The sequence below is a fragment of the Micromonospora sp. LHW51205 genome, from assembly GCF_003315815.1.
Lineage (GTDB): Bacteria > Actinomycetota > Actinomycetes > Mycobacteriales > Micromonosporaceae > Micromonospora > Micromonospora chalcea.
Genome location: NZ_QMEZ01000002.1, coordinates 342241 through 398935, shown reverse-complemented (window position 1 = coordinate 398935; position 56695 = coordinate 342241). Strand labels below are relative to the sequence as shown.

At 73.9% G+C, this 56695-nt stretch carries 53 protein-coding genes, 1 tRNA gene and 2 pseudogenes (2 of these 56 running past the window's edge); 36 read left to right on the top strand and 20 right to left on the bottom strand.

The features are described 5' to 3' along the window. Both DQE82_RS09740 and DQE82_RS09735 read left to right on the top strand, forming a co-directional pair. On the top strand, positions 1–597 hold the end of the coding sequence (locus DQE82_RS09740; RefSeq protein ID WP_181373759.1) for an ABC transporter ATP-binding protein. Its footprint begins 1272 nt before the window's first position; the window shows 597 of its 1869 coding nt (coding positions 1273–1869); its start codon lies off the left edge, out of view; the stop codon is at positions 595–597. Beyond that, positions 594–2384 carry an ABC transporter ATP-binding protein gene (locus DQE82_RS09735; RefSeq protein WP_043329513.1) on the top strand — a complete coding sequence of 597 codons (1791 nt, stop codon included), beginning with the start codon at positions 594–596 and terminating at the stop codon, positions 2382–2384. Before DQE82_RS09740 ends, DQE82_RS09735 begins: the two co-directional genes overlap by 4 nt. A 4-nt stretch (positions 2385–2388) precedes the next feature. On the opposite strand, the gene rpsD is transcribed toward DQE82_RS09735, so the two are convergent. Beyond that, entirely contained in the window at positions 2389–2997 is a 609-nt protein-coding gene (rpsD, locus tag DQE82_RS09730; protein WP_064445248.1) for a 30S ribosomal protein S4, read from the bottom strand. Between the two features lie 67 nt (positions 2998–3064). On the opposite strand from rpsD, the gene DQE82_RS09725 reads away from it, so the two are divergent. After that, on the top strand, positions 3065–3799 hold the full coding sequence (locus DQE82_RS09725; RefSeq protein WP_043329514.1) for a DUF2470 domain-containing protein: 735 nt from the start codon (positions 3065–3067) through the stop codon (positions 3797–3799). Between the two features lie 11 nt (positions 3800–3810). Here DQE82_RS09725 and DQE82_RS09720 read toward each other — a convergent pair whose 3' ends face one another. Genes DQE82_RS09720 through DQE82_RS09710 form a run of 3 tightly spaced genes read right to left on the bottom strand, consistent with a single transcriptional unit; the run spans position 3811 to position 5878 of the window. Next, positions 3811–4407 (bottom strand): TetR family transcriptional regulator, encoded by a 597-nt coding sequence (locus DQE82_RS09720; protein ID WP_030500283.1) that lies wholly within the window; start codon positions 4405–4407, stop codon positions 3811–3813. After that, positions 4404–5159 carry an ABC transporter permease gene (locus DQE82_RS09715; RefSeq protein ID WP_113972523.1) on the bottom strand — a complete coding sequence of 252 codons (756 nt, stop codon included), beginning with the start codon at positions 5157–5159 and terminating at the stop codon, positions 4404–4406. Before DQE82_RS09715 ends, DQE82_RS09720 begins: the two co-directional genes overlap by 4 nt. Beyond that, positions 5156–5878 (bottom strand): ABC transporter ATP-binding protein, encoded by a 723-nt coding sequence (locus DQE82_RS09710; RefSeq protein ID WP_113972522.1) that lies wholly within the window; start codon positions 5876–5878, stop codon positions 5156–5158. Before DQE82_RS09710 ends, DQE82_RS09715 begins: the two co-directional genes overlap by 4 nt. Before the next feature lie 110 nt (positions 5879–5988). Between DQE82_RS09710 and DQE82_RS09705 the strand changes: the two genes are divergently transcribed. The 5 genes and pseudogenes from DQE82_RS09705 (at position 5989) to DQE82_RS09690 (ending at position 9874) form a co-directional block, all read left to right on the top strand. Further along, positions 5989–6378, top strand: a complete 390-nt coding sequence (locus tag DQE82_RS09705) for a MerR family transcriptional regulator (protein WP_069089041.1) — start codon at positions 5989–5991, stop codon at positions 6376–6378. Between the two features lie 150 nt (positions 6379–6528). Continuing rightward, a pseudogene (locus DQE82_RS31085) lies at positions 6529–7176 on the top strand (phosphoribosyl-AMP cyclohydrolase); the annotation flags it as partial. Positions 7177–7356: 180 nt separating this feature from the next. After that, positions 7357–7770 carry a phosphoribosyl-AMP cyclohydrolase gene (gene hisI / locus DQE82_RS31080; protein ID WP_043331113.1) on the top strand — a complete coding sequence of 138 codons (414 nt, stop codon included), beginning with the start codon at positions 7357–7359 and terminating at the stop codon, positions 7768–7770. Then, on the top strand, positions 7767–9320 hold the full coding sequence (locus tag DQE82_RS09695; RefSeq protein ID WP_043329521.1) for an anthranilate synthase component I: 1554 nt from the start codon (positions 7767–7769) through the stop codon (positions 9318–9320). Before hisI ends, DQE82_RS09695 begins: the two co-directional genes overlap by 4 nt. Next, entirely contained in the window at positions 9317–9874 is a 558-nt protein-coding gene (locus tag DQE82_RS09690; protein WP_069089042.1) for a Trp biosynthesis-associated membrane protein, read from the top strand. Before DQE82_RS09695 ends, DQE82_RS09690 begins: the two co-directional genes overlap by 4 nt. Here the strand turns inward: DQE82_RS09690 and DQE82_RS09685 are convergent. Next, the gene (locus DQE82_RS09685) at positions 9867–10142 is read right to left on the bottom strand and encodes a hypothetical protein (RefSeq protein ID WP_069089043.1); all 276 of its coding nucleotides are present in this window, start codon (positions 10140–10142) and stop codon (positions 9867–9869) included. The two genes, DQE82_RS09690 and DQE82_RS09685, sit on opposite strands and share 8 nt — an antisense overlap. 443 nt (positions 10143–10585) lie before the next feature. Between DQE82_RS09685 and trpC the strand changes: the two genes are divergently transcribed. The 3 genes from trpC to trpA are packed head-to-tail and all read left to right on the top strand — an operon-like array spanning position 10586 to position 13459. Continuing rightward, complete coding sequence (gene trpC, locus DQE82_RS09680; protein WP_030271968.1) at positions 10586–11389, top strand: indole-3-glycerol phosphate synthase TrpC; 804 nt, start codon at positions 10586–10588, stop codon at positions 11387–11389. Between the two features lie 35 nt (positions 11390–11424). Continuing rightward, entirely contained in the window at positions 11425–12651 is a 1227-nt protein-coding gene (trpB, locus tag DQE82_RS09675) for a tryptophan synthase subunit beta (RefSeq protein WP_030500291.1), read from the top strand. Between the two features lie 4 nt (positions 12652–12655). After that, on the top strand, positions 12656–13459 hold the full coding sequence (gene trpA / locus DQE82_RS09670; protein ID WP_043329522.1) for a tryptophan synthase subunit alpha: 804 nt from the start codon (positions 12656–12658) through the stop codon (positions 13457–13459). A gap of 118 nt (positions 13460–13577) precedes the next feature. On the opposite strand, the gene DQE82_RS09665 is transcribed toward trpA, so the two are convergent. Further along, positions 13578–14114 (bottom strand): NUDIX hydrolase, encoded by a 537-nt coding sequence (locus DQE82_RS09665; RefSeq protein ID WP_113972521.1) that lies wholly within the window; start codon positions 14112–14114, stop codon positions 13578–13580. 102 nt (positions 14115–14216) lie between these two features. On the opposite strand from DQE82_RS09665, the gene lgt reads away from it, so the two are divergent. Together lgt and DQE82_RS09655 are read left to right on the top strand one after the other, a co-directional pair. Beyond that, a complete protein-coding gene (gene lgt / locus DQE82_RS09660; RefSeq protein ID WP_113972520.1) occupies positions 14217–15446 on the top strand; it encodes a prolipoprotein diacylglyceryl transferase in 1230 nt (409 codons plus the stop codon). Positions 15447–15457: 11 nt separating this feature from the next. Beyond that, complete coding sequence (locus tag DQE82_RS09655) at positions 15458–16645, top strand: NAD(P)/FAD-dependent oxidoreductase (protein WP_043329527.1); 1188 nt, start codon at positions 15458–15460, stop codon at positions 16643–16645. 17 nt (positions 16646–16662) lie between these two features. On the opposite strand, the gene DQE82_RS09650 is transcribed toward DQE82_RS09655, so the two are convergent. Further along, the gene (locus DQE82_RS09650) at positions 16663–17505 is read right to left on the bottom strand and encodes a GNAT family N-acetyltransferase (RefSeq protein WP_069089046.1); all 843 of its coding nucleotides are present in this window, start codon (positions 17503–17505) and stop codon (positions 16663–16665) included. 145 nt (positions 17506–17650) lie between these two features. Here DQE82_RS09650 and gltB point away from each other — a divergent pair, with 145 nt between their 5' ends. The 3 genes from gltB (at position 17651) to DQE82_RS09635 (ending at position 24480) form a co-directional block, all read left to right on the top strand. Next, positions 17651–22309 carry a glutamate synthase large subunit gene (gene gltB, locus DQE82_RS09645; RefSeq protein ID WP_113972519.1) on the top strand — a complete coding sequence of 1553 codons (4659 nt, stop codon included), beginning with the start codon at positions 17651–17653 and terminating at the stop codon, positions 22307–22309. Then, complete coding sequence (locus tag DQE82_RS09640) at positions 22302–23807, top strand: glutamate synthase subunit beta (RefSeq protein ID WP_113972518.1); 1506 nt, start codon at positions 22302–22304, stop codon at positions 23805–23807. The genes gltB and DQE82_RS09640 overlap by 8 nt, the downstream gene beginning before the upstream one ends. Before the next feature lie 145 nt (positions 23808–23952). Then, a complete protein-coding gene (locus DQE82_RS09635; RefSeq protein ID WP_113972517.1) occupies positions 23953–24480 on the top strand; it encodes a hypothetical protein in 528 nt (175 codons plus the stop codon). Positions 24481–24531: 51 nt separating this feature from the next. On the opposite strand, the gene DQE82_RS09630 is transcribed toward DQE82_RS09635, so the two are convergent. Then, on the bottom strand, positions 24532–26067 hold the full coding sequence (locus DQE82_RS09630) for a M1 family metallopeptidase (RefSeq protein ID WP_043329536.1): 1536 nt from the start codon (positions 26065–26067) through the stop codon (positions 24532–24534). A gap of 195 nt (positions 26068–26262) precedes the next feature. Here DQE82_RS09630 and DQE82_RS09625 point away from each other — a divergent pair, with 195 nt between their 5' ends. Beyond that, complete coding sequence (locus DQE82_RS09625) at positions 26263–27048, top strand: SGNH/GDSL hydrolase family protein (protein ID WP_113972516.1); 786 nt, start codon at positions 26263–26265, stop codon at positions 27046–27048. Positions 27049–27114: 66 nt separating this feature from the next. Here the strand turns inward: DQE82_RS09625 and DQE82_RS09620 are convergent, their stop codons facing one another. Beyond that, entirely contained in the window at positions 27115–28569 is a 1455-nt protein-coding gene (locus DQE82_RS09620) for an MFS transporter (RefSeq protein WP_069089051.1), read from the bottom strand. A gap of 182 nt (positions 28570–28751) precedes the next feature. On the opposite strand from DQE82_RS09620, the gene DQE82_RS09615 reads away from it, so the two are divergent. After that, a complete protein-coding gene (locus DQE82_RS09615; protein ID WP_069089052.1) occupies positions 28752–29333 on the top strand; it encodes a TetR/AcrR family transcriptional regulator in 582 nt (193 codons plus the stop codon). Between the two features lie 37 nt (positions 29334–29370). Here DQE82_RS09615 and DQE82_RS31075 read toward each other — a convergent pair whose 3' ends face one another. Both DQE82_RS31075 and DQE82_RS09605 read right to left on the bottom strand, forming a co-directional pair. Next, on the bottom strand, positions 29371–29625 hold the full coding sequence (locus tag DQE82_RS31075) for a hypothetical protein (protein WP_113972515.1): 255 nt from the start codon (positions 29623–29625) through the stop codon (positions 29371–29373). 26 nt (positions 29626–29651) lie between these two features. Next, the gene (locus DQE82_RS09605; protein WP_233514627.1) at positions 29652–29990 is read right to left on the bottom strand and encodes a hypothetical protein; all 339 of its coding nucleotides are present in this window, start codon (positions 29988–29990) and stop codon (positions 29652–29654) included. 183 nt (positions 29991–30173) lie between these two features. On the opposite strand from DQE82_RS09605, the gene DQE82_RS09600 reads away from it, so the two are divergent. Then, positions 30174–30941 carry a Scr1 family TA system antitoxin-like transcriptional regulator gene (locus DQE82_RS09600; protein ID WP_113972514.1) on the top strand — a complete coding sequence of 256 codons (768 nt, stop codon included), beginning with the start codon at positions 30174–30176 and terminating at the stop codon, positions 30939–30941. Then, a complete protein-coding gene (locus tag DQE82_RS09595) occupies positions 30932–31138 on the top strand; it encodes a DUF397 domain-containing protein (RefSeq protein ID WP_082930880.1) in 207 nt (68 codons plus the stop codon). The genes DQE82_RS09600 and DQE82_RS09595 overlap by 10 nt, the downstream gene beginning before the upstream one ends. Positions 31139–31345: 207 nt before the next feature. Here DQE82_RS09595 and DQE82_RS09590 read toward each other — a convergent pair whose 3' ends face one another. Further along, entirely contained in the window at positions 31346–31555 is a 210-nt protein-coding gene (locus DQE82_RS09590; protein WP_113972513.1) for a Fic family protein, read from the bottom strand. A 113-nt stretch (positions 31556–31668) separates the two neighbouring features. Then, on the bottom strand, positions 31669–33078 hold the full coding sequence (locus DQE82_RS09585) for an alkaline phosphatase PhoX (protein ID WP_113972512.1): 1410 nt from the start codon (positions 33076–33078) through the stop codon (positions 31669–31671). A 185-nt stretch (positions 33079–33263) separates the two neighbouring features. On the opposite strand from DQE82_RS09585, the gene DQE82_RS09580 reads away from it, so the two are divergent. From DQE82_RS09580 to DQE82_RS09565, 4 genes are all read left to right on the top strand, one after another. Further along, positions 33264–35780 (top strand): FtsK/SpoIIIE domain-containing protein, encoded by a 2517-nt coding sequence (locus DQE82_RS09580; RefSeq protein ID WP_113972511.1) that lies wholly within the window; start codon positions 33264–33266, stop codon positions 35778–35780. Further along, on the top strand, positions 35777–36604 hold the full coding sequence (locus tag DQE82_RS09575; protein ID WP_113972510.1) for a hypothetical protein: 828 nt from the start codon (positions 35777–35779) through the stop codon (positions 36602–36604). The genes DQE82_RS09580 and DQE82_RS09575 overlap by 4 nt, the downstream gene beginning before the upstream one ends. 145 nt (positions 36605–36749) lie before the next feature. Then, entirely contained in the window at positions 36750–37013 is a 264-nt protein-coding gene (locus DQE82_RS09570; protein ID WP_013287536.1) for a DUF6244 family protein, read from the top strand. 170 nt (positions 37014–37183) lie between these two features. Continuing rightward, positions 37184–37987 (top strand): alpha/beta fold hydrolase, encoded by an 804-nt coding sequence (locus DQE82_RS09565; RefSeq protein WP_064445267.1) that lies wholly within the window; start codon positions 37184–37186, stop codon positions 37985–37987. Positions 37988–38028: 41 nt separating this feature from the next. On the opposite strand, the gene DQE82_RS09560 is transcribed toward DQE82_RS09565, so the two are convergent. Then, positions 38029–39621, bottom strand: coding sequence for a GMC family oxidoreductase (locus DQE82_RS09560; RefSeq protein WP_113972509.1), 1593 nt, complete (start codon positions 39619–39621; stop codon positions 38029–38031). A gap of 79 nt (positions 39622–39700) precedes the next feature. Then, positions 39701–40567, bottom strand: coding sequence for an aldo/keto reductase (locus DQE82_RS09555; RefSeq protein ID WP_069089059.1), 867 nt, complete (start codon positions 40565–40567; stop codon positions 39701–39703). A 163-nt stretch (positions 40568–40730) separates the two neighbouring features. On the opposite strand from DQE82_RS09555, the gene DQE82_RS09550 reads away from it, so the two are divergent. Continuing rightward, complete coding sequence (locus DQE82_RS09550) at positions 40731–41096, top strand: YciI family protein (protein ID WP_043329557.1); 366 nt, start codon at positions 40731–40733, stop codon at positions 41094–41096. Here DQE82_RS09550 and DQE82_RS09545 read toward each other — a convergent pair. Further along, positions 41080–41304 (bottom strand): hypothetical protein, encoded by a 225-nt coding sequence (locus DQE82_RS09545; RefSeq protein ID WP_124779100.1) that lies wholly within the window; start codon positions 41302–41304, stop codon positions 41080–41082. The two genes, DQE82_RS09550 and DQE82_RS09545, sit on opposite strands and share 17 nt — an antisense overlap. 196 nt (positions 41305–41500) lie before the next feature. Between DQE82_RS09545 and pyk the strand changes: the two genes are divergently transcribed. The 6 genes and pseudogenes from pyk (at position 41501) to DQE82_RS09515 (ending at position 48461) form a co-directional block, all read left to right on the top strand. Then, positions 41501–42949, top strand: coding sequence for a pyruvate kinase (gene pyk / locus DQE82_RS09540; RefSeq protein ID WP_043329559.1), 1449 nt, complete (start codon positions 41501–41503; stop codon positions 42947–42949). After that, positions 42946–43824, top strand: a complete 879-nt coding sequence (locus DQE82_RS09535; protein ID WP_113972508.1) for an acyl-CoA thioesterase II — start codon at positions 42946–42948, stop codon at positions 43822–43824. Before pyk ends, DQE82_RS09535 begins: the two co-directional genes overlap by 4 nt. 70 nt (positions 43825–43894) lie before the next feature. Further along, a complete protein-coding gene (locus DQE82_RS09530; RefSeq protein WP_113972507.1) occupies positions 43895–44362 on the top strand; it encodes an Rrf2 family transcriptional regulator in 468 nt (155 codons plus the stop codon). Between the two features lie 111 nt (positions 44363–44473). Further along, positions 44474–45385 (top strand): annotated as a pseudogene (locus tag DQE82_RS09525) (sulfite exporter TauE/SafE family protein); the annotation flags it as partial. Between the two features lie 415 nt (positions 45386–45800). After that, positions 45801–46052, top strand: coding sequence for a hypothetical protein (locus tag DQE82_RS09520; RefSeq protein WP_158559971.1), 252 nt, complete (start codon positions 45801–45803; stop codon positions 46050–46052). A 123-nt stretch (positions 46053–46175) separates the two neighbouring features. Then, positions 46176–48461, top strand: coding sequence for a cellulose binding domain-containing protein (locus DQE82_RS09515; protein ID WP_113972505.1), 2286 nt, complete (start codon positions 46176–46178; stop codon positions 48459–48461). Positions 48462–48628: 167 nt separating this feature from the next. Here DQE82_RS09515 and DQE82_RS09510 read toward each other — a convergent pair whose 3' ends face one another. Together DQE82_RS09510 and DQE82_RS09505 are read right to left on the bottom strand one after the other, a co-directional pair. Next, the gene (locus tag DQE82_RS09510; RefSeq protein WP_199495975.1) at positions 48629–49624 is read right to left on the bottom strand and encodes an LLM class flavin-dependent oxidoreductase; all 996 of its coding nucleotides are present in this window, start codon (positions 49622–49624) and stop codon (positions 48629–48631) included. Between the two features lie 61 nt (positions 49625–49685). After that, positions 49686–50165, bottom strand: coding sequence for an Lrp/AsnC family transcriptional regulator (locus tag DQE82_RS09505; RefSeq protein ID WP_030503801.1), 480 nt, complete (start codon positions 50163–50165; stop codon positions 49686–49688). Positions 50166–50248: 83 nt separating this feature from the next. Here DQE82_RS09505 and DQE82_RS09500 point away from each other — a divergent pair, with 83 nt between their 5' ends. Beyond that, entirely contained in the window at positions 50249–51424 is a 1176-nt protein-coding gene (locus DQE82_RS09500; RefSeq protein ID WP_113972503.1) for a PLP-dependent aspartate aminotransferase family protein, read from the top strand. 36 nt (positions 51425–51460) lie between these two features. On the opposite strand, the gene DQE82_RS09495 is transcribed toward DQE82_RS09500, so the two are convergent. Both DQE82_RS09495 and DQE82_RS09490 read right to left on the bottom strand, forming a co-directional pair. After that, positions 51461–52210, bottom strand: coding sequence for a helix-turn-helix domain-containing protein (locus tag DQE82_RS09495; protein WP_069089064.1), 750 nt, complete (start codon positions 52208–52210; stop codon positions 51461–51463). A gap of 35 nt (positions 52211–52245) precedes the next feature. Beyond that, positions 52246–52319: transfer RNA gene (locus tag DQE82_RS09490), tRNA-Leu, on the bottom strand. Positions 52320–52423: 104 nt separating this feature from the next. Between DQE82_RS09490 and DQE82_RS09485 the strand changes: the two genes are divergently transcribed. The 4 genes from DQE82_RS09485 to DQE82_RS09470 form a co-directional block, all read left to right on the top strand. Next, entirely contained in the window at positions 52424–53044 is a 621-nt protein-coding gene (locus tag DQE82_RS09485; protein WP_043331122.1) for an ANTAR domain-containing response regulator, read from the top strand. 36 nt (positions 53045–53080) lie between these two features. After that, complete coding sequence (locus tag DQE82_RS09480; RefSeq protein WP_113972502.1) at positions 53081–54304, top strand: hypothetical protein; 1224 nt, start codon at positions 53081–53083, stop codon at positions 54302–54304. Positions 54305–54561: 257 nt separating this feature from the next. Further along, positions 54562–55722: a branched-chain amino acid ABC transporter substrate-binding protein gene (locus DQE82_RS09475; RefSeq protein ID WP_047893880.1), complete on the top strand. Its 1161-nt coding sequence runs from the start codon at positions 54562–54564 to the stop codon at positions 55720–55722. Between the two features lie 105 nt (positions 55723–55827). Continuing rightward, positions 55828–56695, top strand: partial view of a branched-chain amino acid ABC transporter permease gene (locus tag DQE82_RS09470; RefSeq protein ID WP_043329571.1) — the 5' portion only. 83 nt of this gene lie beyond the right edge of the window; only the first 868 of its 951 coding nucleotides appear in the window; its start codon is at positions 55828–55830; its stop codon lies beyond the right edge, outside the window.

The window sequence follows — 56695 nt, the reverse complement described above, 5'->3', positions numbered from 1 at the left end:
ACCGCCGCCTCGCTCGCCGGCAACGTGGCGCTGGTGGCGCAGGTGCCGTTCGTCTTCGACGACACGGTCCGGGCCAACATCGCGCTGGACCGGGCCGGCATCGGCGACGACGAGGTGTGGGCGGCGCTGCGGCTGGCCGAGGCGGACGGCTTCGTGGCCGCGCTGCCGGACGGGCTGGACACCATGGTCGGCGAGCGAGGCACCTCGCTGTCCGGCGGGCAGCGGCAGCGGCTGACGCTGGCCCGGGCGCTGGCCGGACGCCCCCGGCTGCTGGTGCTCGACGACGCCACGAGCGCTGTCGACCCGCGCGTCGAGGCGGCCATCCTGGCCGGGCTGCGCGCGCCCGCCGACGGCGGCGCCCCGGCGTCGATCCTGGTGGTGGCGTACCGCCGGGCCACCATCGCGCTCGCCGACGAGGTGATCTACGTGGAGCAGGGCCGGGTGGTCGCCCGCGGCGCCCACACCGAGCTGCTGGCCACCGTGCCCGGCTACGCCGACCTGGTCACCGCGTACGAGCAGGCCGAGCAGGAACGCGAGCAGAAGCAGACGTACGACGAGGTCACGCCGCTGGCCTCCGGCCTGGAGGTGGAGCGGTGAGCGCGACGACGGCGGAGGCGGACCGGAGCACCGAGACCACCGAGTCGACCTGGCAGACGTTGCGGCGCGGGCTGGCGCTCTCCCCGGAGCTGCGCACCGGTCTCGCCGGCACGCTCGCGCTGGCGCTGGTCTACATGGTCGGCCGGGTCGCCGTGCCGGTGGCGGTGCAGCGCGGCATCGACCACGGCATCGTCGGCGGGCTCGACCTGAACGTCATCTCGCTCACCGTGGCGATCACCGCCGGGGTGCTGGTGGTCACCACCGCCTGCGGCTACCTGATGATGCGCCGGCTGTTCACGGTGAGCGAGACGGCCCTGGCCGGGGTGCGCACCCGGGCGTTCCGGCACGTGCACGACCTGTCCATGCTGCACCAGCAGTCCGAGCGGCGCGGCTCGCTGGTCTCCCGGGTGACCAGCGACGTCGACCAGATCACCCAGTTCCTGCAGTGGGGCGGCGTGATCCTGATCGTCAACCTGGGCCAGCTGCTGGTGACCACAGCGGTGATGCTCGCGTACTCCTGGCAGTTGACGCTCGTGGTGCTCGTCGCGTTCGCGCCGGCGGTGCTGGTGATCCGGCAGTTGCAGCGCCGCCTCGCCGGGGCCTACGGCCTGGTGCGGCAGCGCACCGGCACGCTGCTCGGCGCGATCGGCGAGAGCGTGGTGGGCGCGCCGGTGATCCGGGCGTACGGCATCGCCGGGCGGACCGCGCGGCGGCTCGACACGGCCATCGACGGTCAGCGGGTGGCCCAGCAGCGGGCGATCCGGATCAGCATCATGGGCAGCTCGGTGGGGGAGCTGGCGGCCGGGCTGGCGCTGGCCGGCGTGGTCGTGGTCGGGGTGAGCCTGGGCGTCGACCGCACGCTGTCGGTCGGCCAGCTCACCGCGTTCCTGTTCCTGGTCACGCTCTTCATCCAGCCGGTGCAGATCGCCACCGAGGTGCTCAACGAGGCGCAGAACGCGATCGCCGGCTGGCGCCGGGTGCTGGACGTGCTGGACGTCTCCCCGGACGTGGCCGACCCGGGCGAGCAGGGGCGGGAGCTGCCGCCCGGGCCGCTGGACGCCCGGTTCGCCGGCGTGACGTTCGCCTATCCGGGCGGCCCGCCGGTGCTGCACGACGTGACGCTGGACATCCCGGCCAAGAGCCGGGTGGCGGTGGTGGGCGAGACCGGCAGCGGCAAGACCACGTTCGCCAAGCTGCTCACCCGGCTGATGGACCCGACCGAGGGCGCGGTGCTGCTCTCCGGCGTCGACCTGCGGCAGGTGCGTTTCGACTCGCTGCGTTCCCGGGTGGTGATGGTGCCGCAGGACGGCTTCCTGTTCGACGCCACGGTCGGGGAGAACGTCCGCTTCGCCCGCCCCGACCTGACCGACGAGCGGCTCACCGCCGCCTTCGGCGAGCTGGGCCTGGCCGACTGGCTGGACGGGCTGCCGTCCGGGCTGGACACGCCGGTCGGTGAGCGCGGGGAGGCGCTCAGCGTCGGCGAGCGGCAGCTCGTGGCGCTGGCCCGGGCGTACGTCGCGGACCCGGACCTGCTGGTGCTGGACGAGGCGACGAGCGCCGTCGACCCGGCCACCGAGGTACGCCTGCAACGCACGCTCGACGCGGTGACCCGGGGGCGGACCACTCTCGCCATCGCGCACCGGCTGTCCACCGCGCAGGCGGCGGACGAGGTGATCGTGGTGGACCGGGGCCGGATCGTGCAGCGCGGCCCGCACGACGAGCTGGTCCGCGACACCGACTCGGTGTACGCGCTGCTGTACGCGTCCTGGTTGGAGCAGACCCGGTAACCGGTCAGCGGGAGTAGAACTCCACCACCAGTTGCTCGTCGCAGACCACCGGTACCTCGTGCCGGGCCGGTTCGCGTACCAGCGTGGCGCGCAGCTGCGCCGGCTGCGCCGACAGGTACGGCCGGGGTTGCGCGTCGGCGTGCGCCCCGGCGGCGGCGAGCTGGAACGGCGGCAGCGTGCGGCTGCGCTCGCGTACGCCGACCACCTGGCCGGGCCGCAGCCGGTACGACGGCCGGTCGACCTTGCGCCCGTCCACGGTGATGTGGCCGTGCCCGACGAGCTGGCGGGCCTGGTAGATGCTGCGGGCCAGCCCGGCCCGCAGGACCACCGCGTCGAGGCGTCGTTCCAGCAGCGCGACGAGCGTGTCGCCGGTCTTGCCGGCGGCCCGGGCGGCCTCGTCGAACAGCCGGCGCAACTGGGCCTCGCTGACGTTGTACTGGTGGCGCAGCCGCTGCTTCTCCAGCAGCCGCACCTGGTAGTCGGAGGTGGTGCGGCGGGACCGGCCGTGCACGCCCGGGGGATAGGGGCGCCGCTCGAAGTACCGCACGCACTTGCGGGTCAGCGGGATGCCGAGGGCCCGGGAGAGCCGGGCTTTGGGCCGGGGGTGGTTCACGGGGGCGTCTCCGATCGTCTAGCCTGCTTCTTAGGTAAGCCTAACCTATCTTGAGGAGGTCGGGATCATGCGGCCCAGCCCGGCGGAGATCGTGCGAACCCTTGTCGCGGGCCGGTTGCCCGCCCTCGTCCACCTGGCCCGGCACCCCGGCCCGCACCAGGTCCGGCACGCCGTCGACCCGGACGGGCGGGTGCTGCTGCTCGTACCCGTGGTCAGTGACCTCGCCGCGGCGCTCGTGCCGCCGGCGGGCGACGCCGACGTGGCCGCCGTGCTCGACGTGCTCGACCTGCCGCCGGCGGCCGGGGCGCCCTCGCTCGGCCGGGCCTGGGTGTCCGGCTGGGCGACGCGGCTGAACGGGGACGAGGCGCGCGACGCGGCTGTCGATTTCGCCGCCACCGACCCGGTCGCCGATCTGCTCGATGTGGGCAGCCGGTTCCACCTGCACCGCTTCGAGGTGGCCGAGGCCCGCTGGGAACGCGCCGGTCGGGTGCGCCGGATCGACCCGGAGGCGTTCGCGGAGGCCGAGCCGGACCCGCTGCACCCGGTCGAGGCCGCCCTGCTCGCGGATCTGGCCGACCACCACGCCGAGCAGGTCGGCGACTACCTGCGGCGGCGGCTGGACCTGCCCGGCGACCAGATCCCGCGGGTGGTCCGGATCGACAGGTACGGCCTGCTGGTCGCGCACGGGCGGCCCGGCGCGACCCGGCGGGCCCGGCTCGCCTTCCCCCGGCCGGTCGCCGACGTGGCGGAGCTGTCCCGCCTGCTGCACCCGATGCTCTGCCCCCGGGCGGCCGCGGCCTGAGCCGCGACGGCTCAGGTGATGTCGCCGGTGAGGTACCGCTGGACCGTCGGGCCGACGGCGGCCACCAGCGTCGCCGGCTCGGCGGTGGCGACCGCGTCGAGGCGGAGCACGTACCGCATCATCGCCAGCCCGGCGAGCTGGGTGGCGACCAGGCCGCCGCGCAGCGCGCGCTGCGCCGGGTCGACGTCGAGCTGGTCGAGCACCCGCCGCAGCACCTGCGTGACCAGGAACTCGCGCAGCAGGCGCGCGGTCCAGTCGTTGCTGACCGCCGAGCGCAGCAGCGCCACCGCGGCGGTGCCGGTGGGGGAGTCCCAGACCTCCAGGAACACCCGGACCATCCGCTCGCCGAGCGCGTCCGGGCCGCCGGCGAGCACCGCCGGCAGCAGCCTTCCCGGGTCGGCCGGGAACGCCGTCGCGGCCCGGAACAGCTCCTCCTTGCCGCCGAAGTAGTGGTGCACGAGCGCCGGGTCCACTCCCGCCGCCGCGGCGATGGCCCGGATGGACGCGGCGTCGAACCCCCGCTCGGCGAACGCCTCCCGCGCCGCGGCGAGGATCGCCTCGCGGGTGTCCGGGGTGCCGGGCCGCCGCCCGGTGCGCCGCGCGTTCACCCGCTGCGCCGGCGCAGCGTCGCGGCGGCCAGCACCAGCGCCGCCACCGCCGCCCCGGTCACGATCGCCACGTCCCGCCACATCGTCCCGGTCGGCTCGGCGTGCGCGCCGACCTCCTGCAGCGCCTCGACGACGTACGACAGCGGCAGCGCGTCGCTGACCGCCTGGAGCCAGCCGGCCATCTGGTCGCGCGGCACGAACAGGCCGCACAGCAGCAGTTGCGGCGCCACCACCACCGGCATGAACTGGACCGCCTGGAACTCGGTGCGGGCGAACGCCGAGCAGAACAGCCCGAGCGCCACCGCCAGCACCGCGTTCACCCCGGCGATCAGCACGACCAGCCACGCGCTGCCCGCGGTCTCCAGGCCGAACACCTGGTACGCGACGACCGAGGCGACAGTGGACTGGAGCACCCCGGCCAGGCCGAACGCGATGCCGTACCCGAACAGCAGGTCGAGCTTGCCCAGCGGCGTGGTGAGCAGGCGCTCCAGCGTGCCGGTGGTGCGCTCGCGGAGCATGGCGATGCTGGTCACGAGGAACATGATGATGAACGGGAAGAAGCCCAGCATGATCAGGGCCACCCGGTCGAACGTGCTGGGCGCGCCGGGCGGGGCGGGCTGGTCGACGTACATGAAGTAGACGAGCGTGAGCAGCACCGACGGCACCACCACGAGCAGCGCCACGGTCCGCCGGTCGTGCCGGAGCTGGCGCAGGATGCGCCCGGTGGTGGCGGCCAGGATCCGTCCGTTCATCGCGCCTCTCCCTCGGCGTCGCGGATCAGGCGCAGGAACGCCTCTTCCAGGTCGTCGGTCCCGGTGGCGGCGCGGACCGCGGCCGGGGTGTCGTCGGCGACCAGCCGGCCCTCGCGGATCAGCAGCAGCCGGTCGCAGCGGGCGGCCTCGTCCATCACGTGGCTGGACACCAGCAGCGTGGTGCCGGCGGCGGCCATGGCGTGGAACCGGGCCCACAGGTCGGCCCGCAGCACCGGGTCCTGGCCGACCGTCGGCTCGTCGAGGACGACCAGCTCCGGCTCGCCGACCAGCGCGCACGCGAGCGAGGCGCGGCTGCGCTGGCCGCCGGAGAGCGTGCCGACGAGCTGGTCGGCCGCCTTTCCCAGGCCGACGTCGGTGACCGCGCGGTCGGCCTCGGCGCGGCCCCGGCCCTGGAGCACCGCGAAGTAGCGGGCGTTCTCCCGCACCGTCAGGTCGGCGTAGACGCTCGGCGCCTGGGTCAGGTAGCCCACCCGGCGGCGCAGGTCGGCCGAGCCGGCCGGGCGGCCGAGCACGTCGACCGCGCCGGAGCCGACCGTCTGCACGCCGACCACCGCGCGCATCAGCGTGGTCTTGCCGCTGCCGCTGGGCCCGAGCAGCCCGGTCACCGTGCCCCGGCGCACCCCGCAGGTGATGCCGTGCAGCACCCGCCGCCCGCCCCGGTCGACCACCAGCTCGCGGACCGACACCGCGTCGTCCATGCTCGCCTCCGTCAATTCATCACCCGATGAACTCAACGCTAGATGAATTCCGTCGGCGAGGCAACGAGGGACTTGACTTCGAGTGGGCTCGAACTGGAAGCCTGGAGGGCGTGGACATCAGCACGCGGGAGACGAGCCTCACCGTGGGTGAGGCGGCGGAACGGGTCGGCCTGACCACCTACACGCTGCGCTGGTACGAGCAGGAGGGGCTGGTGGGCCGCGTCGGACGGGACTCCTCCGGCCGCCGGCGCTACACCGAGTCCGACGTCAACTGGCTGTTCCTGCTCACCCGGCTGCGGCGCACCGGGATGCCGGTGCGCGACATGCGCCGCTACGCCGAGCTGGCCCGGCACGGCGACAGCACGCTCGGCGCGCGGCGGGCGCTGTTCGAGGCGCACCGCGCCCGGGTGCTGGCCCGGATGGCCGAGCTGGAGGAGGACCTGAAGGTTCTCGAATACAAGATCGACGCGTACCGGCGGGCGGAGGAGGAGTCGGGCTGAACACCCGGCGGCGGACAGGGAGTCCGGCATCGGAAGATCAGGTTTCGGCACCATGAGGCAGTGGGTCCAGCTCCGTTGTCCGACACCGGGTTCCTCGACCTCTGGGCCGCCCGCCTGCGGCACGCCGCCGACCGGCCGGTCGTCGGGATCATGCTGCGGGGCAGCCACGCCCGGCGGGCCGCCACCGAGCACAGCGACGTGGACGTGGACGTGCTGGTGGCCGCCGACGAGCCACGCGCCACCGGCGGGCCCCGGCAGGTCACGTCCCGCCGCGGCACGCCGTACGCGGCCCGGCGGGCGTACCTGACCGAGTTCGGCGGCCGCCTGGTGCACGTCTCCGTGGCCGCCCGCGACGTCCGCTCCTGGGTACGCCGGCTCGGCCAGCCCGCCGACTGGGCGTTCGGCCTCCCGGTCACCGCGCCGGCCCGGCTGCTCTGGGCGGTGCCGGAATGGCGGCGCCGGATCGACCTGCCGGTGCTCTGCCAGCCCGCCGACGAGCCGCGCCTGGAGGAGTTGATCGCCACGCTGGGCAAGGTCGCCGCCGCGCGCCTGGCCGGTGACCCGGTCGGGGTCCGGCTCGCCGCGGCCGACCTGGCCCGGCTCTGCCCCTCGGTGCTGCGGCCGGCCAACCCGTCGGTGCGCGTGGTGTCCCGCCGGGCCGCCCTGACCGCCGCGCTGGACCTGCCGGTCGCCCCGGCCGGCTACCGCGACGACATGCTCCTCTGCCTCGGGCTGCGCCCCGGCGACCCGGCCGAGGTCGGCGCCGCCGCCGGACGGCTGGTCACCGGCATCCTCCCGCTGGTGCGCCCGTACGCGGCGGAGATCGCCCGGGCCACCGGGACCGACCTGGCCGAGGCGCTCACCGACGGCCGGGCGGACCGCTACCTGCGGCAGCTGGGCCGGGCGCTGGCGACGGTGACGCCCGCCTCCCGGGACACGTCGGCGGTCCCCGGGCCGCGTGCGGGAGAATGGTCAACCGTGCCCGCCCCTGACGCGCCGCTGACCGGCGCCCCCAGTCCCGGCCCGGCCCGGCCGTCCCGGCTCGACCCGGCCATCGCGGCCAAACTCCGCCGCACCCCGGACGGCCTGGTCGCCGCCGTGGTCCGCGCCCACGACACGGGCGAGGTGCTGATGGTCGCCTGGATGGACGACGAGGCGCTGCACCGCACGCTCACCACCGGCCGGGCCACCTACTGGTCGCGCAGCCGCGGCGAGTACTGGGTCAAGGGCGCCACCTCCGGCAACCACCAGTACGTGCGCTCGGTGGCCCTGGACTGCGACGGCGACGCGCTGCTGGTCAGCGTGGAGCAGGTCGGCGCGGCCTGCCACACCGGGCAGCGCACCTGCTTCTTCACCGACCTGCCGGTCAGCTCACCGGAGGAGACCCCGTGACCGACGGCACCGTCAGCCCGGACCGGTCCACCTTCGCCGACCTGGCCGCCCGCTGGCGGGTCGTGCCGGTGACCCGGCGGCTGCTCGCCGACGCCGAGACCCCGGTCGGGGTCTACCGCAAGCTGGCCGGCGGTCCCGGCACGTTCCTGCTGGAATCCGCCGAGCAGGGCGTCGGTTCGGCCGGCACGGCCTGGTCGCGGTACTCGTTCATCGGCGTCCGCAGCAGCGCCACGCTCACCGAGCGGGACGGCGAGGCGCGCTGGACCGGCACGCCACCCGCGGGCGTACCGACCACCGGGGACCCGGTCACCGTGCTCCGCGAGTCGGTCGACGCGCTCGCCGGCCCGGCCTGGGACCCGGCCGGCGGAATGCCGCCGCTGACCGGCGGGCTGGTCGGCTACCTCGCCTACGACCTGGTCCGCCGCTTCGAGCGGCTGCCCGAGCTGACCGAGGACGAGCTGGACGTGCCCGAGCTGGGCATGATGCTCGCCACCGACCTGGTGGTGCTCGACCACTACGAGGGCTCGGCGATCCTGGTCGCCAACGCGGTCCTGCCCCCGCTCGATACGCCCGGGCGGGCGGAGCTGGTCGACGCCGCGTACCACCACGCGGTGGGTCGCCTGGACGCCATGACCACCGCGTTGTCCCGACCGATCCCGCCCATGGTGTCCACCGTCGGCCGGCCGGGCGTCGGCGAGGTGGTCAGCCGGACCCCGGAGGGCGGCTACCCGAAGGCCGTGGCGGCGGCCAAGGAGGCGATCCGCGCCGGCGAGTGCTTCCAGATCGTGCTCAGCCAGCGTTTCGAGCGCCCCACCGAGGCCGACCCGCTGGACGTCTACCGGGTGCTGCGCACCACCAACCCCAGCCCGTACATGTACCTGCTGCGCTTCGACGGCTTCGACATCGTCGGGTCGTCCCCGGAGGCGCACCTCAAGGTCAGCGCCGGCCCGGACGGGCGGCGGCGGGCCCTGCTGCACCCGATCGCCGGCACCCGGCCGCGCGGCGGCTCCCCGGAGGCTGACGCCCGGCTCGCCGCCGAGCTGCTCGCCGACCCCAAGGAACGCGCCGAGCACGTCATGCTTGTCGACCTGGGCCGCAACGACCTGGGGCGGGTCTGCCGGCCGGGCACCGTGGAGGTGCCCGAGTTCGCCACCATCGAGCGCTACAGCCACGTCATGCACATCGTCTCGACGGTGGTCGGCGAGCTGCGCGCCGACCGCACCGCGTTCGACGCGCTCGCCGCCACGTTCCCGGCCGGCACGCTCAGCGGCGCGCCCAAGGTACGCGCCATGGAGATCATCGAGGAGCTGGAGCCGGTGCGGCGCGGCGTCTACGGCGGCACCGTCGGCTACTTCGCCTTCGGCGGCGACCTGGACATGGCCATCGCGATCCGTACCGCGCTGATCCGCGACGGCCGGGCCTACGTGCAGGCCGGCGCCGGGATCGTGGCCGATTCCGATCCGGCCGCCGAGGATCGGGAGACGCGCAGCAAGGCCGCCGCCGTCCTCGCCGCGATCGCGGCCGCCGAGACGCTGCGGGCAGCCCGGTGAGCGCGCCCGGCACCACCGCGCCGTCGGCCCGCGGTCGGCGCGAACTCGCGTACGCGGTGCTGCTCTGCCTGGCCGGGGCGGGCCTGGCCTGCTGGGCGGTGACCCGGACCTGGTCGGTGGAGATGACCGCCCGGGGGTCGCTGCCGCCCGGCCGGGCCGACCGGACCGGCGCGGAGCTGCTGCCCTGGGTGCTGGCGCTGACCTACGTGGGGCTGGCCGGCGGCGGCGCGGTGCTCGCCACCCGGGGCCGCCTGCGCCGGCTGCTGGGCCTGCTGCTGGGCGCGGTCGGCGTGGCCGTGGCGGTCGGCGGCGGGATCGGCCTCGCCGAGGCCGGGGTGAGCCGTCAGTGGCCGGCGCTGGTGGTGGCCGGCGGCCTGGCCCTCGCGTCAGGCGGCGCGTTCACCGCGCTGCGCGCAGCGGGCTGGCCCGCGATGGGCGCGCGGTACGAGCGACGGGCCGTCCCGGCGGTCGAGCCCGGCCGGCCGGCGGTCGAGCGGGGCACCCGGGACGCGTGGGACGCGCTGGACCGGGGCGAGGACCCGACGGTCAGCTGACCGGCTGAGCCTCGCGCGCGTCGCGCCGGCGGCGGGCCGCGGCCCGTGCGGCGGTCAGCTCGGCCACCAGCCGCTCCAGCTCGCGGCGCTGGGCGGCGCGGGCCCGGTCGGCGCAGACGGCCTCCCAGGCGTTGCCCTGGGCGGTACGCGTCCGGCCGTCACCGGCCACCGCGCGCTCCAGCGTGTGCACCACGCCGAAGGCGAGGGAGGCGACGGTCCGGGAGATGGTGGTCAAGCCGATGGTCTGGTTCGGCCCGTTGGCGCTCATGGTCACCCCGCACGAGATGGTTGTCGGCGGTGGTCAGCCGCCGGTGTCGAGTCTGCCCGAGGACGATGCTGCCGGGCTCACGTTTCGCCCTCGTGAAGCACAGGTCAACGGTCCGCCAGGCGGCCCGACCTGGGCAGGGCCGGAGGTCCTTGAGCTTGGTCACAGCCCGGCGCGGGAGCGGTGCTGCGGCGACGGATCAACCGTGGTGAGATGGGGGATGGGTGACGGTCGATGCCAGCGTGGCGCTGCGTGACGTGGCGTTCACCGGAAGTCGGCCATCATGCCACAGCCCATGTCGTGAGGTGCGCCATACCCCCCGGCACTTGTCGCCAGGTGGCGCCCCCTAGCATCGGCCCATGACGCCCGGAGAGGGGAGTCCGTTGGTGACTGCTGAGCATGCGCACGCGGAGGGGGACGACGCCGGAGCGGCGCCGTCCGCAGGCGTGCTCGACGAGATCCTGGCCGGTGTGCGCGAGGACGTGGCCCGGCGGCAGGAGCAGGTTCCGCTGGAGCGGATCCGTGAGCTGGCCGCCGCCGCGCCGCCGCCGCTGGACGCGTACGCGGCCCTGCGCCGGCCCGGCGTGGCCGTGATCGCCGAGGTGAAGCGCTCGTCGCCGTCCAAGGGGCGGCTGGCCGAGATCGCCGACCCGGCGGACCTGGCCGGTGACTACGCGGCCGGGGGAGCGCGGGCGATCAGCGTGCTCACCGAGGGCCGGTGGTTCGGCGGGTCGCTCGACGACCTGGCGGCGGTGCGGGCCGCGGTGAACGTGCCGGTGCTGCGCAAGGACTTCGTCGTCTCCAGCTACCAGGTGCACGAGGCCCGCGCGCACGGCGCCGACCTGGTGCTGCTGATCGTCGCCGCGCTGGAGCAGAACGTGCTGGTCGGCCTGCTGGAGCGAATCGAGTCGCTGGGCATGACCGCGCTCGTCGAGGTGCACACCGAGGAGGAGGCGGACCGCGCCCTGGAGGCCGGCGCGCAGGTGATCGGCGTGAACGCCCGTGACCTGCGTACGCTGGAGGTCGACCGCTCGGTGTTCGAGCGGATCGCGCCCGGCCTGCCGAGCAGCGTCGTCAAGATCGCCGAGTCCGGGGTGCGCGGTCCGCACGACCTGATCCGGTACGCCTCCGCCGGCGCCGACGCCGTGCTGGTGGGCGAGGGCCTGGTCACCCAGAAGAGCCCGCGTGAAGCGGTCGCCGAGCTGGTCAACGCCGGTAACCACCCGGCCACGCCCCGCCCGGTGCGCTGAGCCGCCGGGCCACCCGATCCGAGAGGACGCCCGCGATGAGCGCCGCACCCGCAGCCGGCCAGGTTCCCGACGCCGCCGGTCACTTCGGCCGGTTCGGCGGCCGGTTCGTCCCGGAGGCGCTCGTCGCCGCGCTGGACGAGCTGGACGCGGCGTACCGCAAGGCGATGGGCGACGAGGACTTCCTCGCCGAGTTCGACGCGCTGCTGCGTGACTACGCCGGCACGCCCTCGATGCTCTACGAGGCCCGGCGCTTCTCCGCGCAGGTCGGGGCGCGGGTCCTGCTCAAGCGGGAGGACCTCAACCACACCGGCGCGCACAAGGTCCGCAACGTGCTGGGCCAGGCGCTGCTCACCAAACGGATGGGCAAGCGGCGGGTCATCGCGGAGACCGGCGCCGGCCAGCACGGCGTGGCCACCGCCACCGCCGCCGCGCTGTTCGACCTGGAATGCGTCGTCTACATGGGCCAGGTGGACACCGAGCGGCAGGCGCTCAACGTGGCCCGGATGCGGATGCTCGGCGCCACCGTCGTCCCGGTGACCACCGGCTCGCGCACGCTCAAGGACGCGATGAACGAGGCGATGCGGGACTGGGTCGCCAACGTCGACGACACCCACTACCTGATCGGCACCGCCGCCGGGCCGCACCCGTTCCCGGAGATGGTCCGCGACTTCGTCCGTGGCATCGGCGTGGAGGCCCGCCAGCAGTGCCTGGACCTGACCGGCACGCTGCCGGACGCGGTCGCGGCGTGCGTCGGCGGCGGCTCCAACGCGCTGGGCATCTTCCACGCGTTCGTGCCGGACGCCGGGGTCCGCCTCTACGGCTTCGAGGCCGGTGGCGAGGGCGTCGGGACCGGCCGGCACGCCGCCAGCATCACCGGCGGCTCGTCGGGCGTGCTGCACGGCACCCGCACGTACGTGCTGCAGGACGCCGACGGGCAGACCATCGAGTCGCACTCGATCTCGGCCGGCCTGGACTACCCGGGCGTCGGCCCGGAGCACGCCTGGCTGCACGACACCGGGCGGGCCACGTACCTGCCGGTCGACGACGCCGACGCGATGGCCGCGTTCGAGCTGCTCTGCCGCACCGAGGGCGTGATCCCGGCGATCGAGAGCGCGCACGCGCTGGCCGGCGCCCGCGCGATCGCCCCCCGGCTCGCCGAGGAGCTGGGCCGGGAGCCGTTGATCGTGGTCAACCTGTCCGGCCGGGGCGACAAGGACGTGCACACCGCCGGCGCGTACTTCGGCATCCTCGACAAGGAGTGACAGCGTGAGCCGCATCGGGGTCGCCTTCGACAAGGCGCGGGCGGACGGCCGGGCCGTGCTGGTCGGCTGCATGCCGGCCGGTTTCCCGACCGTCGAGGGCAGCATCGCCGCCATGAAGGCCATGGTCGAGGCGGGCGTGGACGTCATCGAGGTGGAGATCCCGTACTCCGATCCGGTGATGGACGGCCCGGTCATCCAGAAGGCGAGCGACATCGCGCTCGCCGGTGGCGTCCGCGTCGCGGACGCGCTGCGCGTCGTCGAGGCGGTCGCCGCGACCGGGGCGAGCGTGGTCACCATGACCTACTGGAACCCGATCGAGCAGTACGGCGTCGACGCGTTCGCCCGCGACATGGCCGCCGCCGGTGGGACCGGCCTGGTCACCCCGGACCTGATCCCCGACGAGGCCGCCGAGTGGCTGGCCGCTTCCGACGCGCACGGCCTGGACCGGACGTTCCTGGTCTCACCGTCCTCGACCGACGCGCGGCTGCGGATGACCGCCGAGCACTGCCGCGGCTTCGTCTACGCCACCGCGATCATGGGCGTCACCGGCGCCCGCGCGCAGACCTCCGAGGCGGCCCCGGTCCTGGTCTCCCGGCTGCGCGAGGTCACCGACATCCCGGTCGGCGTCGGGCTGGGCGTGGGCACCGGCGCGCAGGCCGCCACCGTCGCCGGGTACGCCGACGCGGTGATCGTGGGCAGCGCGCTGGTCCGCTGCGTGCTGGACGCCCCGGACCAGGCCGCCGGCCTGACCGCGCTGCGCAAGCTGAGCGCCGAACTGGCCGAGGGCGTCCGCAACCCGGCCCGCTGACGCCCCGCTCGCCACCTGCTTGATCGACTCCACTTCGCCGAGCTGGCGTGGTCCAGGACGCCGGGACACCGCCACCTCGCCGAACTGGTGTCGATCAAGCGAGCGAGCGGGCGGGCGGTCAGCGGCTACTGCTGTCGACCTGCTCGGAGGCGCGCTGGCCGGGCGGGGCGGGCTGCCCGTCGCCGGGTGGCGTGAGCGCGTCGGCGGCGGTCGTGTGCCGCAGCACGCCGGCGCGGCCGGCGAGCGCGTCCGCGATCGCCGCGCGCGTCGTGGGGGTCAGCACGTCGGGCAGCTCTTGCGGCGGCCACCACCGAGGCAGGCACCCGGTCGCCGGTTCGCCCGCCGGTCCGGCGTCGGCCGGTCCGGCGCGGAACACGTGCACCAGCACGTCTGGGCGCGCGCCGCACCGCCCGGCCGATGGGGCGGGCACCGGTGGACCGGTGACCCGGTAGAGGCCGACCAGGTCGGCCGGCGCCACCGCCCAGCCGGTCTCCGTGCGGACCGCCCGGACGACGGCATCCACCGGGCTCTCGTCGTGGCGCAGCCGCCCGCCCGGCAGGCCCCAGCGCCGGGCCCCCTCGGACCGGCCGCAGAGCAGCAGCCGCCCGGATGCGTCGGTGACGACAGCGGCGACCGCCCAGGTGAGCGGGCTCATGGACAAACAGCCTACGACCGTGCAAACCAGAAGTCATCCGACCCGCGCGGCAGGCGGCCCGGGGTGCCGCACACACAGTCCGCACCGGTACCGTGTGCACCCGTGACCCTCGCCCCGATGACCCCACTGGCGGCCATGCCCAGCCCCAGCACCGCCGTCTGGCAGCTCGGTCCGGTTCCGATCCGGGCGTACGCGCTCTGCATCATCCTCGGCATCGTGGTGGCCTGCGTGGTCACCGAGTACCGGCTGCGCCGCCGCGGTGTGGCGCCGGGCGCGGTGCTCGACATCGCCGTCTGGGCGGTGCCGGCGGGCATCATCGGCGCGCGGATCTACCACGTGATCACCTCGCCGGAGAAATACTTCGGCGCCGGCGGTGAGCCGATCAAGGCGCTCTACATCTGGGAGGGCGGCCTCGGCATCTGGGGCGCGGTGGCCGGTGGCGCGGTCGGCGCGTGGCTCGCCGCGCGGCAGCTCGGCATCCCGTTCACCGTGATCGCCGACGCGCTGGCGCCGGGCCTGCCTCTGGCGCAGGCCGTCGGCCGGCTGGGCAACTGGTTCAACAACGAGCTGTACGGCGGGCGCACCACGCTGCCCTGGGGTCTCGAGGTGCACGTGATGGACCCGGACAACCCGGGCCACGCGCTGCGCGACGACGCCGGCAACCCGGTGCTCCAGCCGGGGCTCTACCACCCGACGTTCCTCTACGAGGCGCTCTGGAACGTCGGCGTCGCCGCGCTGGTGCTCTACCTCGACCGCAAGCTACGGCTCGGCCGCGGCCGGGCGTTCGCGCTCTACGTGATGGGCTACACGGCGGGCCGGTTCTGGATCGAGCTGATGCGCACCGACGAGGCCAACCTCATCCTCGGCGTACGCCTCAACGTCTGGACCGCCGTGCTGGTCTTCCTCGGCGCGCTCGCCTACTTCATCCGGGTCCGCGGCCCGCGCGAATACCTGGTGCCGGTGGGCGAGCCGGCCGCCGCGCCCACCCCGTCCGGGGACGTCTCCCAGGTCGACCTCTCCGCCCGGGAGGCCGCCGCGCGGCCGGCCCCGCCCGAGGGCTACCGGGTGGTGAGCGAGGAACAGTTCGACGCGTACCGGAAGACCGGCGTGCTGCCCCCGGTGGAGCCAGCGGCCGACGACGACCGGCCGGAGACCCCCGACGGTGCCACCGACGGCGACGCGGAGCAGGCCGACCGCACGGACACCGACCCCGCCGCCACCGACGGCGCCGACGCGGACGGCACCGACGCCGACCCGGAACGGACGAACGCCGAGCGCACGAACGCGGGCCGGGCCGACGCCGCCGCGCGCCCCACCGACCGGGACAGCTGAGCGGGGGAGTCATGCGCAGCGCGGTGGTGGTCGGCGCCGGCCTCGGCGGGATGGCGGTGGCCGGCGTGCTGGCCCGCTCGGGATGGCAGGTCACGCTGCTGGAACGCGCCGACCGGGTCCGGCCGGAGGCGACCGCCGTGGTGCTCTGGCCCAACGGGGTACGCGCGCTGCGCGCCCTCGGGCTGGGCGACGGGCTGGACGCGATCGCCACCCCGCTGCCCGACGGCGGCGTGCGCCGCCCGGACGGGCACTGGCTGGTGCAGGCCCGGTCCACGCCGGCCGAGCGGATGCCGGTGGTGGTGCACCGGGAGGACCTGCACGACGCGCTCATCGCCGGCCTGGGTGACCGGGTCGAGCTGCGTACCGGCGTGAGCGTGCGGACGGTGCGCGCCGCGTCCGGTGAGCGCCCGGCGGTGGGCGACGGCCGGCACACCTACGAGGCGGACCTGGTGGTGGCCGCCGACGGCACCGACAGCGAGATCCGCCGGCAGTTGGCGCCGGAGACCTCGGTGGTCAGCTCCGGGTGCGCGGCGTGGCGGGCGGTCATCCCCTGGTACCGGGCCCCGCAACTGCCCGACGACCAGCCGCTGCAGGGGGAGACGCTGGGCGCCGGCTACCGGTTCCTGGCCGCCTCGCTCGGCGAGCGGGGCAACGCCGGGGCGTCCCGCCGGGGCGGCGTCTACTGGGTGGCCACGGCGGCGGGCGCGCCCCGCCCGGAGCCGCCCGAGGTCCAGCTCGCGCTGCTCAAGCGCTGGTTCGCGGGCTGGCCCGCGCCGATCGGCACGCTGCTGGACGCGACCGACCCGGACGACGTGGTGCAGCAGGAGATCCGCGAGCTGCGTCCGCTGCCGAAGGCGTACGGCTTCCCGGCCGGGCCGGGCGGCGTGGTGCTGCTCGGCGACGCGGCGCACGCCATGCCGCCGCACCTCGGCCAGGGCGCCTGCCTGGCGTTCGAGGACGCGGCGACGCTGGCCGGACTGCTACGGGAGTCGCGGCTGCCGGACGCGGTGACCGCGTACGACAGGCTGCGCCGGCCCCGCGCGGCCACGATGGTCCGGCAGACCCGGCGGATGTCGGCGGTCCTGCAGGCCCGGGGCCGGCTGGCGCTGCGCGCCCGCGACGCCGCCCTCGGCACGATCAGCCCGCGCCTGCGTAACACGGCCGCCGCGGCGGCCGCCGCCTGGCAGCCGCCGTCCTGACCTCCGCCGCGGCGGCCTCAGATGACCGCGGCGGGCTCGGCGATGCAGGCGGTGCCGATCCGGCGGAACCCGACCCGCAGGTAGACCCGGGCGATGTCCTCGCTGCCGGCGCTCAGGAAGATCAGGTCGGTGCCGGCAGCGCGCAGTTCCCGAGCGAGGGTGGCGGTCACCGCCGCGCCGAGGCCGCGCCGCCGCGCGGACGGCAGCGTGGCCACCCCGGCGATCTCCGCCACGTCGCCGACCCGCATGGCCATGCCGCCGGCGAGCGCGCCTTCCTCGGGCGTGGCGGCGAGCACGGAGATGCGCCGGCCGTCGGCGACCCGGGTCGCCTCCTCCTCCAGCGCGGCCACGTCCAGCCCGGAGACGGTGGCGTCCCGCTCGGCCGGTCCGGCCTCGCCGCGCGCGGTGCCGCCGTTGGCGAAGCCGACCGCGGCGACGGCCCGCCGCAGCGCGATGTCCGCGGCGAAGCCCGCGTCGCCGGGGTCCAGCACCCGCACCGGTACGTCGCTGAACGTCCCCGGTTCGGGCAGGCGCTCCGGTTCCAGCAGCATCAGCGGCGCCTCCAGCACGCTCAGCCCGGCCGAGCGGGCCACCGCCAGCAGCTCCGGTTGGTGCTCGTGCACCCATTCGAACGCCTCCGGCAGGCCCAGTTCCTGCTGCCGGGTGCGTACCGCGTTGACATCGGCGAGGGTGGGGTGCTCGGTGGCGTCGAGCCGGGGCCGGGCGTAGAACGGCCATCCGGGGCCTTCCCGGACGAAGAGCACCAGGGCGCCGTACTCCTCGGTCCGGGCCCCGTCGCGGGGCACCGCGTCGTAGAACCGCTCCAACCGGTCGAGTACGTCAGCGCGTGCGAGATCCACCGCGCGAGACTACATGTCCCAGCATCTGGAAGTGTGATCAATCTGAACTGGCCTTGCGCCGGAAGCCCTAACGTAGACTCAATAAACCGCAGAGGGCCGACGTCGTCCCCATCATGATCCATCCTGAGTGACGACAGGAGGCCCGGTGGCCTTTCCGTACCCTCACAGCCCGCAGTCGGCCCCACCGGCGACCGGGCTCTACGACCCCGCGTACGAGCATGACGCCTGCGGTGTGGCCTTCGTGGCCGACCTGCACGGGCGGCGCTCGCACCAGGTCGTCGCGAACGGCCTCGGGGCGCTGTGCCGGCTGGACCACCGGGGCGCCCGGGGCGCGGAGCACAACACCGGGGACGGCGCCGGCATCATGATCCAGGTGCCGGACGCGTTCCTGCGCGCCACCGTCGACTTCCCGCTGCCCCCGGCCGGCCAGTACGCCACCGGCCTGGTGTTCCTGCCCGACGACGACGCGGCCGAGACCCGTGCCCGCCAGGTGGTCGACAAGTACGCGCTGGTCGAGGGCGCCGACGTGCTCGGCTGGCGCGAGGTGCCGACCGACCCGTCCGGCCTGGGGGAGACGGCGCTCGCGGCGATGCCCCGGGTCCGGCAGCTCTTCGTGGCCGCGCGCCGGCTGACCGGCTCGCCGGCCGGCCCGGCCGGTTCCCCGCTGACCGGGCTGGACCTGGACCGGGTGGCGTTCTGCCTGCGCAAGCAGGTCGAGCGGGAGACCGCCGAGCGGGGCGTGCCGGCGTACTTCCCGTCGCTGTCCGGCCGCACCATGGTGTGGAAGGGCATGCTCACCCCGGACCAGCTTCCGGAGTTCTACCCGGAGCTGACCGACGAGCGGGTGGTCAGCGCCATCGCGCTGGTGCACTCGCGCTTCTCCACGAACACGTTCCCCTCCTGGCCGCTGGCGCACCCGTACCGGTTCATCGCGCACAACGGCGAGATCAACACGATTCGCGGCAACCGCAACTGGATGCAGGCCCGCGAGGCGCTGCTGCGCAGCCCGAACCTGCCCGGCAACATCCGCCGGGTCTTCCCGGTGTGCACCCCGGCCGCGTCCGACTCGGCGAACTTCGACGAGGTCCTGGAGCTGCTGCACCTGGCCGGGCGGAGCCTGCCGCACGCGGTGCTCATGATGATCCCCGAGGCGTGGGAGAACGACCCGGACATGCGCGCCGACAAGCGCGCCTTCTACCGCTTCCACGCCAGCCTGATGGAGCCGTGGGACGGCCCGGCCTCGGTCGCCTTCACCGACGGCGAGATCGTCGGCGCGGTGCTCGACCGCAACGGGCTGCGCCCGGGCCGCTGGTGGCACACCGCCGACGGGCTGGTGGTGCTTGGTAGCGAGGCGGGCGTGCTCGACCTGGACCCGTCCACCGTGATCGCCAAGGGCCGGCTCCAGCCGGGCCGGATGTTCCTGGTCGACACCGTCAACGGCCGGATCGTCTCCGACGACGAGATCAAGACCGAGCTGGCCGCCGAGCAGCCGTACCAGGAGTGGCTGCACGCGGGCCTGATCGAGCTGGACGACCTGCCGGCCCGCGAGCACATCGTCTACACCCACGACTCGGTACGCCGCCGCCAGCAGGTGTTCGGCTACACCGAGGAGGAGCTGAAGATCCTGCTCGGCCCGATGGCCCGCAGCGGCGCGGAGCCGATCGGCTCGATGGGCACCGACACGCCCATCGCCCCGCTGTCCACCCGGCCGCGGCTGCTCTACGACTACTTCCATCAGCTCTTCGCGCAGGTCACCAATCCGCCGCTGGACGCCATCCGGGAGGAGCTGGTGACCAGCCTGGCGTCCACCATCGGGCCGGAGGGCAACCTGCTCGACCCGGGTCCGGCGAGCTGCCGGCAGATCGTGCTGCCGTACCCGGTGATCGACAACGACGAGCTGGCCAAGATCCTCTCCATCGACGAGGACGGCGACCTGCCCGGCTTCAAGGCGGTCCGGGTCTCCGGTCTCTACCGCCTGCGCGACGGCGGCGCCGGCATCAAGGCCCGGCTGACCGAGATCTGCCGGCACGTCTCCGAGGCGATCGAGGACGGCGTACGCATCCTGGTGCTCTCCGACCGGGACTCCAACGCCGACCTGGCCCCGATCCCGTCGCTGCTGCTCACCGCCGCGGTGCACCAGCACCTGGTACGCGAGCAGACCCGCACCCAGGTCGCGCTGATCGTCGAGTCCGGCGACTGCCGTGAGGTGCACCACGCGGCGGTGCTGATCGGGTACGGCGCGGCGGCGGTCAACCCGTACCTGGCCTTCGAGTCGGTCGAGGACATGATCTCCACCGGCGTGCTGGCCGGCGTCGACCGGGTGAAGGCGGTCCGCAACTACGTCAAGGCGCTCGGCAAGGGCGTCCTGAAGATCATGTCCAAGATGGGGATCTCGACCGTGTCCTCGTACTGCGGCGCGCAGGTCTTCGAGGCGGTCGGCCTGGAGACCCGCCTGGTCGACAGGTACTTCCGGGGCACGCCGAGCACCATCGGCGGCATCGGGCTGGCCGAGATCCACGCCGAGGTGGCGGCCCGGCACGCGCGGGCCTGGCCGGCGCCCGGCGTGCAGGCCACGGACCGGCTGGAGGTCGGCGGCGAGTACCAGTGGCGCCGCGAGGGCGAGCTGCACCTGTTCAACCCGGAGACCGTCTTCCTGCTCCAGCACGCCACCCGCAGCCGCCAGTACGACGTGTTCCGGCAGTACACCGCGAAGGTCGACGAGCTGGCCGCGCAGGCCGGCTCGCTGCGCGGGCTGTTCACGCTGCGCACCGGCGTACGTCCGGCGGTGCCGCTGGACGAGGTCGAGCCGGCCAGCGAGATCGTCAAGCGCTTCGCCACCGGCGCCATGTCGTACGGGTCGATCTCGGCGGAGGCGCACGAGACGCTCGCGATCGCGATGAACCGGCTCGGCGGCAAGTCCAACACCGGCGAGGGCGGCGAGGACGTCGAGCGGCTGCACGACCCGGCGCGGCGCTCCGCGGTCAAGCAGATCGCCAGCGGCCGCTTCGGCGTGACCAGCGAATACCTCGTCAACGCCGACGACCTCCAGATCAAGATGGCGCAGGGCGCGAAGCCCGGCGAGGGCGGGCAGCTACCCGGCAACAAGGTCTGGCCGTGGATCGCCCGGACCCGGCACGCCACCCCCGGTGTCGGCCTGATCTCCCCGCCGCCGCACCACGACATCTACTCCATCGAGGACCTGGCCCAGCTCGTCCACGACCTGAAGTGCGTCAACCCGGCCGCCCGGGTGCACGTCAAGCTGGTCAGCGAGGTCGGCGTGGGCACCGTCGCGGCGGGCGTGGCCAAGCTCAAGGCCGACGTCATCCTGATCTCCGGCCACGACGGCGGCACCGGCGCGTCCCCGCTCAACTCGCTCAAGCACGCCGGCACCCCGTGGGAGCTGGGCCTGGCCGAGGCGCAGCAGACGCTGCTGCTGAACAAGCTGCGCGACCGGGTGACGGTGCAGGTCGACGGCCAGCTCAAGACCGGCCGGGACGTGCTGATCGCGGCGCTGCTCGGCGCCGAGGAGTTCGGCTTCGCCACCGCCCCGCTGATCGTCGAGGGCTGCGTGATGATGCGGGTGTGCCACCTGGACACCTGTCCGGTCGGCATCGCCACCCAGAACCCGGTGCTGCGCGAGCGCTTCACCGGCCGCCCCGAGTTCGTGGAGAACTTCTTCCTCTTCCTCGCCGAGGAGGTCCGCGGCTACCTGGCCGAGCTGGGCTTCCGCAGCATCGACGAGGCGATCGGGCACACCGAGCTGCTCGACGTGGCCGGCGCGATCGACCACTGGAAGGGCCACGGGCTCGACCTGAGCCGCGTGCTGCACCTGCCCGAGCTGCCCGAGGGCGCGGCCCGCCGGGGCGTACGCGCCCAGGACCACGGCCTCGACGCGGCGCTGGACAACCGGCTCATCGAGCTGGCCGGGCCGGCGCTGCGGGAGCGCACCCCGGTCCGGGTCGAGGTCGAGGTGCGCAACGAGCACCGCAGCGTCGGCGCGATGCTCGGCGGCGAGGTGACCCGCCGCTTCGGCGGCGCCGGCCTGCCCGACGACACGATCGAGTTCCTGCTGCGCGGCACCGCCGGCCAGTCGTTCGGCGCGTTCCTGCCGCGCGGCGTCACGCTGCGCCTGCACGGCGACGCCAACGACTACGTCGGCAAGGGACTGTCCGGCGGGCGCCTCGTGGTGCGGCCGGACGCCGACGCGCCGTTCGTCGGCGTGGACGCCGCGCCCGGCCGCCGCGCCGAGGACCAGATCATCGCCGGCAACACCATCCTGTACGGCGCGACCGGCGGCGAGGTCTACCTGCGCGGCCGGGTGGGGGAGCGGTTCGCGGTCCGCAACTCCGGCGCGGTCGCGGTGGTCGAGGGCCTCGGCGACCACGGCTGCGAGTACATGACCGGCGGCACCGTCGTGGTGCTCGGGCCGACCGGGCGCAACTTCGCCGCCGGCATGTCCGGCGGCACCGCGTTCGTGCACCGGCTCGACCGGCGACTGGTCAACACCGAGCTGGTCGACCTGTCGCCGCTGCGCGACGAGGAACGCGACCGGCTGCACGAGCTGGTCCAGCGGCACTTCGCCGAGACGGACTCGGCGGTCGCCGAAGACCTGCTCAAGCGCTGGCCGCAGGCGGTGGAGGAGTTCACCGCGGTGGTGCCCCGGGACTACCGCCGGGTCATGGAGATCATGCGGGCCGCCGAAGCCGCCGGCCGAGACGTCGACGACGCGGTGATGAGCGCCCTCTCGCCCGCGCCGGTACCGCCCGCGCCCCGGGCGGTCGCCCAGGAGGTGGCTCGTGCCTGACCCGAACGGTTTCCTGCGCTACGACCGGCGGCTGCCGGCCCGCCGTCCGGTGCCGGTGCGCATCTCCGACTGGCGGGAGGTGTACCCGCCGGCCGGTGAGGAGCTGATCCGCGAGCAGGCCACCCGGTGCATGGACTGCGGCATCCCGTTCTGCCACGACGGCTGCCCGCTGGGCAACCGCATCCCGGACTGGAACGACCTGGTCCGCACCGGCAACTGGGACGCGGCGGTGGACTCGCTGCACGCCACCAACAACTTCCCCGAGTTCACCGGCCGGCTCTGCCCGGCGCCGTGCGAGGCGGCCTGCGTGCTCGGCCTGGGCGGCCAGCAGCCGGTCACCATCAAGCAGGTCGAGGTGGAGATCGCCGACGCGGCGGTGGCCCGCGACGGCCTGCGGCCCCGGCCCGCGTCCGTGTCCACCGGCCGGTCGGTGGCCGTGGTCGGCTCCGGCCCGGCCGGGCTGGCCGCCGCGCAGCAGCTCGCCCGCGCCGGTCACACGGTCACCGTGTACGAGCGCGACGACGCGATCGGCGGCCTGCTCCGCTACGGCATCCCCGACTTCAAGCTGGAGAAGCAGCACATCGACAAGCGGCTGGCCCAGCTCACCGCCGAGGGCGTGCGGTTCCGCACCGGCGTCGAGGTCGGCGTCGACGTGACCGCCGAGCAGTTGCGCGCCGAGCACGACGCGGTGCTGCTCGCCTGCGGCGCGTTGCAGGGCCGGGACACCCCGGAGACGCCCGGCCGGGCGCTGCGCGGCGTGCACCAGGCGATGGCGCACCTGGTCGCCGCAAACCGGGTGGTGGCCGCCGCCGGGGATGGGAAGCCCGCCCCCGCGACGCTGCCCGACGGTACGCCGATCGACGCCGCCGGCAAGCACGTGGTGATCATCGGTGGTGGCGACACCGCCGCCGACTGCCTCGGCGTGGCGCACCGGCAGGGCGCGGCCGGCGTACACCAGCTCGACCTCTACCCGGAGCCGCCGGCCGAGCGGGACGCGGCGCGGGACCCGTGGCCGACCTGGCCGTGGGTGCTGCGCAACTACCCGGCGCACGAGGAGGGCGGCGAGCGGGTCTTCGCCGTCGCCGTGCAGGAGTTCGTGGACGACGGCACCGGCCAGGTCCGCGCGGTCCGGATCGCCGAGGTGACAGTGGAGAAGGTGGACGGTCGCCGCATCGTCACCGCGCTGCCCGGCTCCGAGCGCGAGATCCCGGCCGACCTGGTGCTGCTCGCCATCGGCTTCGAGGGCACCGAGGAGCAGCCGCTGCTGGCCCAGTTCGGGGTGACCCGCAACGGCCGGGGCGCGATCGACTCCGGCCCGGACTGGCAGGCCACCGACGGCGTCTTCGTCGCCGGTGACATGCACCGGGGCGCGTCGCTGATCGTCTGGGCGATCGCCGAGGGACGCGCCGCCGCGGCGGCGATCCACACGTACCTGGGCGGGGTGGGCGACCTGCCCGCCCCGGTCGACCCGGCCCGCCAGCCGCTCGCCGCCAGGTGAAAGGAAGGGCCCCCTCTTAACGCCTCAGGTAGAGGAGGGGGCCCTTCTTAACACCCGCCGCCGCCGCGCGGCCGTCCGGGAAGGGTGGCCCAGGTCATGCCGGACGGGGCCCCGGCGGTACGACGACCGTCGTTAGGCTGCGGCCATGGACGTCGAGGTACGCCTGCGGCGCATCCGCCGCTGGCTCTGGCTGGTGGTGGCGGGGCTCTTCCTCAGCGGGGTGACCGCGTTCCCGCTGGAGGTCGAGGTGCGCTGGCTGCTGGCGGCGTCCGACCCGCTCGCCGGGCAGTTTCCGGCGCTGGTCGACTGGATCGAGCGGGTCCACGTCGGACTGGTGGCGGCCGGCGAGGACTACCCGTTCCTGCGGTACGGCACCGACTGGCTGGCCTTCGCGCACCTGGTGCTCGCGGTGGCGTTCTGGGGGCCGCTGCGTGACCCGGTCCGCAACGTCTGGGTGGTCCAGGTCGGAATGATCGCCTGCGCCGGCATCGTGCCGCTGGCGGTGATCTGCGGTCCGATCCGGGACATCCCCTGGTTCTGGACGCTCGTCGACCTCTCGTTCGCGGTCGGCGCGTTCCCGCCGCTCTGGTTCGCCTACCGCCACATCCGCGCGGTCGAGGCGGCACAGCCTTGGACGGCGCCGACTGCGGCACCCGTGCCGACCGCCGGTTGACCGGCCGGCCGGGCGCCCCCGTGGTGGGGGAGCGGCCCGGCCGGCGCCCGGTCAGCGGCCGAGCAGGTCGTGCGCCGCGCGGATCTTCGTCCACGAGGCCGGCTGCGCCGGTGCGGCGCTCGTCCGCGCGGCGGCGGTCACATCGGGCCGGCCGGGCGTGAACAGCCAGGTGGTGAACACCGCGTCGAGGTCCCGTCCGGAGATCCGCTCGGCGAGCGCCTGGAACTGCGCGACGGTGCCGTTGGCGTACTGCCGCTTGGCCGTCCAGGTACGCAGGATGCGGAAGAACGCGGCGTCGCCGACGGCGAGCCGGATCTGGTGCAGCGCCATCGCGCCCCGGTCGTAGACGGCGTCGTCGAAGATCCCGCTCGGGCCCGGGTCGCCGGGGCGCACCTGCCAGAACTCGGAGTCGGCCGGGTAGCTGTCGTAGGTGAAGTCGAACAGCTCCTGCGCGGTGCCCTCGCCCTGCTCCTCGGACCAGAGCCACTCGGCGTACGAGGCGAAGCCCTCGTTGAGCCAGATGTGCCGCCAGTCCGCCACCGACACCGAGTCGCCGAACCACTGGTGGGCGTTCTCGTGCACCACCACGTACGGGTTGGCGCCGCGCCGCCAGAAGCCGGGGCCGTACACCGGGCGGGTCTGCGTCTCCAGCGCGAAGCCGATGCCGTCGACCGGCCCGGCCACGCCGCCCTGCGCCTCGAACGGGTACGGGCCGAACAGCCCGCTCTCCCAGTCGACGATCTCGGCGGTGCGTTCGATGCTGGCCCGCGCGGCGGGCAGGCGCTCGCCGAGCGTGGTGCTGTACGCGTTCACCACCGGCTGGCCGTTCGGCGCGACGTCGGTGACGATGTCGTACTGCCCGATGGCCAGGAACGCCTGGTACGTGGCGCCGGGCTTGACGCTGCGCCAGCTCCACCGGGTGCGGTTGCCGGCCTCGGGCAGCGGGTCGCGCGGCTGCACGCCGTTGCTGATCACCTCGACGCCGGTCGGCACCGAGACGGAGATGTCCCAGGTGGCCTTGTCCTTCGGGTGGTCGTTGCTCGGGTACCACCACCAGGCCGACTCGGGCTCGTTGACGGCGAGCGCCCCGTCGGCGGTACGGGTCCACGCCGTGTAGCCCTGGACCGTGGTCTGCGACGGCACGCCCGCGTACTTCACCACGACGGTGAGCTGCTGCCCCTTGGTCAGCGGCCGGGCCGGGGTGATCACCAGCTCGTGGTCGCCGGCCCGGGTGTACGTGGCGACCCAGCCGTTAACGCGCACCGACTCGACGGCGAGGACGAAGTCCAGGTTGAACCGGGACAGGTCCTTGGTGGCGGTGGCCAGGATCGTGGTGGTGCCGGTGAGCCGGTCGGTGGCCGGCTCGTAGCGCAGCCGGATGTCGTAGTGCCCGACGTCGTAGCCGCCGTTGCCGTAGTCGGGGAAGTAGCTGTCGCCCAGCCCGGGGCTGCCGGGCGTCGGGGTGGCCGCCGCAGGTTGCGGCCGGCCCCATCCGGCCGGGGCGGCCTGGCCGGGCGCGCCGGTCACTGTGGTGCCGGCCGCGGTGAGGGTCAGGGCGGCGATGGCCGCCGTGAGTGCGCGTCGCACGGGGGACTCCCTCCGTCGGGTGTCGTCACCGCCAAGCTAATCGACGCATGTGAACGCATCTGTCCCGTCCGGCCGATCTCGGCTATTCAATTTCGGCAAATGTTTCGATAGCATTACCGACCAGTAACAGCACCGATCCCTCGGCCACGCGCGCGGTCAACGGGCTCCACCACCCTGCCCCGTGGAGGCTCTGCCATGCCCCGTCGCGTCCGTACCGTGTTCGCCGCCGTCCTGGCGGCCGTCCTCGGCGCCGTGCTCCTGCCCGGCGCCGCCCGGGCGGCCACCGTCAACTACGTCGCCCTCGGCGACTCCTACTCCTCCGGGGTCGGCGCCGGCCCGTACGACCTGTCCACCTGCCTGCGCAGCCAGAAGTCGTACGCCCCGCTCTGGGCCGCCGCCCACTCGGTCACCAGCTTCAAGTTCCCGGCCTGCGGCGGCGCGGTCACCGCCGACGTGCTGAACAACCAGGTCGGCCAGCTCAGCAGCAGCACCACGCTGGTGACCATCACCATCGGCGGCAACGACGCCGGCTTCGCCGACGTGATGACCAGTTGCCGGTTCGGCAGCACGTCGAGCTGCGAGAGCGCGGTCAACGAGTCGAAGGCGTTCGCCACCGCGACGCTGCCCGCCCGGCTCGACGCCACGTACACCGCGATCCGCAACCGGGCCCCGAACGCCCGGCTGGTGGTGCTCGGCTACCCGCGGCTGTTCGAGACCGGCTCCTGCGGCCTGCTCGCCATGAGCAGCTACAAGCGCACCATCCTCAACCAGGCCGCCGACACGCTCAACGGCGTCATCTCCGGCCGGGCCGCCGCGGCCGGGGGCACGTTCGTCGACGCGCGGCCGTTCTTCGCCGGGCACGGCGTGTGCGCCGCCGACCCGTGGATCCGTGACGTCAGCGGCGTGATCGAGGCGTACCACCCGAACGCGAACGGCTACCGCTACGGCTACCTGGCGGCGCTGACCGCAGCGATCGGCTGACCGGCACGGCGAAGCCCCGCCCGGCACCGGCGCCGGGCGGGGCTTCCGTCCGCGTACCCCATGGGGTCAGCGGGCCGGGACCAGCTCCGGCGCCGGCGCCAGGTCCGGCACCGCCGGCCCGATCCGTCGCCGCGGCCACCGGCGGCGGCCGGAGGGTACGGCGAGCGCGGCCAGCGCCGCGGCCACCGAGATGCCGGTGAGCAGCAGGAAGCCCGCCGTGAAACCGGCCTCCCGGGGCAGCCCGCTCGGCTGCGGATTCGCAGTGATCACGGCACTGGCGAGCGCCGCGCCGATCGCGCCGCCGATGGTACGGATGTTGGCGTTCATGCCGGTCGCCGCGCCGGTCTGCCCGGCCGGCACGTTCGCCACGATCAGGTTGGCCATCGAGGCGAACGCCAGCCCGATGCCGAGGCCGACCAGGCCACCGGCGACACCGACCTGCCAGCGGGTGTCGTGCGCGACGGTCAGCATGGCGGCGGCCGCGACGTTGAACACCGCGCCTGTGCTCAGCTGCGCCTTGGCGCTGAACCGGGACTGCAGCCGTCCGGCCAGCAGGCCGGCCACGAACATGCCGACGAGCATCGGCAGCATCAGCAGCCCGGCCTGGGTGATGCTGGCGCCGAAGCCGTAGCCGGCGCTGGTCGGGATCTGCGCGAACTGCGGCAGGAAGGCGTAGACGGCGAACATCGAGGCGCCGTAGAGCAACCCGACGAGGTTCGTGGTCCAGACCGCCGGTAGGCGCATCATCCGCAGGTCGATCAGCGGGTTCGCGGCCCGCGCCTCGGTCGCCAGCCAGGCGACCGCGAGCACCGCGGCCAGCGCCAGCAGTCCGACCACCCGGCCGGAGCCCCAACCCCACGCGGCGCCCTTGCTGACCGGCAGCAGCAGCGCCACCAGCCAGCCGGACAGGAGTACGGCGCTGAGCCAGTTGATCCGGCCCGGGGTGCGTACCGGCGAGCGCGGCACGAACCGGTGCGCGGCGAGCGCGGTCAGGCCGACCACCACCAGCGGGATCCAGAACAGCCACCGGTAGCCCAGCGTGGCCACGATCGGCCCGGCCAGCACCACGCCCAGCCCGCCGCCGACTGCGACGACCGCGGAGATCGAAGCCACCGCCGAGCTGACCCGGGCGGCCGGGAACTCGTCGCGGATGATGCCGAACGACAGCGGGAAGACGGCGCCGCCGATGCCCTGCACCACGCGGGCGGCGATCAACACGCCGATGCTGGGGGCGACGGCCGCCAGCAGGCAGCCCAGCGCCAGTGCGGCGAGCGAGAAGACGAGCGTCTTCTCCTTGCCGACCATGTCGCCGACGCGGCCGATGATCGGCGTGAAGACGGACGCGGAGAGCAGGTAGGCGGTGAGGACCCAGGTCACCGTGTTGGGCGAGGTGTGGAGGTCGTGCTGGATGGTGGGCAGCACCGGCGTGATCAGCGACTGGAGCATCGCGAAGAATCCGGTGCCGGCGGCCAGCACGAGGAAGGTGAGCCGGCGCGAGCCGCGCCGGGTTGAGTGGATCATGTGGGACGACTCCCCGTTCGGTACGAGACTGGTGGCCGCTCGCGCGGTCCTGCGGCGGTGGCGGCCGGAAGTCCGGAGTAAGCTATCCGGAGGGGTGGCTCCGGTCAGCAACCGGAGGCTTGCCTCCATTAACTTAGCGGAGGGTTGCCTCCGGTTGCAAGACGGAAGGGGTGACGCGCGTCATGACCGACGCCGACATGCCCGGTGAGGTCTTCTCCCGCCGCCCGAAACGGGCCGACGCCCGCCGCAACTACGACGCGCTCATCGCCGCCGCCCGTGAGGTCTTCGGCGAGCACGGCGCGGGCGCGTCGCTGGAGGAGATCGCCCGCCGGGCCGGCGTGGGCATCGGCACGCTCTACCGCAACTTCCCCCACCGGCGGGACCTGTTCGAGGCGGTCTACGTCGAGGAGGTGCGCGCGCTCAGCGCCTCCGCCGCCGACCTGGCCGACGAGCCGCCCTGGGACGCCCTCGTCGGCTGGCTGCACCGGTTCGTCGCCTACGTGGCCACCAAGCGAGCGCTGGCCGAGGAACTGGTGCACGACTCCGAGGTGTTCCGCAGCTGCCGCACCGAGATCTACGCGACCGGCGAGCCGCTGCTGCGCCGCGCCCAGGAGGCCGGAGCCGCCCGGCCGGACGCCGGCTTCGACGACGTGATCCGGCTGATCAGCGGGCTGGCCGCGTACCAGTTCCCGGACCCGGCCCAGCGCGACCGCGTCCTGGCCATCGCGCTGGACGGCCTGCGCCCGCCGGCCCGTGTGACCTGATACGTCTCGTCGCCCGGCCGTCTGTCGACGTGACGCATCAAGGGCTGCTCGGCACGGGAGGAAGTGGCGGGCGCGGCCGTGCCCAGCCGACGAATCGAGCGAACAACACTTGTGGGCTGGGAGCCTCGTACGGGTTGAGACGATGTAGCTCGTGGGCTGCGTCATGGAGCTGCCCACACAGGTGGATCGACAGGGCGACACGATCGTTCGCGTACTCGGCGAGCAGTGCGAGTCGAGCCTCCGCGCACGGCCACGGATAAGCGCAGCGTTTGCAGATCCAGAGTGGGCGCATAGGCAGATGCGCGCGAGCGCCCGTGCTCACCCCAGCCCTCGCAGCCGCGTGGCCGCGTAAGTGCGGCTGCTGCTGCTGGACATGCGCTCCCGAGTTGTTGATTCCAGTCGGCGCAGACCAGCCAAATACACGAAAAGTTCCCGCTTGGCGACTGCGGTGCCTCGGGCGTTCAACTCGTACGCCTCGATCCATGCCCAGCCGTCGTACGGCTGGCGATCCTCGATCTCCCGGATCACGCGAACGGTGATCGGGCGAAAGAACTGAACGCTTGCCCTGCGGTCGAGGCAGAGGAGGTCTCCCGCCTTGAGCGGGCTGTCATTCGCCGTTGCGTCGCGTCGACCCGCCCTCGGCCTGCTGTCGGGCATGAGTTTCCTCTCCTGCCAGGGGGCTGCGTCGGGCGGCTCGCCCGACATCCCTGGTCCTGTGGCCGCCGGACGTCCGAGCACCGGCTGTGCCGCCTGGAGGTCAGCTTGCCGAGAGCTATGGGATCAATACACAGCGCTGATGTATGGTGCCGAGACGTTCGGGACGTCCATGAGGGAGGAAGGATGAACCACGCGCTCCAGGTGGCGATGGCCGAAGCCGGTGAGACGGCGGAGAGCCTTGCAGCTCAGACCGGCGTGGATCCGAAGACGGCGGCCCGTTGGGTCTCTCCGGGACGTATTCCGCAGCCTCGGCGACGTGCCCAGGTGGCGGCGCTCCTCGGCCGGGACGTCGGGGATCTTTGGCCGGACGTCCTCAAGCGCCGTGAACCGCCGTGGCTGCGTGAGTGGGTCGACTGGGAGCGGGACGCCGTGTCGATCCGCTGGTTCGAGCACACATGGATGCCCGGGCTGTTGCAGACCGAGGCATATGCACGCGCGACGCTGACCGGCGAGGCGCTGACCGCAGCGGAAATCGATGAGCTGGTCGCCTCGCGGCTCGAACGACAGTCGATCCTCCGTCGGGACCGGCCGCCTCTGGTCGTCGCGGTCATCTTCGAGGGCGTGCTGCATCAGTCGGCCTACGGCGACCGGGAGCTGATGCGGGAGCAGCTTGAGCACCTGGTCCACTGCGCAGCCCTGCCCGGTGTGCAGATACACGTCGTGCCGAGGGACATCGGCATGTATCCGGGGCTCGGTGGCGGCTTCATCCTCGCCGAACTGCCCACCGGTGAACATGTCGCGCACGTCGACAGCCAGGCGTCCGCGCAGCTACTTAATGAGGCTGCGGCCGTTGCTACGCTCAGCCGTAGGTGGGAGCGCATCAGGGGCGAGGCCCTCTCCCGAACCCAGTCACTAGACCTGATCATGGAAGCGGCAGGATCATGGACATGACCGCTGCGCGATGGCGCAAGAGCACGAAGAGCGGCAACAACGGCGGCTCTTGTGTGGAGGTCGCCGACAACCTCGCGGGCGTCGTGCTGGTCCGGGACACCAAGGACCGGGCCGGCGCGACGCTGGCCTTCGCGCCGGCGGCCTGGCAGGGATTCGTCGACCTGGCCAAGGAGATCGGCGTCAGTGAGCGTCGATGACACCAGCACCGACGCTCGGTGAAGATCTCGATGCCGAACTGGCCCGGCGGGGGATGGCGGTCTCCGCCGAGGGCTGCGCTCGCGCGGGGAGGCAACGTGCTCAGGTGGAGCAGCAGTGGCCTCGCGGTCGTCGGGTCAAGCTGCGCGAACGCATGCGTCAAGCGGCACAGGAGATACCCTCCAGGATCTATGACTGAGCAGCGTGGCTCAGCTGATCCGCCGGACGACCGGATCGAGCGCTGCCTTCAGGAGGTCCGTCTCGCCGGTGTTCAGGTGCTGGACGCAAGCGGCGATGTTGTCCGCCGCATCGAGTTCCGACCAGTCGAGCAGGTAGCCGGCCGCGGCGCCGAGCTGGCGCAGGAGGGCGCGCAGGGTCCGTCCGTTGCCCTCCCGGAACGGATGGCAGACGTTCAGCATGATCCGCCTGGCCAGGCGACCCGTGCATCGGTGTCGAATGGGACGTCTGTCGCAGACCAGCACTGCTCGGCCGGCGGCTCCCGAGCGAGAACCGCCGGCCGCTCACCGTCCCGTCAGCGGTGCCCGTTACCCGGCCGCCCCCACGGCCCGGTGATCGCGAACACGTACCCCGGCGACTGGATGTTGGCGAACAGCGTCCTGCCGTCCGCGCTGAACGTCGGCCCGGTGAACTCGCTGTCGTTCAGCTCGTTGCGCGCCAGCGGGTACGCCTCGCCCTGCTCGGTGACGCCGACCAGGTGCGACACGCCCTCGCCGTCCTCGGCCAGGATCACCCCGCCGTACGGCGACACGGTGATGTTGTCCGGCCCGTCGTAGTTGCCGTGGTCGGCGTCCGGGTCGGTGTTCACCCCGAAGATCGTCTTCAGCGTGACGGTCTGCCGGCGCGGGTCGTAGAACCACACCTGCCCGTCGTGCTCGTTGGCGCTGCCGTCGTCGTGCCGGGCGTAGCTGGCCACGAAGTACGCGCCGCCGTCGCCCCACCAGGCGCCCTCCAGCTTGCGGCTGCGGGTCACCTCCGCGTCGGTGAACTGCTTGCGTACGGACACGGTCCGGGCATCGCGATCCGGCACCTCGACCCACTCGACCCGGTAGCGGGTCCCGGGGGTGGTGGCCTCGGACAGGTCGGCCACGTGCGTGTCGCCGCGCAGGCAGCGCATCGCGGCGAGGCTGCCGGCGGCGCCGCCGTCGGGTCGCTGGGCGAGCGCCCGCAGCGCGCCCTTGCCGGCCCGGAAACCGGGCGGCGGCGTCCACCGGAAGTACAGGCCGTTGGGCCCGCTCGCGTCCTCGGTCAGGTAGATCGAGTGCGTGTACGGGTCGACTGCGACCGCCTCGTGCGAGTACCGCCCGAGGAACGTCAGCGGCACCGGGTCGGTGTTGGCGGACCTGTCGTGCGGGTCGACCTCGAAGACGTACCCGTGGTCCTTCAGGAATCGCCCACCGGCCCGCTGTTCGGTCTCCTCGCAGGTCAGCCACGTGCCCCACGGGGTGATGCCACCGGCGCAGTTGTTGTGCGTGCCGGCCACGCTCACGTACTCGCGCAGCCGCCGCCCGTGCCGGTCCACCTCGATGGTGGTGGTGCCGCCGCGGGCGCCCGGGTCGTAGGTGAGACCGGTCAGCGCCGGCACCGGGTACGGCTCGTCGCCGCCGATCTCGTGGTTGTTCACCAGCACCGAGCCGCGCGGGCCGCGGAAGCAGCCGGTGCCGTCGGCGTCGCTGGGGGTGGGCTGCCCGGACTCCAGCAGCGTCGCGCCCGCCTGCGCGACCACCGTGTACGAGAAGCCCGGCGGCAGCGCCAGCAGGCTGGCCGGGTCCGGCACCAGGTCGCCGTAGCCGACGGCGGGACGGCACGCGGGCCGGGCCGCGGCCGGGCCGGCGATCGCCTCCAGGCTGCCGGCCACCACGATGCCGAGCCCGCCGGCCACGCCGCCGCGCAGCAGGGACCGCCGGGGAAGAGGTGAGGTCACGTCGTCGCCTTCCTGTGCGCCACGATTGCCTGGAGGAAGGCAAGCGGGGCCGGGGGAACGGTGGGCGGCGCGCCCGTCCGCCGCCGGGTGAACAGTGGACGAATCCCCGGGTGCGGAGCGCCATGTGCCGCTGCGCCGCGCGTCCGTTAGGGTTCCCTCGATCGCAAGACGTCGGAGGGCGGACGGTGGGCAGACTCGCGGCGGCGTACCGGCAGGCGGTCGATCGGCACCGGCAGGCACTGCGCCACTGGGAGGCGGCCCGGCGGCTGCTCGGCGCCGCCGGCCCGGCGCCGGTGGGCAGCCCCGAGCTGGTCGCGCGGCTGGCCCGCCTCGGCGGTGAGCTGGCCGCCGCGGTGCCCGGCACCGCCCGCGTCGCGACCCACCCCGTTCCGGTACGCCTCGGCGCGGCGACCACAGTCGACGGCGCGTTCCCGGTGCTCGTGCCGGTGGGGGCGGGCGCGCATCTGGCGCTCGATCAGGACGCCCGCGACCCGCGCGTCGGGGAGCTGCTGCGGGCGGTGGTGGTGCGGCTGCTGACCGCCGCTCCGGCCGGCGCGATCCGGGTCGTCGGCATCGATCAGGCCGCCTTCGGCGCGGCGTTCCTGCCGCTGCGCCCGCTGCAGGACGCCGGGGTGCTCGCCGCGGCGGCGACCACCGAGGCGGAGACGGCAGCGCTGCTCGACGCGGCCGAGCGGCACGCCCGTACCGCCCAGCGGTCCGCGCCGGAGGACCGGGAGCTGCTGGTGGTGGTGGCCGCGTCCGCGCCGCCGCCCCGGGAGCTGGCCCGGCTCGCCGCGCTCACCCACGCCGGCCCGGCCGCCGCGGTCTGCGTGCTGCTGGCCGGTCACCGGCCCGCCGGGCCGAGCGCCGCGCCGCCGCTGGGCGCCACCACCCACCTGCGGATCACCGAGCGGTACACGCTCGTCGGTGACCCGCCCGGCCGCCCGTTCAGCGCCGACGGCAGCGGGCTGGCCGCGCCGGTGGTGCTCGACGGCGACCCGTCGCACGCCGCGGTGACCGCGCTGGCCCGCCGGTACGCCGAGACCGCCGACCAGGACGTCGTCACGTTCGCCGACCTGCTGCCCGCGCAGCGCTGGGCCGGGTCCGCCGCCTCCGGCCTGCGTACCGTGCTCGGCCGCGCAGGCCGCCGCCCGCTCGCGGTGGCGTTCGACGACGCCACGCCGCACTGGCTGATCGGCGGCCGCACCGGCGCCGGCAAGACGGTGCTGCTGCTCGACGTGCTCTACGGGCTGGCCGCCCGCTACTCCCCGGCCGAGCTGCGGCTGATGCTGCTCGACTTCAAGGAGGGCGTGAGCTTCACCGAGTTCGTGCCCACCGACCGCGACCCGTCCTGGCTGCCGCACGCCGACGCGGTGGGCATCGAGTCCGACCGCGAGTACGGCGTGGCGGTGCTGCGGGAGCTGCGCGCCGAGTTGGGCCGCCGCGCCGACCTGCTCAAGCGGCACGGGGTCAGCCGCCTGGCCGACCTGCCGCCCAACGCCCGGCCGCCCCGGATCGTCACCGTGATCGACGAGTTCCACGTGCTGTTCGCCGGCAACGACGCGCTGGCCCGGCAGGCCGTCGACCTGATCGAGGAACTGGCCCGCAAGGGCCGCTCGTACGGCCTGCACCTGGTGCTGGCCAGCCAGAGCACCACCGGCATCGAGGCGCTCTACGGCCGGGCCGAGGCCATCTTCGGCCAGTTCCCGCTGCGGATCGCGCTGCCCGGCGGGGACGCCGTGCTGGACCCGCGCAACGACGCCGCGCGCGGGCTCACCGTCGGCACGGCAGTGGTGAACACCGCCGCCGGCGCGCCCGGCGCGGACGCGGAGGTGCGGTTCCCCGACGCGCACGCTGCCTCGGCCGACCTGGCGGCGTTGCGGCACGAGCTGCACGCGGCCCGCCCGGCCGGATCGCGCCCGCCGTCGGTCTTCCGGGGACACGAGACGCCCCGGCTCACCGACGACAGCGCCTGGACCGCGCTGACGCCGGGCGCCGACCCGCCGTACGCGCTCGTGGGCCGCGCGGTCGACGTCGCCGGCAGCCCGGCCGGGTTCGCGCTCGACGCCAGCCCGGGCCGGCACCTGGCGGTGGTCGGCACCGCCGCCGTCGGCGCGGAGGTGCTCCGGTCGGCCACGCTGTCCCTGGCCCGGCAGCACGCGCCCGGGACCGCCCGGTTCCTGTTCGCGCCGCTGGCGCCCGGCACCACCGAGGCCGCCGACGACCTGGCCATGACGCTGGCCGCCGCCGGGCACCCGGTCCGCCGCCTGGCCGCCGAGGCGCTGCGCGCCCAGCTCGCCGAGGCCGCCGCAGGTGACGCCCCGGCCTCCGGGCGTACCTACCTGGTGGTGTTCGGGGTGGACGCCGCCGCCACGACGCTCGCCGCCTCCGACCCGGCGACGTTCCGTTCCGGGTACGACGACCTGCGCGCCGTGCTGCGCCAGGGGCCCGCGCGCGGGGTGCACGTGCTCGGCTGGTGGCGCGGGCTGCGCCGGCTCGCCGACGACCTGGGCGGCAGCGGGCAGCGCGACGACGTCACCGGCCTGGTCGCGCTCAACGTGCCCGCCGCCGACCTGGGCCTGCACCTCGGCGTGCACGACCTCGCGTACGTGCCGCGCGAGGGCCGCGCGCTGCTCGTCGACCGGCACGAGCACCGCACCGCGCTGATCGTGCCGTTCGCCGCGGGGAGTGATGTCCCATGAGTGGATTCGACGAGTACGCGGCGCTGCTGCGGGAGCTGTCCACCCGGCAGCGGGGCGGGGAGCGGGAGATCGCGGCCGAGGCGGAGCGCCGCCGTGGCCTGCAGGCCGCCGTCGACAAGCTGGGGCAGCGGCTCGTCGCCCAGGGGCAGCACCTGGACCGGCTGGGCCAGGCGATCGGCGCGCCGATGACCTCGGTACCGGCGCCGGCGGTTGCGGTGGCCGCCGGACCGGCCGCGCCGGAGGCGGCAGATGCGGGCGGGCGGACGGGCGCCGGGCGGGGGGAGGACGCGGGCGGGCGGACGGGCGCCGGGCCGGGGGACGGCGTGACCGGCGGCGCAGCCGCCGCGCCGGGGCAGGCGGGCGTCGGGGCGTACCCCTCTCCGGGTGTGGCGCCGCGGGCGGGTGACCCGGCGGCGGAGCTGGCTGCGGCGGAGCGGCTCGCCGGGGAGGCCGACGGGTACGGGCAGCAGGCCGACGCGCTGGCCCGCACGCCGGTGTTGTTGCCGACCTGGTCGGCGCCGGCCCGGGCGGTCGCGGTGTACGGCGGTTGCGCGCTCGTCGGCTCGCTGCTGATGCTTGTCGCGCTGGTGGGGTCGCCGGTGCCGGTGGCCGGGCTGGACCTGGTGGCGGCGCTGTCCTGCGCCGGGGTGCCGCTGCTGTCCTTCGTGGCCGGTCAGGTCGTGCTGGCCCGGTGGGGCCGCCCGGCGCTGGCCGGCGGTGAGGCCACGACCGGGCGGTACGTGCCGCTGGGCTTCGTGATCTGCGCGCTGGTCTCCCCGTCGCTGTTCTGCGTCTACCTGCTCCTGTTCCGCCTCCTCCGCTGACCCCAGCCCCTGTCGATCATGGACTTGTGGCCCTCGGTGTGGGCTTGATGTGGCTTTTGCCGGGGCGGAAACTGCAAGATCGCGAAGGCGTGGGGTGGGGGTGGGCGGTAGGGTTCCCGAGGGTGGGTGAGGTGGGGGAGGGGTTGTGAGCGCGGCGGAGATCATCGCGAGGCTGGCGGCGGCGGCGCAGAAGCTGGACGAGGCCAAGGCGCGCACGGCTGCCGCGGCACAGGACGCGGCGGAGGCGCGGGCGCTGGTGGCGGGCGCGCTGGAGGGGGCGACGGCCGGGCCGCTGATCGGCGTCATCGACTCCTACCGGCAGGCGCTGGCGCAGGCCGCGCAGGGCGGGGAGCCGGCCCGGCAGCACGTCCAGGAGACGATCGCGAAGGTCCAGGCGCTGGGCAACTGAGCCCGGCCCGGCTTGCCGGTTTGCGCGGTGGGCGCGACAAGTGGTTACCGCCGCGTAACTTTTCATTGACGTGTGTGAAATCGGACACGCATCATCGTGTCCACGATCGATCGGATCCCACCCGTCCCCTCCCGGTCCGCCCGGGTGCCTCCCCCTCGGAGGTGCAGCCCATGCTGCTCCGAACGATCCTGGCCGCCACCACCGCCGCCACCGTCCTGCTCGTCCCGGCCGCCGCCCAGGCGGCCGCCGCCGAACCCGCCGCCCCGTCGAACACGGCCACCGTCACCACCGCCGCGCAACGGGCCGCCGCCGCGGCCGCCGACCCGGTGATCGTGGTCGGCGGCCTCAGTGGAATCTCCATCGCGTACGAGCCGATCGCCGCCCGGCTGCGCGCCGACGGCTACCGGGTCTCGATCTTCCAGTTGCCGAACCTCGGCCTCGGCGACATCCGCGAGTCCGCCCGTGCGCTCTCGACCTACGTGGACCAGGTCCGCGCCGCCACCGGAGCGGCCCGGGTCGACCTGGTCGGCCACTCCGAGGGCGGCCTGGTCAGCCGCTGGTACGTCAAGTACCTCGGCGGCGCCGCCACCGTCGACCAGTACGTCAGCCTGGGCAGCCCGCAGTACGGCACGTACGTCGCCAACCTGGTCGCGTTCCTCGGGCTGGGCAGCTGCGCCGGGGTGATCGCCTGTCAGCAGATGTCGATCGGGTCGAGCTTCCTGGCCGACCTCAACGCCGGCGACGACACGCCCGGGCCGGTTCGCTGGGCCACCGTGCGCACCTGGCAGGACGAGCTGGTCCGGCCGGTGGACAACGCGCTGCTCGCCGACGGCGCCACGAACGTGCTGGTGCAGGCGTGGTGCCCGCTGCGGGTCGTCGGCCACCTCGGGCTGGTGCTGGACGGCACCACGTACACGGTGGTGCGCCAGGTACTCGCCGGCGCCCCGGTCCGGCCGAACTGTTTCGCGGTCTGACACCGGTGCCCGGGCCCGCCGTCGCGCGGGCCCGGGCGCTGTCAGCTCCCGTCCCGCCCGCGGATGACGTCCGCGGCCCGCCAGGCGAGCGCGCTCACCGGGGCGCTGGTCCAGCCCGCCACCATCACCGGCAGCACCGACGCGTCGACCACCCGCAGCCCGTCCACGCCGCGTACACGCAGCTGCGGGTCGACCACGTGGTCGTCGCCGTCGCCCATCGCGCAGGTGCCGATGGCGTGGTAGCCGCAGTAGCCGCGTGCCACCGCCGCCTCGACGATCTCGGCGTCGGTGCGGACCGCCGGGCCGGGCACCGTCTCGGCCCGGATCCGCTTCGCGATCGGCCCGGTGGCGAAGAACTCCCGCATCCGGCGGAACAGGTCCGCCGCCACCCGCCGGTCGTGGTCGGTGGTGAGGTAGTTCGCCACGACAGCCGGCGGCGTACGCGGGTCCGCGTCGGTGATCGCCAGGCTGCCCTCGCTGTCCGGCCGGGTCACCGTGCCCAGGCACATCACGCCCGGTTCCCGTTCCAGTTCGAGGGCCTTGCCGGGCCGGGGCGGGGCGGCCGAGAACGGCGCCATCAGCAGGTGCGCGTCCGGGCGGTCCAGGTCCGGCCGGGACTTGACGTGGGCCGCCACGTCCAGCACCGGCAGGGCGAGCGGGCCGCCCCCGGTGAGCAGCCAGCGCAGCGTGGCCCGGGCCTGCCCGAGCGGGCTGCCGATGGTCATGTTGTGGCCGCCGGGCTCGGCGAGGCGGTACTGCAGCACCATCGACCGGTGCTCGCGCAGCCCCGCGCCGACCCGGGGCCGGTCGAGCAGCACCGGCACGCCCGCGGCGCGCAGCGTGTCCGCCGGCCCGATGCCGGAGACCTGCAACAGGTGCGGGGTGGCCAGGGCGCCCGCGGCGAGGATCACCTCCCCGGCCGCCCGGCGCTCGACCTCCCGGCCGCCGTGCGCCACCCGTACGCCGACCGCCCGGCCGCCCTCGACCAGCACCCGCAGCACGACGGCGCCGACCTCGACGGTCAGGTTGGGCCGGCGCCGGATCGGGTGCAGGAACGCGTTCGCGGCGCTGACCCGCCGTCCGCCGTGGATGGTGGCGGTGGGGTAGCCGATCCGCTCGTCGTCGTCGGCGTCCAGGTCGTCGGCTCGGCGCCAGCCCAGCTCGGCGCCGGTGGCCACCATCTCCTCGGCGAGCGGGTCGGTGCCGGTGGCGATGGACAGCCGCACCGGCCCGCCCGCCCCCCGGTGCGGCGCGGGGCCCAGCGGGTGGTCCTCCAGCCGCGTGAACACCTGCCGCATGGCCGACCAGCCCCAGCCCAGCGGGTCGAGGGCGTCCCAGTCGCGGGCCGCGCCGCGGCTCCAGATCATGCCGTTGACCGACGTCGAGCCGCCGATCATCCGGCCGCGCTGCCAGATCTCCTCGCGGCCCGGCCCGGTGGTGGCCGGGTAGTGCCAGGCGGTGCGCTCGTCGTCCATCAGCCGGGAGAACGCCTTCGGCACGCGCACGTACGGGCTGCGGTCCCAGCCGCCCGCCTCCAGCAGCAGCACCCGCGTCCCCGGATCCTCGGTTAGCCGGTTGGCCAGCACGCACCCCGCCGCGCCGGCCCCCACGATGACGTAGTCGAACTCCTCCACAGCGGACCCCCACTCGTGAGAATCCTTCTGACGGTAGTTGCTCGATCACGTTCCGCGAAAGGGCCGGACGGCGGCAGACTCAGGCCGCCTTGGCCAGCGCCTCGAACTCCTCGTCGGTCAGTTCCACCTCGGCCGCCGCCACGTTCTCCTCCAGGTGCGCCACCGACGACGTACCGGGGATCGGCAGCATCACCGGCGAGCGGCGCAGCAGCCAGGCCAGCGCGAGCTGCGCCGGAGTGGCGCCGTGCGCGGTCGAGATCGCGTCCAGCGGGCCGCCGGGGCGGGCCAGGTTGCCGGTGGCGATCGGGAACCACGGGATGAACGCCAGGTCGTGCCGCTCGCAGTGCGCCAGCACGTCCTCGGCGCCGCGGTCGGCCAGGTTGTAGAGGTTCTGCACGGACACGATCGGGACGATCTCCCGGGCCGCCTCGATCTGCTCGACGCTGACCTGCGACAGCCCGATGTGCCGGATCTTGCCCTCCTGCCGCAGCAGCGCCAGCTCGCCGAGCTGGTCGGCCAGCGGCACCTTCGCGTCGATGCGGTGCAGCTGGTAGAGCGGGATGCAGTCCAGGCCCAGGTGGCGCAGGCTCAGCTCGCACTGCTGGCGCAGATACTCCGGGCGGCCCACCGGCCGCCAGTCGTCCGGGCCGGAGCGGGTCAGTCCGGCCTTCGTCGCGATGACCAGGTCGTCGGCGTACGGGTGCAGCGCCTCGCGGATCAGCAGCTCACTGACGAACGGCCCGTACGAGTCGGCGGTGTCGATGAACGTGACGCCCAGCTCGTACGCGCGGCGCAGCACCCGTATCGCCTCGGCCGGGTCCTTCGGGTCGCCCCACACGCCGGGGCCGGTGAGCTGCATCGCCCCGTAGCCGAGGCGGTCGACCCGCAGGTCACCACCGATCCGGTAGCTGCCCGACGCCTTGGCGGGCTGGGTGCTGGTGGCCATCGCGGTCCTCCTGTGCTCGTACGCGGTCGCGGGCGGCGCGCGCCCCGACCCCTGGACATTCCCCGAATCGTGGCGGCGAAGCACCGGTAGTTGCGGCGAGCGGCCCCGGCGCACCGGACCGCCGTGCGAGGCTGGGCGCAACGGTGGTCAGCAGGAGGTGCGCATGGGCACGACGCCACGGCTCGACTTCGCGCTGGACACGTACGAGTGCATCGTGCTCTACCCGGGGCCGTCCGGCCGGGCCCTGCCGGAGGAGACCGTGCAACGGCTGCAGGCCGAGCATCTGCAGCACATGCGGGCGCTGCAACGGCGCGGCATCGTGCTCGTCGACGGCTCGGTGGACGGCCCGGCCCGGGAACCGGACCCGCCGATCGGCTTCGGCCTGGCCCGCACCGGCTCGGTGGACGACGTGCGCAGCGTCATGGAGGCCGACCCGGCGGTACAGGCCGGGCTCTACCGGGTCGAGGTGCTGACCTTCCTCTGCCCGGCCGGCTCGCTGGAGTTCCCGCTGGTCAAGACGGAGAGCTGACGGCCGGCGCGGTCTCGTCGCCGTTCTCGGCGATCGCGCTGTACCACTTCCACGGCGCCGCGAGCCGGGTCCCGCTGGAGCGGACCGCGTCCGGGCTGCGCGCCGACCACCTGCTCGCCGAGATCATCGCGGCCTGGCCGCCCGGCGGCTGCCCGAACCTGCCCCGGCCGGTCCGGCGGGGCCGCGCCACGGCGAGGGCGGACGGCATCCACGGGAGCACCCGGCCGGCACGTGACGGCGAGGGGTACCATTTCCGCCGCGCGGTCGCCGATGCCCGCCACACACGACGTTCCGGTGCGGTACGCCAACCGCCCGCCCGCGCGGTACACGCGCGTCGTTGGACAACTGTTCCGCTGTCCGCAAGGGGTCGGCCGGGAGGCCGATCCGGAGGAGAGACTAGCCTGATGGGCGTGACACGCCGCGCGAAGATCGTCTGTACTCTCGGCCCCGCCACCTCGTCCCCGGAGCGTATCCGAGGGCTCGTCGAGGCGGGCATGAACGTGGCGAGGCTCAACTTCAGCCACGGCAGTCACGCCGACCACGAATCGGTCTACCGGCTGGTCCGGGAGGCCGCCGAGGCGTCCGGCAAGCCGGTCGCGGTGCTGGCCGACCTCCAGGGGCCCAAGATCCGGCTGGGCCGGTTCGCCGACGGCCCGCACGAGTGGCGCACCGGCGACTCGGTCGTGATCACCGGTGACGACGTCGTCGGCTCGAAGGAGCGCGTCTCCTGCACCTACCGCAAGCTGCCGCAGGAGGTGAAGCCGGGCGACCGGCTGCTGATCGACGACGGCCGCGTCGCGGTCGAGGTCAGCGACGTCACCGGCAACGACATCCGGTGCCTGGTCACCGAGGGCGGCCCGGTCTCCAACAACAAGGGCGTCTCGCTGCCGAACGTGGCGGTCAGCGTCCCGGCCCTGTCCGACAAGGACGCGGAGGACCTGCGCTTCGCCCTCGGCCTCGGTGTCGACTTGGTCGCGCTCTCGTTCGTCCGCTCACCCGAGGACATCAAGCTCGTCCACTCGATCATGGATGAGGAGGGCGTGCGCCGCCCGGTCCTGGCCAAGGTCGAGAAGCCGGAGGCGGTCGACCACCTCGAGGCGATCGTGCTGGCCTTCGACGGCGTCATGGTCGCCCGCGGCGACCTCGGCGTCGAGCTGCCGCTGGACCAGGTGCCGCTCGTGCAGAAGCGCGCCGTGCAGCTCTGCCGGGAGAACGCCAAGCCGGTCATCGTGGCCACCCAGATGCTCGACTCGATGATCGAGAACTCCCGCCCGACCCGCGCCGAGGCCTCCGACGTGGCCAACGCGGTGCTCGACGGCGCGGACGCGGTGATGCTCTCCGGCGAGACGAGCGTCGGCAAGTACCCGGTGCTCACCGTCAGCACCATGGCCAAGATCGTCACCACCACCGAGGCCGGCTCGATCGCCGTCCCCCGGTTGCAGCACGACCCGCGTACGCACGGCGGCGCGCTCACCGTGGCCGCCTCCTCCATCGCCCGGGCCATCGGCGCCAAGGCCATGGTGGCGTTCTCGCAGACCGGCGACACCGTCAAGCGGCTCGCCCGGCTGCACTGCGACCTGCCGCTGCTGGCCTTCACGCCGGTGCCGGAGGTGCGCAACCAGCTCGCGCTCTCCTGGGGCGTGGAGACGTTCCTGATGCCGTTCGTCCAGCACACCGACGACATGTTCCGCCAGGTCGACCAGGCGCTGCTCGGCCTCAACCGGGCCAACCCGGGCGACTACGTGGTGATCGTGGCGGGCAGCCCGCCCGGCACCCCCGGCTCCACCAACACGCTGCGCGTGCACCAGCTGGGTTCGCTCGTGGACGCGGCCTCGGCGCGAGCGCTCCAGTGAGTGCTGCGGCGACCGGGCAGGCGGCGGTCGACCAGCTGCTGGAGGTGCTCGACCTGGACCGTACCGGGGAGATGACCTTCCGGGGGGTGAGCCCGCCGGTGGGCCCGCAGCGGGTCTACGGCGGGCAGGTCGCCGGCCAGGCCCTGGTCGCCGCCGGCCGCACCGTCGACGCGGAGCGGGCCGTGCACTCCCTGCACGGCTACTTCGTGCGCCCCGGTGACCCGGCCGAGCCGATCGAGTACCAGGTGGAGAACGTCCGCGACGGCCGGTCCTTCTCGGTGCGCCGGTCGGTGGCGTTGCAGCACGACAAGCCGATCTTCTTCATGTCGGCGTCGTTCCAGCGGCAGGACGAGGGGCTGGACCACCACGCCCCGGTGCCGCCGGACGTGCCCGGCCCGGACGACGTGCCGACCATGACCGACCGGCTCTCCCGCTACCCGGAGCGGCTCGGCATCTGGGGGATGATCCCGCGCCCGATCGACGTGCGCTACGTCGGCGAGCCCGGCTGGGTACGCCCCGGCGACCGCCCGGCCGAACCGCACCAGCGGGTGTGGATGCGGCTGGACGGCAAGCTGCCGGACGATCCGCTGCTGCACGCGTGCGCGCTGACGTACGCCTCCGACCTGACGCTGCTGGACTCGGTGCTGTCGGTGCACGGCGAGGTGTGGGGCCCGGGCGGCGTGGTCGGCGCGAGCCTCGACCACGCGCTGTGGTTCCACAGGCCGTTCCGCGCCGACGAGTGGTTCCTGTACGACTGCTGGAGCCCGTCCGCGTCGGGCGGCCGTGGCCTGGCCACCGGCCGCATGTTCACCGCCGACGGGCGGCACATCGCCAGCGCCGTGCAGGAGGGACTGCTGCGCCGCGTCGGCGGCTGAGCGGCGGGTGATGATCGTCCGGGCGCGGGTCGGCGGGGCGGCCCGCACCCGAGCGGACTAACCTGGCCGTATGCGTCTTTCCGCCCGGGTCGACTATGCCCTCCGCGCGGCCGCTGAGCTGGCCTCGGTCGCGGACGGGACCGCCGAGCGGAGCCGCCCGGTGACCGCCGAGCAGATCGCCCGGTCCCAGGACATCCCGCCGAAGTTCCTGGAGAGCATCCTGCTCCAGCTTCGCCGGGGCGGCATCGTGCACGCCCAGCGTGGCCCCGAGGGCGGCTACTGGCTGGCCCGGGCGGCGAGTGAGATCTCCCTGGCCGAGGTGATCCGCGTCATCGACGGGCCGCTCGCGCACGTGCGCGGCCAGCGTCCGGAACAGCTCGGCTATCAGGGCGCGGCCCGCGCGTTGCAGGACGTCTGGATCGCGTTGCGGGCCAGCGAGCGGGAGATCCTGGAGCTGGTCACGATCGCCGACGTGGCCTCCGGTGAGCTGCCCGGCCGGGTCAACGAACTGGCCGCCGACCCGCGCGCCTGGAGCTGACCGCGCCGTCCGGCGCGTCCTACCAACCGGATGGGGGACTTGACCGGGACCACCTTCGTGCCGCATTGTCGACCAAGTCGATAGGAGATACCGAAAAGTCAGGGGGCGCTCGTGCGCAAGCTGCTGGTCCTCGCCCTCGTCGGGCTCGCCGCGCAACTGGTCGACGGCTCGCTCGGCATGGCGTACGGGCTGACCTCCTCGACGCTGCTCCTGTTCGCCGGTGTCGCGCCGGCCGCCGCGTCGGCCTCGGTGCACCTGGCCGAGATCGGCACCACGCTCGCCGCGGGCGTCTCGCACTGGCGCTTCGGCAACGTCGACTGGCGGGTCGTCGGCCGGATCGCGCTGCCCGGCGCGATCGGCGCGTTCGCCGGGGCGACGTTCCTCAGTTCCATCTCCACCGAGGCCGCCGCGCCGTGGATGGCGGCCATCCTGTTCACGCTCGGCGCGTACCTGCTGGTGCGGTTCTCCCGGCCGCTTCGGGCCACCCGCGCCGCCGGCCGGCTGCGGAGCCGCTTCCTCGCCCCGCTCGGCCTGGTCGCCGGCTTCGTCGACGCCACCGGCGGCGGAGGCTGGGGCCCGGTCGCCACCCCGGCGCTGCTGGTCTCCGGCCGGATGGAACCCCGCAAGGTCATCGGCTCGGTCGACACCTCCGAGTTCGTCGTGGCCGGCGCGGCGAGCGTCGGCTTCCTGATCGGCCTGGGCACCGAGGGCTTCCTGCTGCCCACGGTGGCCGCGCTCCTGATCGGTGGCCTGATCGCCGCCCCGATCGCGGCCTGGCTGGTCCGCATCGTTCCCGCTCAGCTGCTCGGCGCCGTGATCGGCGGCGTGATCGTGCTGACCAACGCCCGCACGCTGCTCAGCGCCGGCGGCGTGAGCGGCTCGGCGCCGGTGGTGGTGTACGCGCTGCTCGGTGTCGCCTGGGTGGTCGCCATTGTCCTGGCGGTGCGGGCGCTGCGCCGCACCCGCCGCGCCCGCGCCACCGTCGAAGCGGCGCTGGCCTCCGCGTCGCCGGCCTCCGCGTCGCCGGCCTCCGCGTCGCCGGCCTCCGCGTCGCCGGCCTCCGCGCCGCCGGCCTCCGCGCCGCCGGTCGAGGCCGCGCCCGTCTCCGCGTCGCCCGCGGAGGCGGGGGAGTCCGCTCGGCCGGGGGAATCCGTCGGGTCGGCAGAGGCCGCGAAGTCGGGGCAAGTCCCGGAGCCGGTGGTCACCGCCGAGACCTCCGAGCCTGCCGAGGCCGCGGAGTCGCGGAAGCTCGCCGCCGCCGTCGAGGGCTGAGCCGCTCGCGTTCCCGGGCCGCGCCATCGCCCAGGAGTGTTCTGTCTCGGCGTGTCGCGCGCCGTAGAGACATGTCCTGCTGACCGATATACCTCAGAGTCATAATTATGACTCTGAGGTATATCGGCTTTCAGGCATCTCTTCTCGTCGGCGTCGGCGTCGGCTGTTGGCCGCCGCGCTCCTGCGCCGCCACTCCACCGCGCCGTTTCGCCGCCCCGCCCGGCCCCGCGCCGCCTCGCCCCGCCGCGCCGCGCCGCCCGCGCCGCCGCCCCGCCCGCGCCGCCGCCCCACCCGCGCCGCCGCGCCGCCCCGCCCGCGCCGCCCCGCCCGCGCCGCCCCGCCCGCGCCGCGCCGCCGCGCTGCCCGCCCCGCGCACGCCGCCGCGCTTGTGGGGGTGTCCGGCGGTGACCTAGGCTGACGGAGCGCGGAGCCGAATCATCGACGTCGATGCGTTGACGTCGCCCGTCGCGTCAGGGCACGTATCCGCCGGTCCGGGCAGGCCGGCGTCGTCGCGTGCCTGACCTCCGCGAAAGGCACCCCCGTGCACCTCACCACCCCACGCCGCCGGCTCGCGCTGCTCGCCGCGGCCTCGGCGCTCACCCTGTCGGCCGGCGCGCTCACCACGATGACCGCCGCGGCGGCGGCCGCCGGCTGCCGGGTCGACTACCGGATCACCAACCAGTGGAGCGGCGGATTCGGCGCCGACGTGACAGTGACCAACCTCGGCGACCCGGTCAACGGCTGGACCCTCGGCTGGAGCTTCGCCGCCGGCCAGCAGGTCGTCCAGGCGTGGAACGCGACGGTCAGCCAGTCCGGCGCGCAGGTGAGCGCCCGCGACGCCGGCTACAACGCGGCCATCGGCACCGGCGGCACCGCGAACTTCGGCTTCAACGGCTCGTGGAACAACGCGTCGAACCCGGTGCCGGCCGCGTTCACGCTCAACAGCACCGCCTGCACCGGCGCGCCGTCCACCAGCGCGCCGCCGTCGACGCCGCCTCCGCCCACCACGCCGCCACCCACCACACCTCCGCCCAGCACACCGCCACCAACCACGCCCCCGCCCACCGACCCGCCGGCCGGGGCGAAGCAGATGGAGAAGCTCGACCGAGGGCTGGTCAGCGTCCGCTCCGGCAGCGGCAACCTCGTCTCCTGGCGGCTGCTCGGCACCGAGACCACCGGTGTGGCGTTCAACCTCTACCGAGGTGGCACCAAGGTCAACGCCAGCCCGATCACCGGCGCCACCACGTACCTGGACAGCGGCGCGGCGGCCGGGTCCGCGTACACCGTGCGGGCCGTGGTGAACGGCGCCGAGCAGGCGGCGTCGGCCCCGGCGCTCCAGTTCGCCAACGGCTACCTGGACGTGCCGATCCAGCCGCCGCCCGGCGGCACCACCCCGGCCGGGGAGGGGTACAGCTACTCGGCGAACGACGCGAGCGTCGGTGACCTCGACGGCGACGGCCGCTACGAGTTCGTGCTCAAGTGGGACCCGTCGAACGCCAAGGACAACTCGCAGTCCGGCTACACCGGCAACGTCTACGTCGACGCGTACACGCTCACCGGCACCCGGCTGTGGCGCGTCGACCTGGGGCGCAACATCCGCGCCGGCGCCCACTACACCCAGTTCCAGGTGTACGACTACGACGGCGACGGAGACGCCGAGGTGGCCATGAAGACCGCCGACGGCACCCGCTCCGGCACCGGTCAGGTGATCGGCAACGGCTCGGCCGACCACCGCAACTCCAGCGGTTACGTGCTCGCCGGCCCGGAGTACCTGACCATGTTCGACGGCCGCACCGGCGCGGCCCTGTCCACAGTCGACTACGACCCGCCGCGCGGCACCGTCTCGTCCTGGGGCGACTCGTACGGCAACCGGGTCGACAGGTTCCTCGCCGGCACCGCGTACCTGGACGGGCAGCGCCCCTCGCTGATCATGGCGCGTGGCTACTACACCCGGGCCGTCGTCGCCGCCTGGGACTTCCGCGACGGCACGCTGCGCAAGCGCTGGACGTTCGACTCGAACGCCTCCGGCAACGGCGCCGCCGCCGGCCAGGGCAACCACCAGCTCTCCGTGGCCGACGTCGACAACGACGGCCGTCAGGAGATCGTGTACGGCGCCGCCACCATCGACGACAACGGCCGGCTGCTGTACTCCACCGGCAACGGCCACGGCGACGCGCTGCACGTCGGCGACCTCGACCCGTCCCGCGCCGGCCTGGAGGTGTTCAAGGTCGACGAGGACGGCAGCAAGCCCAGCTCCTGGATGGCCGACGCGCGTACCGGGCAGATCATCTGGCAGACCGCGCCGAACGGCGACAACGGCCGCGGCGTCTCCGGCGACGTCTGGGCCGGCAGCCCGGGCGCGGAGTCCTGGTCGTCGGCCGTCGACGGGCTGCTCAACACCCGGGGCCAGAACGTCGGGCGCAAGCCGTCGTCGGCGAACTTCCTGATCTGGTGGGACGGCGACCCGGTCCGGGAGCTGCTCGACGCCACGAAGATCGACAAGTACGGCACCGGCGGGGAGACCCGGCTGCTCACCGGCAGCGGCGTCGCCTCGAACAACGGCACCAAGTCCACCCCGGCGCTCTCGGCGGACCTGCTCGGCGACTGGCGGGAGGAGGTCGTCTGGCGCACCTCCGACAGCACCGCGCTCCGGATCTACAGCACGCCGGTCACCACCGGCCTGCGGCTGCCGACGCTGATGCACGACCCGCAGTACCGGGTGGCGGTGGCCTGGCAGAACACCGCCTACAACCAGCCGCCGCACCCGGGCTTCTACCTTGGCGACGGCATGAGCACCCCGGCCGCGCCGAACATCTACCTGCGCTGAAACGACAGGCACCGGGTCGCCGGCCGCGGAATCCGCTCCGCCGGCGACCCGGTGCACCACACCGCAGCATTCCCGACCCGTCCCGACCGGGAATGCCGTACCACCACCGGGGACAAAGTTATGCGTCCCGCGCGACGCTGCGGTGACGTGGCTATGAAGAGCGTGTTTCAGCCCTCCCGGCGCAGCCCGCCCGCCACCTTCTCGGCGATCAGCTCGAACGAGCGGATCCGGTCCGCCACGTCGTACACCATCGTGGTGAGCATCAGCTCGTCCGCGCCGGTGCGCTCCAGCAGCTCCCCGAGCTGCCGGGCCACCGTCTCCGGCGAGCCGGTCGCCTGGCCGTCGCGGCGCTGGGCGACGAACTCCCGCTCGAACTCCGAGTACGGGTACGCCGCCGCCTCCTCCGGCGTGACCAGCGGCTCCGGGCGCCCCGAGCGCAGCTTCAGGAACGACAGCCCGGCCGGCCCGGCCAGCCACTCGGCCCGCTCGTCGGTCTCCGCGCAGACCGCGTTGACCGCCACCATCGCGTACGGCCGGTCCAGCCACTGCGACGGCCGGAAGTTCTGCCGGTAGAGCTGCAACGCCGGGATCGTGTTCTGCGAGCTGAAGTGGTGCGCGAACGAGAACGGCAGCCCGAGCAGGCCGGCCAGCTGCGCGCTGAACCCGCTGGACCCGAGCAGCCACACCTGCGGCGACTGGCCGCGGCCCGGCGTCGCGGTGATCGGGCCCGGCTCGGCGCCGGAGAAGTAGTTCATCAGGTCGGCCAGCTCACGCGGGAAGTGCTCCGCGGACAGGCCCTCCATGGTGCGTCGCAGCGCCAGCGCGGTCACCTGGTCGGTGCCGGGCGCCCGGCCGATGCCCAGGTCGATCCGGCCCGGGTGCAGCGCCTCCAGGGTGCCGAACTGCTCGGCCACCACCAGCGGCGCGTGGTTGGGCAGCATCACCCCGCCCGAGCCGAGCCGGATGGTGCTGGTGTTCGCCGCCAGGTGCGCGAGCAGCACCGCCGGCGCGGAACTGGCGATGGCGGGCATGTTGTGGTGCTCGGCCACCCAGAACCGGCGGTAGCCCAGCTCCTCGGTGCGGCGGGCCAGCTCCGTGGTGTACCGCAGCGCCTCACCGGCGTTGCCGGTCGCCGCCACCGGGGCAAGATCAAGAACAGACATGGGTACGTCGATCACAGCGTGGTGCAACAGGCCACGTGCCGGAATTGTTCCGCCGGGTGCGCTACCCCATACCCCGGGCCTGCTCGAAGATCAGGCTGGTCTGGGTGTGCTGCACCGCCGGATCGACTGCGAGATGATCGAGGACGAAGTCCCGCAGCGCGTCACCGGAGGCGGCCCGCACGTGCAGCACGTAGTCCTCCGCGCCGGCCACGTGGAACACCGACACCACCCCTGGTAGCCGCACCGACCGGGCCCGGAACGCGTCCACAGCGGCCCGCTCGTGCGCGGTCAGCCGCACCGACACCAGCGCCTGCAACGGCAGCCCCACCGCCGCCGGGTCCACCTCGGCGTGGAACCCGCGGATCGCCCCGCACTCGCGCAGCGCCCGGGTACGCGTCAGGCACGTCGACGGCGCCACCCCGACCCGCTCGGCCAGCGCGTTGTTCGGCAGCCGGCCGTCGGCCGCCAGCTCGGTGAGGATCGCGCGGTCGACGTCGTCCAGGCCGGCGAACGGCCGTACATCATTCGGTGCGGCAGGCATGTGACCATCCTTCACCGAATCACCGCTGGGCGAAAGCGTGATTGCCAGAATCTTCTTCGCTGCTATTGCCTCTAGCCATCGTCATGTTCGACGCTTCCGGCATGACTTCCGTGGACACCGCAGCCGTACACGCCGGGCGCGCCGACCTCGCCGGGCTCGGCGTCCACGTCCCGCCGATCGACCTGTCCACCACCAACCCGCTGCCCTCGGTGGCCGGCGGCGGTGACGACTACGAGACGCTCGCCACCGGTGGCACCCTCCCGGCCGGCGGCAGCGCCGTCTACCAGCGCCTCTGGAACCCCACGGTGGCCCGGTTCGAGACCGCGCTCGCCCAGCTCGAAGGCACCGCCGAGGCCGTCGCCTTCGCCAGCGGCATGGCCGCGCTCACCGCCGCCCTGCTCGCCGCCACCCGCGACGGCAACCGCCACATCGTCGCAGTCCGCCCCCTCTACGGCGGCACCGACCACGTCCTCGCCACCGGCCTGCTCGGCACCGAGGTCACCTGGGCCACCCCCGCCGACGTGGCCGCCGCGATCCGCCCCGACACCGCCCTGGTCGTGGTCGAGACCCCCGCGAACCCCAGCCTCGACCTGGTCGACATCGCCGCACTCGCCGACGCCGCCGGTGACGTCCCGCTGCTCGTCGACAACACCGTCGCCACCCCGGTGCTCCAGCAGCCCGCCCGCCACGGCGCCGCGCTCGTGCTGCACAGCGCCACCAAGAGCATCGGCGGCCACGGCGACGTCCTCGCCGGCGTGATCGCCTGCGCCCCCGAGTGGGCCGCCCGGCTGCGCCAGGTGCGCGCCGTCACCGGTGCCGTCCTGCACCCGCTCGGCGCGTACCTGCTGCACCGCGGCATCCAGACCCTTCCGCTGCGCGTCCGCGCCCAGCAGGCCGGCGCCGAGAAGCTCGCCGCCTGGCTCGCCGGTCACCCCGCCGTCGAGCGCGTCCACCACCCGTCGCTGCACGACCCGGCCGGGCTGGTCGGCCGGCAGATGTCCGGCACCGGCAGCCTGCTCGCCTTCGAGGTACGCGGTGGCGCGCCCGCCGCGGCCGAGGTCGCCGGCGCCTGCGAGCTGATCACGCACGCGGTGTCGCTCGGCGGCGTCGACACGCTGATCCAGCACCCAGCCTCGCTCACCCACCGGCCGGTCGAGGGTGACGCGAAGCCCTGCGGCGGGCTGCTGCGCGTCTCGGTCGGCCTGGAGGACCCGGAGGACCTGCGGGCGGATCTCGCGCAGGCACTGTCGCGGATCTGACGCCCGCCGGCCGGCCGGGTCGGCGGCGCGGGCCGGTCACGACTTCGGGCCGACGTGCTGGTCGAGGGCGGCGACCGCCTCCCGGCGGGCCACCGACAGGGAGTTGGGGCGGTTCATCCGCCAGGCGATGCCGAGCCGGTCGAGGGCCTGCTGGCACAGGCCCATGATGTCGGCCGACTCGTTGTGGAACATGTAACGGGGATAGACGTACTCCTTTTCCCGGACGACGACGCGGTTGGCGAAGCGGCACCCGTCGGAGTGGAAGAGGCCGCGCAGGAAGTCGCCCGCCTGAGCCTCGACGATGGGGCGCTGCCAGTCCGCCAGGACGATCGGGCGTTGGTGCTTCTTGCCGGGTCCGTGCTGTGGGAACAGGCACGGCCAGTGCTTGCCGTAGCTCTGCACGCTGACGCAGCCCGGATGTTGGACGCGCTGGACCTTCGCCGCCAGGACCCGCCGCATGGCGTCGTCGCAAGCCTCGATCAGCCCGGGCCAACTGTCACTGCAGGAGATCCGGAGCACCGGCACCCGTGCCCTGGTCACGAGATGCCCGTCGCCCAGGTAGAGCCCGAGGAGATAGGCATAGGCCGCCGGATCTGTCGGAACGCGGACACCCTCGCGGCAGCGGAAACACCGCAGCGCGGTGCCGTGCTCCCTCGACTCCGGCCGATCCCTGCACCAGTGCCAGACGGTGCGGTAGTTGAGGCCCACTGCGCGGGCCGCCTCCGCGACGGTGGCCCCGGACAGGAAGGCCTGACGTGCTCGCGCGCGTATCTCGGGTGGATGCACGCGGACATCTTCGAACGCGCGTACGACGGTTTCGGTGTCCCCGGTGGGATTCGAACCCACACTGTCGGAGGTTTGAGCTCCGTTTCTCTACCGGTTGGAATACGGGGACAGGCTCGCGCGACGCTCTCGCGTCGTGCCATAGGTTACCTACTACGCTAGGGGCGGCGACACCCGGCAGGGCGGGTGTCGGGCTCGAACCGGTGGGAGTGGCTCGTGGGCGAGATGCAGGCGGACGCCGAGCGCAAGCGCGTTCTGATCGCCGAGGACGAGGCGCTCATCCGGCTGGACCTGGCCGAGATGCTCGTCGAAGAGGGCTACGAGGTGGTCGGCGAGGCCGGCGACGGCGAGACCGCCGTCAAGCTCGCCGAGCAGCTCAAGCCCGACCTGGTCATCCTCGACATCAAGATGCCGATCATGGACGGGCTGGCCGCCGCCGAGCGGATCGCCGGCGCGCGCATCGCCCCGGTGATCATCCTGACCGCGTTCAGCCAGCGTGACCTGGTGGAGCGGGCGCGGGCGGCCGGCGCGATGGCGTACCTGGTCAAGCCGTTCCAGAAGAGCGACCTGGTGCCGGCGGTCGAGATCGCGCTGTCCCGCTACTCGGAGATCGCCGCGCTGGAGTCGGAGGTCGCCGGCCTCACCGACCGGCTGGAGATCCGCAAGACCGTGGAGCGCGCCAAGGGCGCGCTGATGACCACGTACGGCATGACCGAGCCGCAGGCGTTCAAGTGGATCCAGCGCACCGCGATGGACCACCGGATGACCATGAAGGAGGTCGCCGAGCGGATCCTCGCCGAGACCGCCGGCGGCGAGGTGGAGCAGCCGGCTTCCTGACCTGCCGGAAGGTGCCCGATCGATAGGATCGGGTCCATGCCTTCCGTGCGCGTCCGGCCGGCGCTCGCCGCCGTGACCGCTGCCGCGTCGCTCGTGGCGGCCTGTCACGCCACCCCGCGGCCGCTGCCCGTGCCGGCGCCGGTGCGCCCGGAGTGGCGGGCCGTGGAGCTGGCCCTTCCCGACAGTGCCGCAGGCCGCCCGGTGCCCCGGGACGCGGCGCGCTGTGCCGGCCGCTGGTACGTGGTGGGCGGGCTGGTCGACGCGGCGGGGGAGACCCGGCCGGCGGTGTGGTCCTCATCGGACGGCGTGACCTGGTCGCCGATTCCGGTGCGCGCGCAGACGTTCTACGGCCGTCAGCACGTGCTCTACGCGGTCGCGTGCCGCGACGACGGGATGGCGGCGCTGGGCGCGAAGACCGGTGGTGTGCACGGCAATCCGCGTACCGGGACGTGGGTCTGGCGTCCGGGTGGGCCGGTGCGGGAGGTGCCGGCGGCGTTCGAGTTGTTCGGTGGCCCGCGCGCGGTGAGCGCGTCGCGGCTGGCGGCCGGGCCGGGCGGGTGGCTGGTCGCCGGGTCGCGCGCGGACGGCGCGTCGGTGTGGTCGTCGCCGGACGCCGAGGGTTTCGTCCTGCGTGAGGGCGTGGCGGAGCTGGCCGGCGACGGCCGGGGCCGGACGGCGGCGTACGACGTGGCGGCGGTGGGCTCCTCGGGTTGGCTGGTGGTGGGGTCGTTGCTGCCGCCCGGCGGTACGGCCCGGGTGCCGCTCGCGTGGTCCTCGGCCGACGGCCGGGTGTGGCGGCGCGCGGCGTTGCCGGTGCCGGCGGGCGCCGCCGGGGCGGCGGAGCGGGTGGTGCCGGCCGACGGCGGGCCGGTGGTCCTCGGGCCGGTGGGTGACCGGTTCGCGGTGTGGCGCGGGTGCGACGACTGCGGCTCGCCGTCGGCCGGTTCGGCGGGTGCGGTGCAGGGGTGGCGGCGGGTCGGCGGGTTCGGTACGGCGGGTCCCGGGGTGTCGTCGGTGGACGCGCTCGCGGCGGCGGGTCGGCGGCTCGTCGCGGTGACCGGTGACGGGGCTCAGCGACGGCTCTGGATGTCGCGTGACGGCGGCGCCTCGTGGCTTCCGGTGATCACTCCGGTGCCGGTGCCGGACGGTGGCGACGCGGCGCTGGCGGTGGCCGTCGGCGACGACGGGCTGTTCGTGGTCGCCGACGACGGGAAAACGTCCCGTGCCTGGTGGGGGGCGTTGCCGGCCATCGATCGGTAGCGGGTGATCGCCGATGAGCCCGTTACCGAGGAATAGTTGGTGAAAGCCTTTCCCCGCCTACGGTTCTTACGGCGATCGGCTTGAATCCGCCACCGCGTGTAACGGTTCGGTCAACCCCGCTTTCCAGGTCTTACGCCACCGCTTCCGGTGGGATAACGTCCCGGCCCAGACCGGCGACGACGGTCTTGGTTCGTCCACCCCGCAAGGGCCAATCAGCGGCGGGTGGTTCGGATCATGGACGGAGGAGGGTTCGGGCCTTGAGGCAGAAGCTCGCACGCGTGATCGGCGGGGTCGCCATGCTGGCGCTCGTCGCCGGTGGCACCGCTTGTTCCAGCGGCAGCGACGATGAGGGTTCCGGGGGCAGCGCCTGCGGGAGCAAGATCGCTTTCTTCGGCGCGCTGACCGGTAGCTCGGCCGCGCTGGGCATCAACGAGAAGAACGGCGTCAAGCTGGCCGTCGACAAGTACAACAAGGAGAACCCGGACTGCAAGGTGGAGCTCGCCGAGCTCGACTCGCAGGGCAGCCCGGACCAGGCGCCGCAGCTGGCCCAGAAGGCGATCGACGACACCAAGATCCTGGGTGTCGTGGGTCCGGCCTACTCGGGCGAGTCCGAGGCCGCCGGCCCGCTGTTCAACGAGGCCGGTCTGGTCACCATCACCCCCTCCGCGACCCGTCCCAGCCTCGCCGAGCAGGGCTGGAAGACGTTCTTCCGGGCGGTCGGCAACGACCTGAGCCAGGGCCCCGCCGCCGGTAACTACATCAAGAACGTGATGAAGGCCGACCGGGTCTATGTCATCGACGACCAGTCCGCGTACGGCGCCGGCCTGGCCGACGAGGTCAAGAAGGTTCTCGGCGCCTCGGTCGTGGGCAGCGACAAGGTCCAGGGCGAGGGCAAGCAGGTCGAGTTCTCCGGCGTGGTCACCAAGGTCAAGGCCGCCAACGTCAAGGCGGTCTTCTACGGCGGCTACTACCAGGAGGCCGGCCTGATCCGTAAGCAGCTCACCGCTGCCGGGGTCACCGCTCCGCTGGTCGCCGGTGACGGCGTGAACGACGGCGCGTACATCACCTCCGCCGGTGCTGCCGCCGCCGAGGGCACCATCCTCACCTGCCCCTGCGCTCCGTCCACCGAGGCGCGCGGCACCTTCGCCGCCGACTTCAAGGCGCTCAACGGCACCGACCCGGGCACCTACAGCGACACCGCCTACGACGCGGCGAACATCCTGCTGGCGGGCATCAAGGCCGGCAAGAGCAGCCGTGCCGACCTGCTGGAGTTCGTGAAGGGCTACAGCGGCGAGGGCGTTGCCGCCAGCTACAAGTTCGTCGAGGGCGGCGAGCTCGACCCGGCGCAGGTCAAGGTCTGGGCGTTCAAGGTGCAGGGCGGCAAGGTCGTCCCGGACCAGGAGATCCCCAAGTCCTGATCGTTCGATCGCTGGACTGGCGATTGAGTAGTGATCGCGGGTGCGGCCGGGAGCTGGCTCCCGGCCGCACCCTCTTTTTCTCTTGAGCGACGGAGCGTCCCTCCCTTGGACTTCGACGGATTGTTCTCCAACTTCGGGGAACTCACCACGACCGGCTTGACGCAGGGCGCCATCTACGCCCTGGTCGCGCTCGGCTACACGCTTGTGTACGGCGTGCTCAGGCTCATCAACTTCGCCCACTCCGAGGTCTTCATCGCCGGCGCGTTCGCCGCGATCTGGACCTGGAACGGATTCGGACTCGACCAGAACTCGCAGGTCAGCGGCCTCGGCTCGATCCTGTTCTACCTGCTGGTGGCGATGATCGTGGCGGCCATCGCCTCGGCGGGCACCGCGACGGTGATCGAACGGGTGGCGTACCGGCCGCTGCGCAAGCGCAACGCGCCGCCGCTGGCGTTCCTCATCACCGCCATCGGCGCCTCGATCGCCATCTCCGAGGCGTTCGGCGTCTACACCCGGCGTCGGCCGGAGGGCGCGCCGATCCTGGTCAGCTCGGAGCCGCTGTTCCACATCGCCGGGGTGCCGATCGACGCGGTGCAGCTGCTCACGATCGGCTCCGCGCTGGTGATGATGTTCGCGCTGGACCAGTTCATCAACCGCAGCCGTACCGGCCGCGGCATCCGGGCGGTGGCCCAGGACGCCAACACGGCGGCGCTGATGGGCGTCAACAAGGACCGCATCATCCTGATGGTCTTCATCGCCGGTGGCACCATGGCCGGCGTCGCGGGCCTGCTCTACGACGTGCGGATCCAGACGCTCACCTACAGCGTCGGCTTCCTGCTGGGCCTCAAGGCGTTCACCGCCGCGGTGCTCGGCGGTATCGGCAACCTGCGCGGCGCGCTCGTCGGCGGGTTGCTGCTCGGCGTCGTGGAGAACTACGCCGCGGGCCTGTTCGGCAGTCAGTGGAAGGACTTCG

Coding starts and splice junctions, on each gene's coding strand:
- DQE82_RS09685 (WP_069089043.1), bottom strand. CDS start 10,142: ATGAGCGCCAACGGGCCGAACCAGACCATCGGCTTGACCACCATCTCC.
- DQE82_RS09500 (WP_113972503.1), top strand. CDS start 50,249: ATGTTCGACGCTTCCGGCATGACTTCCGTGGACACCGCAGCCGTACAC.
- pyk (WP_043329559.1), top strand. CDS start 41,501: ATGGGCGTGACACGCCGCGCGAAGATCGTCTGTACTCTCGGCCCCGCC.
- DQE82_RS09550 (WP_043329557.1), top strand. CDS start 40,731: ATGGGCACGACGCCACGGCTCGACTTCGCGCTGGACACGTACGAGTGC.
- DQE82_RS09480 (WP_113972502.1), top strand. CDS start 53,081: ATGCCTTCCGTGCGCGTCCGGCCGGCGCTCGCCGCCGTGACCGCTGCC.
- DQE82_RS09715 (WP_113972523.1), bottom strand. CDS start 5,159: ATGAACGGACGGATCCTGGCCGCCACCACCGGGCGCATCCTGCGCCAG.
- DQE82_RS09565 (WP_064445267.1), top strand. CDS start 37,184: ATGCTGCTCCGAACGATCCTGGCCGCCACCACCGCCGCCACCGTCCTG.
- DQE82_RS09545 (WP_124779100.1), bottom strand. CDS start 41,304: ATGCCGTCCGCCCTCGCCGTGGCGCGGCCCCGCCGGACCGGCCGGGGC.
- DQE82_RS09530 (WP_113972507.1), top strand. CDS start 43,895: ATGCGTCTTTCCGCCCGGGTCGACTATGCCCTCCGCGCGGCCGCTGAG.
- DQE82_RS09725 (WP_043329514.1), top strand. CDS start 3,065: ATGCGGCCCAGCCCGGCGGAGATCGTGCGAACCCTTGTCGCGGGCCGG.
- DQE82_RS09605 (WP_233514627.1), bottom strand. CDS start 29,990: ATGCCCGACAGCAGGCCGAGGGCGGGTCGACGCGACGCAACGGCGAAT.
- DQE82_RS09590 (WP_113972513.1), bottom strand. CDS start 31,555: ATGCTGAACGTCTGCCATCCGTTCCGGGAGGGCAACGGACGGACCCTG.
- DQE82_RS09620 (WP_069089051.1), bottom strand. CDS start 28,569: ATGATCCACTCAACCCGGCGCGGCTCGCGCCGGCTCACCTTCCTCGTG.
- DQE82_RS09665 (WP_113972521.1), bottom strand. CDS start 14,114: ATGAGCCCGCTCACCTGGGCGGTCGCCGCTGTCGTCACCGACGCATCC.
- DQE82_RS09710 (WP_113972522.1), bottom strand. CDS start 5,878: ATGGACGACGCGGTGTCGGTCCGCGAGCTGGTGGTCGACCGGGGCGGG.
- DQE82_RS09555 (WP_069089059.1), bottom strand. CDS start 40,567: ATGGCCACCAGCACCCAGCCCGCCAAGGCGTCGGGCAGCTACCGGATC.
- DQE82_RS31075 (WP_113972515.1), bottom strand. CDS start 29,625: ATGCGCCCACTCTGGATCTGCAAACGCTGCGCTTATCCGTGGCCGTGC.
- DQE82_RS09505 (WP_030503801.1), bottom strand. CDS start 50,165: ATGCCTGCCGCACCGAATGATGTACGGCCGTTCGCCGGCCTGGACGAC.
- trpB (WP_030500291.1), top strand. CDS start 11,425: ATGAGCGCCGCACCCGCAGCCGGCCAGGTTCCCGACGCCGCCGGTCAC.
- DQE82_RS09615 (WP_069089052.1), top strand. CDS start 28,752: ATGACCGACGCCGACATGCCCGGTGAGGTCTTCTCCCGCCGCCCGAAA.
- DQE82_RS09600 (WP_113972514.1), top strand. CDS start 30,174: ATGAACCACGCGCTCCAGGTGGCGATGGCCGAAGCCGGTGAGACGGCG.
- DQE82_RS09655 (WP_043329527.1), top strand. CDS start 15,458: ATGCGCAGCGCGGTGGTGGTCGGCGCCGGCCTCGGCGGGATGGCGGTG.
- DQE82_RS09625 (WP_113972516.1), top strand. CDS start 26,263: ATGCCCCGTCGCGTCCGTACCGTGTTCGCCGCCGTCCTGGCGGCCGTC.
- DQE82_RS09595 (WP_082930880.1), top strand. CDS start 30,932: ATGGACATGACCGCTGCGCGATGGCGCAAGAGCACGAAGAGCGGCAAC.
- DQE82_RS09575 (WP_113972510.1), top strand. CDS start 35,777: ATGAGTGGATTCGACGAGTACGCGGCGCTGCTGCGGGAGCTGTCCACC.
- DQE82_RS09510 (WP_199495975.1), bottom strand. CDS start 49,624: ATGTCTGTTCTTGATCTTGCCCCGGTGGCGGCGACCGGCAACGCCGGT.
- DQE82_RS09635 (WP_113972517.1), top strand. CDS start 23,953: ATGGACGTCGAGGTACGCCTGCGGCGCATCCGCCGCTGGCTCTGGCTG.